The sequence below is a fragment of the Pedococcus sp. P2_E5 genome (assembly GCF_056403895.1).
On sequence record NZ_JBFUEP010000033.1, the window covers coordinates 1 to 57,671 of the forward strand.

Below are 57,671 nucleotides of genomic sequence, written 5' to 3' on the forward strand. Positions count from 1 at the left end.
GGGCCGACCCCCTCGGGTCGTTCACTGAGTCGAGCCGAGGGCTCAGTCCAGGCCGAGCTCGGCGTCGTCGAGGCGGATGGCCTCGCCGGAGCCGGGACCGAACACCGGGTAGTCGTACTCGTAGCTGGGCATCGAGTACATCGCTGCCTTGGCCTCTTCCGTGGCCTCGACCTTGACGTTCCGGTAGCGCGGGAGACCCGTGCCGGCCGGGATGAGCTTTCCGAGGATGACGTTCTCCTTCAGACCCAGCAGCGGGTCCGACTTGGCGTTCATCGCGGCCTCGGTCAGCACGCGGGTCGTCTCCTGGAAGGAGGCGGCCGAGAGCCAGGAGTCGGTGGCCAGCGACGCCTTGGTGATACCCATGAGCTCGGGGCGACCCGAGGCCGGGCGGCCACCTTCGGCGACGACGCGACGGTTCTCGGTCTCGAACCGACCACGCTCGGCCAGCTCACCGGGGAGCAGGTCGGCATCGGCGGACTCGATGATCGTGATCCGGCGCAGCATCTGGCGGACGATGACCTCGATGTGCTTGTCGTGGATCGACACACCCTGCTGGCGGTAGACGTGCTGCACCTCGTCGACGAGGTGCATCTGGACCGCCCGCGGGCCGAGGATGCGAAGGACCTGCTTGGGGTCGATCGAACCCTGCGTCATGCGGTGCCCGACCTCGACATGGTCGCCATCGGCGATCAGCAGACGCGCGCGCTTGCTCACCGGGTAGGCGTGCTCCTCGGAGCCGTCGTCCGGCGTGAGCATGATGCGACGGGTCTTGTCGGTGTCCTCGATGGAGACCCGACCGGACGCCTCGGCGATCGGGGCGACACCCTTGGGGGTGCGCGCCTCGAACAGCTCCACGACACGGGGCAGACCCTGCGTGATGTCGTCACCAGCCACACCACCGGTGTGGAAGGTACGCATCGTCAGCTGGGTGCCGGGCTCACCGATGGACTGGGCCGCGATGATGCCGACGGCCTCGCCGATGTCCACGAGCTTGCCGGTCGCGAGCGACCGGCCGTAGCAGGCGGCGCAGGTGCCGACGTGGGACTCACAGGTGAGCACCGAGCGGACCTTGACCTGCTCGACGCCAGCGGCGACGAGCGCGTCGATGACCACGTCACCGAGGTCGATACCGGCCTCGGCCAGGACGGAACCGTCCTTCTCGACGTCGGCAGCGAGCGTGCGAGCGTAGACCGAGGTCTCGACGTCGTCGTGCTCGACCAGCGCGCCGGAGGCGGTCTTCTGCGCGATCGGCATGGTCAGGCCACGCTCGGTCCCACAGTCGTCCTCGCGGATGATGACGTCCTGCGACACGTCCACCAGACGACGGGTCAGGTAACCCGAGTCGGCGGTACGCAGCGCGGTGTCGGCAAGACCCTTACGGGAACCGTGCGTGGAGATGAAGAACTCGAGCACGGACAGGCCCTCGCGGAAGTTCGCGCGGATCGGTCGCGGGATGATGTCGCCCTTCGGGTTGGACACCAGACCACGCATACCGGCGATCTGCCGCAGCTGCATCCAGTTACCACGCGCACCCGAGGACACCATCTTGTAGATGGTGTTGGTCTTCGGGAGGTTGGCCTCCATCTCCTTGGCGACCTCGTTGGTGGCCTGGGTCCAGATCTCGATGAGCTCCTGGCGGCGCTCGTCGTCGGTGATCAGACCACGCTCGTACTGCACCTGGACCTTGGTGGCCTTGACCTCGTAGCCCTCGAGGATCTCGAGCTTGCGCGGCGGGGTCACGACGTCGGAGATGGCCACCGTGGTGCCCGAGCGGGTCGCCCAGTGGAAGCCGTACTCCTTGAGCGCGTCGAGGCTGGCAGCAACCTGCACCTTGGTGTAGCGCTCGGCCAGGTCGTTGACGATGGTCGACAGACGCTTTTTGTCGACGACCGCGTCCACGAACGGGTAGTCCACCGGCAGCGTCTGGTTGAACAGCGCGCGACCGAGGCTGGTCTCGACCGTGAGCGAGGCCACCTGGCCCTGCTCGTTCACCTCGACACCCTCGGCGAGCTCCGTGCCGGGGATCGGCACGACGTCGAGCAGGCGGATCTTGACGATGCTGCCGAGCTCGAGCTCGCCGGCGTCGAACGCCATCCGGGCCTCGGAGACCGACGAGAACGCACGGCCGGAGCCCTTGCCGTTCTCCACCTCGGAGGTGAGGTGGTACAGCCCGATGATCATGTCCTGGGTGGGCATGGTCACCGGACGGCCGTCGGCCGGCTTGAGGATGTTGTTGCTCGAGAGCATGAGGATGCGGGCCTCGGCCTGCGCCTCCGTGCTCAGCGGCACGTGCACAGCCATCTGGTCACCGTCGAAGTCGGCGTTGAAGGCCGAGCAGACGAGCGGGTGGATCTGGATGGCCTTGCCCTCGACGAGCTGCGGCTCGAAGGCCTGGATGCCGAGGCGGTGCAGGGTGGGCGCGCGGTTGAGCAGCACGGGGTGCTCGGTGATGACCTCTTCGAGGACGTCCCACACGACCGGACGGGCGCGCTCGACCATGCGCTTGGCCGACTTGATGTTCTGCGCGTGGTCGAGGTCGACCAGGCGCTTCATCACGAACGGCTTGAACAGCTCGAGCGCCATCTGCTTGGGCAGGCCGCACTGGTGCAGCTTGAGCTGCGGGCCGACCACGATGACCGAACGGCCGGAGTAGTCGACGCGCTTGCCGAGCAGGTTCTGGCGGAACCGTCCCTGCTTGCCCTTGAGCATGTCGGACAGCGACTTGAGCGGGCGGTTGCCGGGGCCCGTGACAGGGCGACCACGACGGCCGTTGTCGAAGAGGCTGTCCACAGCCTCCTGGAGCATCCGCTTCTCGTTGTTGACGATGATCTCCGGCGCACCGAGGTCGAGCAGACGCTTGAGTCGGTTGTTGCGGTTGATCACGCGACGGTAGAGGTCGTTGAGGTCAGAGGTCGCGAAGCGGCCACCGTCGAGCTGCACCATCGGGCGCAGGTCCGGCGGGATGACCGGGACGGCGTCGAGGACCATGCCGGACGGCTTGTTCGTCGTCGCCTGGAAAGCGGTGACGACCTTGAGCCGCTTGAGGGCACGGGTCTTCTTCTGGCCCTTGCCGGTGGCGATGATCTCGCGCAGCAGCTCGGACTCGGCCTGGAGGTCGAAGTCCTGCAGGCGCTTCTGGATCGCCGCGGCGCCCATGCCACCCTCGAAGTACAGACCGAAGCGGTCACGCATCTCGCGGTAGAGGATCTCGTCGCCCTCGAGGTCCTGGACCTTGAGGTTCTTGAACCGGTCCCAGACCTGCTCGATGCGCTCGATCTGCATGTCGGCGCGCTTGCGGATCTGGTTCATCTCGCGCTCGGCGGACTCGCGCACCTTGCGGCGGGCGTCAGCCTTGGCACCTTCGGCCTCGAGCTCGGCGATGTCGGACTCGAGCCGCTTGGCGCGGGTGTCGACCTCGGAGTCCCGCTTGTTCTGGTACTCCTTCTTCTCCACCTCGATCTGCGCCTCGAGCGAGGGCAGGTCCTTGTGACGCTGCTCCTCGTCGACCGACGTGATCATGTAGGCCGCGAAGTAGATGACCTTCTCGAGGTCCTTCGGGGCGAGGTCGAGCAGGTAGCCAAGACGCGACGGGACGCCCTTGAAGTACCAGATGTGGGTGACGGGGGCGGCGAGCTCGATGTGGCCCATCCGCTCACGACGCACCTTGGCGCGAGTGACCTCGACGCCGCAGCGCTCACAGATGATGCCCTTGAAGCGGACCCGCTTGTACTTGCCGCAGTTGCACTCCCAGTCCCGGGTGGGGCCGAAGATGCGCTCGCAGAACAGGCCCTCCTTCTCGGGCTTGAGCGTGCGGTAGTTGATCGTCTCGGGCTTCTTCACCTCGCCGTGGCTCCACTGACGGATGTCGTCAGCAGTGGCCAGGCCGATGCGCAGTTCGTCAAAGAAGTTGACGTCGAGCACGTGGTTCCTTCTTCCGTCTAGCTAAATCTGGGGTGTGGTCGTGAGGAGGGGAGGTATGCCGCGTGGTCACCGTGGCGGTGAGCACGCGGCATACCGTCAGACCTCTTCGACCGAACTGGGCTCGCGCCGGGACAGGTCGATGCCGAGCTCCTCCGCCGCGCGGAAGACGTCCTCGTCGGACTCCTTCAGCTCGATGGAGGTGCCCTCGCTGTTGAGCACCTCGACGTTCAGGCACAGCGACTGCATCTCCTTGATGAGCACCTTGAAGGACTCGGGGATGCCGGGCTCCGGGATGTTGTCGCCCTTGACGATCGCCTCGTAGACCTTCACGCGGCCCTGGACGTCGTCGGACTTGATCGTGAGCAGCTCCTGCAGCGCGTAGGCGGCGCCGTAGGCCTCGAGTGCCCACACCTCCATCTCACCGAAGCGCTGGCCACCGAACTGAGCCTTACCACCCAGCGGCTGCTGCGTGATCATGCTGTAGGGGCCGGTGCTGCGGGCGTGGATCTTGTCGTCCACGAGGTGGTGCAGCTTGAGGATGTACATGTAGCCCACGGACACCGGCTCGGGGAACGGCTCGCCGGAGCGACCGTCGAAGAGCCGGGACTTGCCGGAGCCGTCGATGAGCCGCACGTCGTCGCGGGTCTTGGTCGTGGAGTCGAGCAGACCCACGATCTCGTCCTCACGCACACCGTCGAACACCGGCGAGGCGACACGCGTGCCGGCCGGGGCCGAACGGGCGTCCTCGGGGATGAGCTTGGCCCAGTCGGGGTTGCCCGCGATCTCCCAACCGCGGGAGGCGGCCCAGCCGAGGTGCAGCTCGAGGATCTGACCGACGTTCATACGACCGGGGACACCGAGCGGGTTGAGCACGACATCCACGGGGGTGCCGTCCTCGAGGAACGGCATGTCCTCGACGGGCAGGATCTTGGAGATGACGCCCTTGTTGCCGTGACGGCCGGCGAGCTTGTCACCATCGGTGATCTTGCGCTTGTTGGCGACGTAGACGCGGACGAGCTGGTTGACGCCCGGGGGCAGGTCGTCGCCTTCGTCCTTGTCGAACACCTTGACGCCGATGACCGTGCCGGTCTCGCCGTGGGGCACCTTGAGCGACGTGTCGCGGACCTCGCGAGCCTTCTCACCGAAGATGGCGCGCAGCAGGCGCTCCTCCGGCGTCAGCTCGGTCTCACCCTTGGGCGTGACCTTGCCGACGAGCAGGTCGCCGTCGCGGACCTCGGCGCCGATGCGGATGATGCCGCGCTCGTCGAGGTCGGCCAGGACCTCCTCGGAGACGTTCGGGATGTCCCGCGTGATCTCCTCCGGCCCGAGCTTGGTGTCACGGGCGTCGACCTCGTGCTCCTCGATGTGGATCGAGGAGAGGACGTCGTCCTGCACCAGGCGCTGGCTGAGGATGATCGCGTCCTCGTAGTTGTGGCCCTCCCACGGCATGAACGCCACGAGCAGGTTGCGGCCCAGCGCCATCTCGCCACCGTCGGTCGCGGGACCGTCGGCGATGACGCCACCGGTCTCGACCCGGTCGCCCTCGTTGACGACGACGACCTGGTTGTAGGACGTGCCCTGGTTGGAGCGCGCGAACTTGGCGATCCGGTAGGTGCGCGTCGAGCCGTCGTCACCGGCAACGGTGACGAGGTCGGCGGACACCTCGGTGACCACCCCAGCGGTCTCGGCCCGGACGACGTCGCCCGAGTCGAGGGCGGCGCGGTACTCCATGCCGGTGCCGACCAGCGGCGCCTCGGACTTGACCAAGGGCACCGCCTGACGCTGCATGTTGGAACCCATGAGCGCACGGTTGGCGTCGTCGTGCTCGAGGAACGGGATCAGCGCGGTCGCGGCCGACACCATCTGGCGCGGGGAGACGTCCATGTAGTCGACGTCGGCACCGGGGATGTAGTCGATCTCGCCACCCTTGGTGCGCACCAGGACGCGGTCCTCGGTGAACAGGCCCTCGGCGTTGATGACGGCGTTGGCCTGCGCGATGACGTGGCGGTCCTCCTCGTCGGCGGACAGGTAGTCCACCTTGTCGGTGACCTTGCCCTTGACGACCTTGCGGTAGGGCGTCTCGATGAAGCCGAACGGGTTGATCCGTCCGTAGGAGGCGAGCGAGCCGATCAGGCCGATGTTCGGGCCCTCAGGGGTCTCGATCGGGCACATGCGGCCGTAGTGCGACGGGTGGACGTCACGGACCTCCATGCCGGCGCGGTCACGAGACAGACCACCCGGGCCGAGGGCCGACAGACGCCGCTTGTGCGTCAGGCCCGCGAGCGGGTTGTTCTGGTCCATGAACTGCGACAGCTGGGAGGTGCCGAAGAACTCCTTGATCGACGCCACCACGGGGCGGATGTTGATCAGGGTCTGCGGGGTGATCGCCTCGACGTCCTGCGTGGTCATGCGCTCGCGGAYGACGCGCTCCATGCGGGACAGCCCGGTGCGGACCTGGTTCTGGATGAGCTCGCCCACGTTGCGCAGGCGACGGTTGCCGAAGTGGTCGATGTCGTCGACCTCGACCGGCACCTCGTCGCCGTTCTTGCCGGCGAGCGTCGACTCACCGGCGTGCAGCGAGACGATGTACTTGATGGTCGCGACGATGTCGTCGACCGACAGCACCGAGGCGCTGAGCTCGGCGGCGACGCCGAGCTTGCGGTCGATCTTGTAGCGGCCGACCTTGGCCAGGTCGTAGCGCTTGGGGTTGAAGTAGAGGTTGTCCAGCAGGGTCTGGGCAGCCTCGCGGGTCGGCGGTTCGCCCGGGCGCAGCTTGCGGTAGATGTCGAGCAGCGCGTCGTCCTGGCCGGCCGTGTGGTCCTTCTCCAGGGTGAGGCGCATCGACTCGAACTCGCCGAACTCCTCGAGGATGTCGGCCTCGGTCATGCCCAGGGCCTTGAGGAGGACGGTGACCGACTGCTTGCGCTTGCGGTCGACGCGGACGCCCACCATGTCGCGCTTGTCGATCTCGAACTCCAGCCAGGCACCGCGGCTCGGGATGACCTTGGCGGTGTAGATGTCCTTGTCGGACGTCTTGTCCGGCGTGCGCTCGAAGTAGACGCCCGGGCTGCGGACCAGCTGCGAGACGACGACACGCTCGGTGCCGTTGATCACGAAGGTGCCGCGCTCGGTCATGAGCGGGAAGTCACCCATGAAGACCGTCTGGCTCTTGATCTCGCCAGTCGTGGTGTTCATGAACTCCGCGGTGACGAACAGGGGCGCGGAGTAGGTCTGGTCGCGCTCCTTGCAGTCCTCGATGGAGTACTTGACCTCCTCGAAGCGGTGGTCGCGGAACGACAGCGACATGGAGCCGCTGAAGTCCTCGATCGGGGAGATCTCCTCGAAGATCTCCTCGAGGCCGGAGCGATCCGGCACATCCCCGCGGCCAGCGGCCTTGGCCTCTGCAACGCGGGCTTGCCAGCGCTCGTTACCGAGCAACCAGTCGAAGCTTTCCGTTTGCAGCGCCAGGAGGTCGGGGACCTCGAGGGGTTCGCGGATCTTTGCGAACGACAGACGGCCTGAAACCGTCCGTGCGGTGGACACAGTCTGAGTCGCGTTGCGCGAGGCAGCCAAGGAGGGGTCCTTCCACGGGCCTTGTCTTAAATCTGATGGTTCGAAACCGGTGCAGCGCCGACCGCCGGTACGACCACGCAGGAGACAGGGCCACGAATTCGTGCCGCAGGGCACGACGAAAGGCTGAGGTCTGAGGCGGGATCGAAGAAAGAGGGCAGCGCAAAGGAAGAGCATACACGAAAGAGGGCAGCCTCGTCCAACCGTGTCCAGCGGGCTCGCGCCACGACCGTTGACGGGGGTCAGGCCCGGGCCACAAGCCGCGGGCTGATCCGACGCAGACGAGAATGACGCGCGAAACCCCCCACGTCAAGACATTCGCCCCGTGTGGCGCCGAACGACCTGCGGCGACGCACCCGAACAGGGGATGCATCGCCGCAGGTCAGGCACGATCCGCGAGGCGTCGTCGCCATACATCGCGGAGCCGCTGGAAGGCCGCTGGAACGCCGCTGGAAGGGCCCTAGAAGGCCGCGACCTTGCTGATCAGCCAGCGGTCGCCGACCTTGGACATCGTCGCGATGACGCGGTTCTGGTCGACCACGGGGTCCTGCTGGTCGGTGCCGATGCGGGCCTGGTTGACGAACGCCAGCACGGTGACGGTCGTGGGCGAGGAGCTCATCACCCCGACGTCGGACACCTTGGCCTGCACGACGGTCTGGTTCTTGACCGCGAGCGGCTTGATGTCCTTGTCCATCGCGGCCGTGAACTCGCCCTTGAACGACCCGGTGAGCAGGCCCTCGATCTGCGCCGCCTGGGCGTCGATCGTCTTGTAGTTGTAGCTGAGCATCTGCTCGATGGACGTGCGGGCCTGGCTGGCGGCTGCCCGGTTCGTCGCCGCCTGGGCGCTCGAGTCGTGCAGGCTGACGCCCACGACCGTCCCGAGCACCGCCAGCACGGCGACGAGGGCCGCGAGCGGCGCGATCCAGCGTCGCCGGCCGCCAGTGGCAGCTGCGGACGTCGAGGTATGCCGCGTGGGCAGGCTGGGGAGCCGGAGGCGGCTTCGCAGCGAGCGCAGTCGCTCGGCCGGTTCGGTGGTGGGTGCGACCACCTGGTTGTCGCGGGGCAGCGGGGTGGTGCGCGCACGAGAGCGCTCACCAGCCACCCGGGGACGGGGCTTCACCTTTGTCTCAACCGACGAACTCAAGGTTCTCCACCTTCCACTCGTCGCCGACCAGGCGCAGGTCGAGCCGCATCCGGTAGGTCTTGGTCTCGCCGTTCGGAACGGCGGTGTTCCTGGTCGGGGCGACCACGCCCACGAGCGCGACGGCGGAGTCCTCGTCACCGGAGACCAGGGCGGCCTCGGTGCGCTGCACCGAGGAGACCGTCTTGTTGGCGACGAGGACCTTGCTGAGCTGGTCGGCCGAGGTCGAGTAGCTCTTGAGGAAGTCCCCGGTGGCCCCGGCCTTCACCCGGGCCATGTCCGCGTCGACCTTGGTGTAGTCGACCGTGACGAAGTTGATGGCCAGCTGCTTGGCAGCCGCCACGGCGGCCGCGTTGGCCGCCTCGGTCTGCCGCGCGGCATACCAGTCGCGTCCGCGGGTGGCCCCGAGGGCGAGGCTCGCGACGAGCGCGATGGCGACCACGACCCACACCATGGTGGGGGTGATGCGCAGTGACCTGGCCCGGTCACGGGTCGTCTGGTGATCTGTGTCGGCAGCGAGCGGGTCGGGGTGCGACACGCCTTCGTCTGCCTCCACCGCCCTCCCGGCGTGGGTGGTGATGGTGCTCATCGAGCAGCCTCCTTCATGATCCACAACCACGAGGCCTCGCCGCTCTCACCTCCGGACGGAGGAAGTGGCACCGATACCTGTGGTGTTGTCATGCCCAACGAGGCAGCCATGCCCGGGGATACGGGTTGGTCGCCGAAAGCGAACGGCACGGTGGAGTTCGTGCCCGAGTTCGGTCCCGGAGCGTTCTGGGCGCCGCGCACGCTGGTGGCCGACCCGCGGGGGGCCGTGCACCGGGCCGCCGTGTTCGCCCTGGCGTTGCTGGTCTGGGCCGGCGAGCGACGGGCGGTGCCCTGGTAGCCCTGCGTGCAGACCGGCGGGTCGTGCGCCATGGCCAGCCCGAAGTGGGCGGTGCCGTCGCCGGGGACGACCGTGAAGCCGCCGGCGACGACGTCGGGGTAGGTCACGAGGAGCTGCTGGATCCCGTCGACCCGGGCCGTGGTCACCTGGCCGACGGTGATCAGGTTGGCCAGCAGCGCCGCGAGGCTGCCCTGGTTGTCCCGGATCAGCGTCTCGAGCTCCTTGGACGCGATGACGCCGCGGTCGAGGATCAGCCGCAGGTCGCCGTCGGACGCCTTCAGGGTCTCGGACAGGTCGGCGAAGTTCTTGGCGAAGACCTTGATCTCCCCGGAGGTGTCGCGCTGGGTGTCGAGCACGATGCGACCGTCGTCGATCAGCTTGATCGTCTCGGGCAGCGCCTCGGTGGCCGACCTGGTCAGCTCGTCGCCGCTGTCGATCAGTCGCTGGAGGTCCTCTCCCCCGTCGGCGAACCCCTTGCCGAGCTCGTCGACGACGGTGCGCAGGTCCTGCTTGTCGACCGAGTTGACCGTCTGGTCGAGGTCGAGGAGGAGCGTGTCGACGCGCAGCGGGAAGGCCGTGTCCTTGCGCGCGATCGTGTCGCCGTTCTTCAGCGAGGCGCCCTTGTCGCTGCGCGGCTGGAAGTCGAGGTACTGCTCGCCGACCGCGGAGCGGTTCTCGACGACCACCTTCGTGTCCTTCGGAATCACTACTCCCCGTTGGATCTTCGCGTCGACGACCACGCCGTCCTTGGACAGCCTCAGGTTGTCGACCCGCCCCACGGTGACGCCGCGGTAGGTGACCTCGGAGCCGACGAAGATGCCGCCGGACTGCTCGAAGTCGGCCGAGACGTGGTACTGCCCGCCGGCGACGCGGTCGTAGAGCCCGACGTAGCGGGCCGAGAGCACCGAGACGGTGACGAGGGTGATGAGCAGGAACGCGAGGAGCTGGACCTTGACCGAGCGGCGGATCATGCCGCACCTCCGTAGAGCGAGCGCCACGAGTCGTCAGAGCCCGACGAGCCGGACTGCTGGTCGCGGGCACCGACGCAGATGACGCCGGGGACGCACGCGCCCGAGGTGGAGCTGCCGCCCGGGGTGATCGGCACGCCCGGGACACTGACCGAGGGCGTCGGCAGCGGCAGGCTGGGCAGGCCGGTGGGAGTGCCCGTCGGGCCGCCGGTGGGCGGAGTCGTCGGGAGCCCCAGGTTGCCGGCGAGGTTCGCGAAGTTGAGGTCCAGGTCGGCGGACATGTTGGTGTAGTCGCCCTTCATAGCCCCGGTCGTCGCGTCCGAGAAGGGGTAGGTCAGCAGCAGCTGCAGCGACTTCGGCAGGTTGTCCCCGGCCTTGGTGAGCTGCGCCAGGATGGGGGCGAGGGCCTTGAGGTTGGCGGCGGTGTCGGCCTTGCTCTGCTGGATGACCTGGGTGCCGACCGCGCCGAGCCGGCTGAGCGCCTGGAGCATCTGCACGAGCTGCTGCCGCTGGTCCGCGAGCACCTTGAGGCCGGCGGGCAGCGCCTCGAGGGCCTTGGCGATGTCGTCCTTCTGGGCCGCCAGCTTGCCGGCGAGCGCGTCGATGTTGTCGATGGCGCGGACGATCTCCGACTTCTGGCTGTCCAGCCCGCCGATGAAGGTGTCGAGCTGCTTGATGACGTCCTTGATCTGCGCCTGGTTGCCCCGCGCCGCGTTGTTGAGCTCGGTCTCGATGATCTTGAGCTGGGCGACACCACCACCGTTGAGCAGCAGCGACATCGCGCTGAGCACCTCCTCGACCTCGGGGTTGCGGCCGGTGCGGGCGAGGGGGATGTTGTCGCCGTCGCCGAGCCGACCCTCGGCGGCCGCGCCGCTCGGTGCGGACAGCTGGACGTACTTCTCGCCCAGCAGGGAGGTCTGCTTGAGCTCCGCCACGGCGTTGTCAGGCAGCTTGACGTTCTTCGGCAGGCGCAGCGTCACCCTGGCCGTCCAGCCGTTGAGCTCGATCTTCTCGACCGAACCCACCGTCACCTGGTCGACCTTGACCGACGACTGCGGGACGAGGTCCAGGACGTCGGCGAACTCGGCCGTCACGCGGAAGATGTCACCGCGGTTCGCCGCACCGCCGGGCAGCGGCAGGTCGAACGCGCCCTGGCAGCCGGAGACCCCGAGGACCACTGCGCCCACGACGAGGCCGGACAGGAGGCGCCGGCCACGCGGCATACCCGTGGTCTGTGGCTCGGTGGTGAGTGGCTTGGTGGTGAGTTTCTGGTGGCCGTTCATCGGGACCCTCCCAGGAGGCCGCCCAGGGTCGGGTCGGCACCGCGCATCTTCACGACGGTCCCGCCCTCGCCGGGCTTGGTGGTCGCGGTCGAGGAGCCCGTCGGCGACGTGGCGGCCTGCGACTGGGGCAGCGCGGACAGGAGGTCGACTGGCAGCTTCACGCCTTGTCCTTCGAGCTGGTCGAGCAGCGCCTGGATCGGCTTGAGCGCCCCGCTGACGGTCTTGCACAACGAGTCCGGCTGACCGCCCTGGACGATGAGGGAGCACAGCATGTTCTGCAGGGTGAGGTTCTCGTTGACGTTGGCCCGGGTGTCGAGCGTGCCCGTGTCGGGGTTGTAGGCGTTCTGGAGATTGCTGATCGCCACCGGCGCGTTGGTGAGGGTCTCGGCGAGGGCGTCCCGTTGCTGCGCCACCGTGCCGGTCACCGACGCGAGCTGCTTGAGGTTGGTGGTCAGGCCCGCCCGGTTGTCGTGGACGAACGAGCTGACCTCGCTCAACGCGACCGCGAGGTTCTTGAGGGCTGCGGCGAGGTCGTCTCGCTCCCCGTCGAGCTGCTGCGAGACGCTGGCGAGGTCGCTGTTGAGCCGGCGCACCTGGCTGTCGTTGGTGGCGAGCATGGTCGTGAAGGTCTGGAGGTTCTTCACGGTGCCGAACAGGTCGTTGCGACCACCGGACAGGGCCTCGAGCGCCAGGCTGAGGTCGCGGTTGGTGTCGTGCAGCTTCTGGCCCTGGCCACCGAGGTTCTTGGCACCGGTGTCGAGCACGTCGGCGAAGGCGCCGTCCTTGTTGGCACCGGTCGGGCCGAGGGCCACGAGCAGGTCGTCCAGGCTCGAGGAGATGCGGTCCAGCTCGACGGGGACCGCGGTGCGGTCCAGACCGATCTGGGCGTTGTCCTTCATGACCGGACCTGCGGTGTATGCCGGGAGCAGCTGCACGTAGCGGTCGCTCACCAGGGAGGGGGCCACGACCGCGGCCTTGGCGTCCGCCGGCACCTTGTACTTGTGGTCGAACTCGAACTTGACCTCGACCTTGTCGCCCTTGGGAGTCACCTCGGTGACCTTGCCGACCTGGACGCCGAGGATGCGCACGTCGGACCCGGGGAACAGGCCGACGGCGCGGCTGAACTCACCGGTCACGTGGATGCTGTCCTGCCGGGGCCAGAAGGCGTAGGCGCCGGCGACCAGGGCGACCACGACGAGCGCGGTGATGATCTTGGGGATCAGGCCGAGCCGGGGCGTGGCGGGCAGCGAGGGCAGCCGCAGGGCAGGCAGCCGCAGAGCGGGCAGGCGCTTCATCAGTTGCCTCCCGGGGAGACGGGGGTCGTGAGGTTCTGGATGTAGGTGTCGAACCACCGGCCGTTGCCGAGCACGTTGGCGAACAGGCGCGTGAACGGGCCCATCGCGGCGATCGTGTCCCCGAGGTCCTTCTCGTGCTTCTGCAGCACCGCGAGGACCTTGGTGAGCTGGTCGAGGGCGGGCTTGAGCTCCGCGCGGTTGTCACGGACCAGCCCGGTGATCTGCAGCGCCATCGCGGAGGTGTTGGTGAAGAGCGTGTGGATGGCGTCGCGACGAGCGTTGAGCTCGACCATCAGGAGGTCGGCGTTCCTGATGATCGACTCCACGGCCTTGTTGCGTTCGGCGACGGTGCCCGAGACGCTGTTGGCCGAGGCGAGCAACCGCTTCAGCTCGTCGTCGCGTGAGGCGATGGTGTTGGACAACCTGCTGAGGCCGTCCAGGGCCGCCTTGACGTCGGGCGGGCTGTCCTTGAACTCGGTCGCGAGGGTGGTCAGCGACTTCGCCAGCATGTCGGTGTCGATCTCCTCGGACGTCGTCGCGAGGTCCGTGAACGCGTTGACGATGTCGTAGGACGAGACGGTCCGCTCCAGCGGGATCTCGCTGTCCTCCTTCAGCTGACCGCCACCGGCCGGCTCGAGGGCGAGGAACTTCGAACCCAGCAACGTCCTCATCCGCACGCTGGCACCGGTGCGGGTGCCGAAGGCTGCTGGTTCGGTGACCTTGAAGTCGACGATCACGTGGTTGCCCGCGAGGTCGACCTTCTCCACCTTGCCCACCTTGACCCCGGCGATGCGTACGTCGTCGCCCTTGATCAGGCCACCCGCCTCGCTGAAGGCCGCGCGGTAGTGGTCGCCGCCCCCGATGAACGGGATGCTCTGGACGTTGAAAGCGAGGAACAGCACCAGGGCGATGGACGCCAGGCCGGCAGCGCCGATCGGGACGGGGTTGCGCTCGCGGAAGGGGATGCTCATGAGCACCTCGCTGCGGAGAGCCCGGCCGGCTTGTCGACCGGGATCTTGATGGCCGGGGCGCCCTTGGTCGGCGACGGCACGACGATCGTCCCGCTGAAGTCGCACATGTAGAAGTTGAACCAGGAGCCGTAGGTCGCGGTCCGCGTGATCGTGTTGATCTTGCCCGGCGAGGTCGACAGGAACTTCTCGAACACGGCGGTGTTGGACGGCTTGTTGAGGTTGGTGGCGAGCCCGCGCAGGTTGCTGATGTCCGCCTTGATCGCGGGGCGGGTGACCTTCAGCAGGTCCGCCGTCTCGGCCGTCAGCGAGTTGATGTTGGTCAAGGAGGCACCGATCGTCGTGCGGTCGGCGGCCAGGCCGGAGATGAAGCGCTGGAGCTGGTCGATCAGCTGCTTGAGCGCGGAGTCGTGGGCGTCCACGGTGCCGAGCACCGCGTTGAGGTTGGAGATGGTCCGTCCGATGACCTCGTCGCGGTCCGCGAGGGTCGAGGTCAACGAGGCCGTCTTGGACAGCAGCGAGTTGATGTTGCCGCCCTCGCCCTGCAGGACGCTGATGATGTTGCCCGACAGCTCGTTGACGTCCTTGGGCGACAGGGCGGCGAACAACGGCTTGAAGCCGTTGAACAGCACCGTGAGGTCCAGCGCGGACTGGGTGTGGTCCAGTCCGATCGTGGCCCCGTCCTTCAGCGGCGTGGCACTGCCGACGTCCTGGGTGAGCGCGATGTAGCGCTCACCGATGAGGTTGCGGTACTTGATGGTGGCCTTGGTCCCCTGCGTGAGGACGCTGGTCTTCAGCACGTTGAACTCGACGTCCGCGTGCACGCGGTCGCTGGCCACCTTGATCGACCTCACCTCACCCACGCGCACTCCGGCGATCCGCACTTCCTGACCCGGAGCGAGGCCGGTCACGTCGTTGAACATGCCGCGATAGGTCGCCTTGTCACCGAACTGGGTGTTGGAGATGGTGGCCGCGAGGGTGCCCGTCGCGAGGAGGGTCGCCACCACGAAGACGAGGAACTTCACCAGGCTGGATCGGGTGTTCATCGCTGGTTCACCACCGTTCCACGCAGCATCGGCCCYGCGAGGAGGGTCGTGATGGCCGAGGGGCGACCGTCGCGCGAGAGGAGGGCCGCCACGACGTTCTGCTCCTGCTCGGTGCCGGCCAGACCTGAGTCGGCCTCGGCGATGCCTTGCCCGGACAGACCCGAGAACATCGAGGGCAGCGCGCTGCCGGCCGCCCCGGAGCCGGAGCGGTTGGTGCCGTCGTTGAAGTGGTTGCCCCTCCACGGGTTCGCCTGGGTGCCAACACGATTGGGCAGCCCCTGGCAGTTCGGCGCACGGCGCTCGCCCCAGCGTGGTTCCTCGCCGGGGTGGTAGCCCGGGCGCTGCTGGGTGACCTCCACGGTGATGTGGAAGGTCTTGTCCCGCCAGGCCTCGTCGATCCGCGGCAGCCAGTTGACCATCGCGGTGGCGACACAGGGGTACTGCGGTGAGTACTTCGCGAGCACCTCGACCGTCGGTCGCTGCACCCGACCCACCTGGATGATGCGCTGGCCGTTGGCGTCCAGGAAGTCCGCCGTCGTGTTGGCAAAACCCGCCGTCCCGGCCAGGAAGCCGGCCAGCTCGTCCTTCTTGGCCACGATCGTCGTGCTCGTGGTGATCAACGCGGTGGCCGCGCGCACGAGATCCGGCGCCGCCACGGCATACGTGCTCGCCAGGTCGGCCAGCCCACTGATGTCCGCCTTGATCACGGGCAGCTTGGGGTTGATCTGCTTGAAGTAGGTGTCGACCAGGACGAGGTTCTGGCCGAGGCGGGTTCCCCGCCCGTCCAGCGCCGACGCCAGGGCGTTCAACGTCATGGCCAGCTTCTCCGGCTGCACGGTGCGCAGCAACGGCAGCAGGTCGTCGAAGACCTTCTCGAGCTCGATCGCCACCGATGTGCGGTCCTGGCCGATGGTGTCGCCCTTGGCGATGTGCCGCCCGACCACGCCGTCAGTCGGGGTCACCAGGTCGACGTACCGCTCACCGAACAAGGTCTTGGGCAGCAGCCGCGCCGACACGTTGGCCGGGATCAGGTCGACCATCTCCGGCTTCAGCGCCAGCTTGAGCGTGGCGCCGTTGCCGGTGGTCTCGATCGAGCGCACCTCACCGACGATCAACCCACGGATCTTGACGTCGGACGCCGTCTGCAGCTGCGACCCGATCCGGTCGGTCATCAGGTTGACCATCACCACGGGGGTGAACCGTTTCTGGAAGGAGGCGACCGACAGACCGATGAGCAGGCCCACGACCACGATGAAGCCGACCCCGTAGGCACGGTTGCCCAGGCGCGACATGAAGCCGTTCGATGTCTCAGCCATGCGTCAGCCCGCGATCCTTACGGTGGTCGTGGCGCCCCACACCGCCAGTGAGAAGAAGAAGTCCACGATGTTGATGGCGACGATGGAGGTCCGCACGGCCTTGCCGACGGCCACGCCCACGCCGGCCGGACCGCCGGACGCGTTGTAGCCGTAGTAGCAGTGGATGAGGATGATCACGACCGCGAACACCATCACCTTGAGGAACGAGAACAGGACGTCGATCGGCGGCAGGAACAGGTGGAAGTAGTGGTCGTAGGTGCCGGCCGACTGCCCGAAGTACTGCACGACGATGAACCGGGTCGCGCCGTAGGACGAGAGCAGGCCGAGCACGTAGAGCGGGACGACGGCCACGAAGCCCGCGATCATCCGGGTCGTGACGAGGAACGGCAGCGACGGGATCCCCATGACCTCGAGCGCGTCGACCTCCTCGGAGATGCGCATCGCGCCGAGCTGGGCGGTGAAGCCACACCCGACCGTGGCGGCGAGCGCCAGGCCTGCCACCAGCGGCGCGATCTCACGGGTGTTGAGGTAGGCCGAGACGAAGCCGGTGAGGGCGCCCGTGCCGAGCTGGTTGAGCGAGGAGTAGCCCTGGAGGCCGACCTGGCTGCCGGTGAAGAAGGCGAGGAAGGCGATGACCCCCACGGTGCCTGCGATGACGGCCAGGGCTCCCGAGCCGAGGGAGACCTCAGCGAGGAGGCGCAGGATCTCCTTCTTGTAGCGGCGCAGGGTGCGCGGGCTCCAGGCGAGCGAGCGGACGTAGAACCGCATCTGCTCACCGAGGCTGTCGAGCGCCTCGACGGGTCGACCCGCGAGGTCAAGGACTTTGCTCACTGGGGCTGCACCTCCTTCAGATCTTCTGGGGGACGACTTGGAAGTACACGGCGCTGGCGACGAAGTTCACGACGAACAGGAACATGAAGGTGATGACCACGCTCTGGTTGACGGCGTCGCCGACTCCCTTGGGACCGCCGCCGGCCGTGAGGCCCTTGTACGAGGCGACGACCGCGGCGATGAAGCCGAAGATGAGCGCCTTGATCTCGCTGGTCCACAGGTCAGCCAGCTGGGCCAGCGCGGTGAACGAGGCGATGTAGGCGCCAGGGGTCCCGCCCTGGATGATGACGTTGAAGAAGTAGCCACCCGCGACGCCGACGACCGAGACGAGGCCGTTGAGCAGGAGCGCCACGACCATGGCCGCGAGCACCCGAGGGACGACAAGGCGCGCGATGGGGCTGATCCCGAGGACCTCCATCGCGTCGATCTCCTCGCGGATCTTGCGCGAGCCGAGGTCTGCGCAGATCGCCGACCCGCCGGCACCGGCGATGAGGAGGGCGGTGACGATGGGCGACGCCTCACGGATGACGGCGAGCACCGAGGCGGCGCCGGTGAAGGACTGGGCGCCGAGCTGGCGGGTCAGCGTGCCGAGCTGGAGGGCGATGACCGCACCGAAGGGGATGGAGACCAGGGCCGTCGGGACGATCGTCACCGAGGCGATGAACCAGCACTGCTGGATGAACTCCTTGGTCTGGAACGGTCGCTTCGGCAGCGACCGCATGACGTCGAGGACGAGCGCGAAGAGCGACCCGCTCTGGCGCAGCGCACCGATGGCTGGATTGCTCATTCAGACCGCCGCCTCGGCAGCCCGCGGCGGCTCGGTGGGCTGGTTGGGCTGGTTGGGCTCGGTGGGCTGGATGGGCTCGGAGTGGCGGACACCGGGCACTCCGGCGTTCTGCGACTGGAACGACCCGGGCGGCGGCGTGATGCCGTTCGCGCGGCACCAGTCCCCAGCCTGACGCTCGCCGCGGCGGGGGGTGCCGTCGCTGGTGCCGAGCTGGAGCGGGATGGGCGGCAGCGGGGGCAGCTCCTGGCCGATCTCGGAGGCCAGCTCGTCGGCGTCCTTCTCCTCGGACATGCCGATCGGGCCGATGGTCTGGGCGTTGAGGAACTGGCGCACGACCGGCTCCTCCGAGCTCAGCAGCATCTCGCGGGGCCCGAACATCGCCAGGTGACGGTGGTAGAGCAGCCCGATGTTGTCGGGCACGGTCCGCGTGGAGTTGATGTCGTGGGTGACGATGAGGAAGGTCGCGTCGATCTGCGCGTTGAGGTCGATGAACAGCTGGTTGATGTAGGACGTGCGGACCGGGTCCAGACCGGAGTCCGGCTCGTCGATCAGCAGGATCTCGGGGTCCAGCACCAGCGCGCGGGCCAGACCGGCGCGCTTGCGCATCCCACCGGAGATCTCGCCGGGCAGCTTGGCCTCGGCGCCTGTCAGTCCGACCAGGTCCATCTTCTCGAGGACGATGCTGCGGATGTCCGACTCGGACTTCTTGGTGTGCTCGCGCAGGGGGAACGCCACGTTGTCGTAGAGGTTCATCGAGCCGAACAGCGCGCCGTCCTGGAACAGCACCCCGAACAGCTTGCGGACCTCGTACAGCTCGCGTTCGCGCATCTGGGTCAGGTCGCGGTCCTGGATCCAGATCGAGCCCGCGTCGGGCTTGAGCAGGCCGACCAGGGTCTTGAGGAAGACCGACTTGCCGGTACCCGACGGCCCCAGCATCACGGAGATCTCCCCCGCGGGAAGGGTCAGCGAGACGTCGTTCCAGATCACCTGCGACCCAAATCGCTTGGTCAGGCCTTCGACCCTGATCTCAACGCCCACAGCTCCACCTCGTCGTGAATGTCCACGCCCGCCATTGAGGCAGGCCCCGGTTCGCATGGCTCAACGAGGCGGGGACGGTGAAGTTACGGCCCGGTATGCCGTGCGGCCCCCTCCCGGGCGTGCCCCGAGATGCCGGCCGCGCGGCATACCCCGCTCCTGGCATCCCGCCGGGATGAGGCGCGGGGACGCGAAAGCGGGCCCGACCGTGTGGTCGGGCCCGCTCTGCGCAGTGCGTTGCTTCCGTGAGGAAGCTCAGGTCACTTGAGGGTGACGGTGGCGCCGGCGGCCTCGAGGGCCTCCTTGGCCTTGTCGGCCGCAGCCTTGTCAACCTTCTCGAGAACGGGCTTGGGGGCGCCGTCCACGAGGTCCTTGGCTTCCTTCAGGCCGAGGGAGGTCAGCGCGCGGACCTCCTTGATGACCTGGATCTTCTTGTCGCCAGCAGCCTCGAGGACGACGTCGAACTCGTCCTGCTCCTCGACCTCAGCGGCGCCGCCGCCGGCCGGGGCGCCGGCCGCAGCAACGGCCACGGGGGCGGCAGCGGTGACGTTGAAGGTGTCCTCGAACTGCTTCACGAACTCAGAGAGCTCGATGAGGGTCATTTCCTTGAAAGCCTCAAGGAGCTCGTCGGTGGAGAGCTTCGCCATGATGGGCGTCCTTTCTAATTCTTGGTATGCCGTGAGTGGCGTTTTGGTGTGTGAGCCGGGTCCCGGAGGACTCAGCTCTCGTCGCCACCCTCGGCGACGTCTGCGGTTGCCTCGGCCACGGGGGCGTCGGCGGGGGTCTCCTCAGCAACATCAACTGCGGGTGCCTCGGCGGTGGTGTCGTCAACCTCGGCCTCGGCAGCGGGAGCGGCGGCAGCTGCCACCGGACCCTCGGCCTCGACCTTGGCACGCAGTGCGTCGACGACCCGAGCGGTCTGCGACAGCGGTGCGGCGAAGAGGTAGACAGCCTGGCTGAGCGACGCCTGAAGGGCACCGGCCAGCTTGGCCAGGAGAACCTCGCGGGACTCGAGGTCCGCAAGCTTCGTGATCTCCGCGGGAGTCAGGGCCTTGCCGTCGAGGACGCCGCCCTTGATCACGAGGAGGGGGTTCGCCTTGGCGAAGTCACGCAGGCCCTTTGCGGCCTCGACCGGGTCACCATCGACGAACGCGATGGCGGACGGTCCCACGAGCTGGCCGTCGAACGCGGTGACGCCGGCGTCCTTGGCAGCAAGCTCGGTGAGCGTGTTCTTCACGACGGCGAAGGTGGCGTTTCCGCGCAGCGAGTTGCGAAGATCGGTGATCTGCTTCACCGTCAGTCCGCGGTACTCGGTCAGCACGGCCGCGCCGGAGTTGCGGAACTTGTCCGACAGCTCGGCGATGGCGGCAGCCTTGTCAGCCTTGGCCATGGGGCCTCCCTTCCGTGTGTTCGACCGTCCGGAGCTGGAGGCCACATGGGAAGAGCCCCATGCACAGGGCACGGGGCTCGCACGCGGACAGGCTCTGGGAGCATGTACTGCGGGTGAATCGTGGCCTGCGCTGGACGCCCACCGGAGTGGAACCTTCGGTCACGTGCTGCCTATTGCGGTGGCACGCGACAACCGAGCGGTCTTTGGTCAGGGTCCAGAGTACGGGTGGGTGGGCCCCCGGCCAAATCGCGCTCCATCGGCGCCCCCGGGCGCTGCGAGGACGACGCGTCGGCTCACGGGATCTGGAAGGTGCCCACCTGGCTGGCGGGTGGTGCGGTGATGGCGACCGGCTTGCCCCAGTCGCCGAACGTGCCGCCGACCTCCTGACCCTCGACCTCGACGGTCATCGAGACGGGCCGGTCCTGGGCATCGAGGACGTAGCGCGTCGTGACCGGGGCCATCGACGGCACCGCGCCCTGGCCGGCTTCGCCGAGGATCTTGGCCGGGTCGACGGCCACCTCGTAGGTCGTCTCGGTGGCCGACGAGCTCACGACCGTGGCCTTCGCGCCGACCATCGCGTCGGCGAACTGGCGGGGGTTGCCCATCTCGCCGAGCATCCCGGAGAACAGCTGGCTGGACGGGTCCTTGGCCTTGGGGTCGATCTTGACCCAGGGCTTGGTCGAGCCGGGGAGGCCCTTGATGTAGAGCACGCCGTCGATCGACACGATCTCCAGGTTGACACCCTCGATCGCCATGACCATTCGCTGGCGCATCGTGCCCTTCGTCATGGTGAAGGAGCCCGTGGCCGTGCCCCCGGCGCCGACCGTCATGGCCATCGTGCCGGACCCGGCCTTCACCATCGCCGCCAGCATGCGGGTACCGAGGTCACTCCCGTCGACCGTGGTGCCGACAGCCAGTCCGGCGGCGGAGGCGGAGCTCGACGACGTGGTCGAGCTGGTCGCGCTGGTCGACGCCGTCGGGCCCGCGTTCGACACCGTGGCAGGCGTGTCGCTGCCGCAGGCGCCGAGCGCCAGGGTCGCGGCAAGGGCGAGGGCGGTGCACGAGATGGTCTTCACAAGAATCCCCCAGGACGGGCACGCGGGGCACGTCCCCCGCGGCTGCCGCCCAAACTACCTCGTGGGCCTCGCCGGGCGCGGGGATTCGGGCAGACGAGAGCCCGCCTCCCGGGGTGGGTGGCGGGCTCTCGGCAAGGACTGCGGCCGGACGGGGACTCAGGCGGTGGCCTCGTCCTCGACCAGCAGGTTGCGGGTGCGGGTGTAGTCGAGCGGGATGCCGGGGCCCATCGAGGTCGACAGGGTCGCCTTCTCGATGTAGCGACCCTTGGAGGAGGACGGCTTCAGACGCAGGATCTCGTCGAGCGCGGTCGCGTAGTTCTCGACCAGCGACTTCTCGTCGAAGGAGGCCTTGCCGATGATGAAGTGGAGGTTCGCGTGCTTGTCGACGCGGAACTCGATCTTGCCGCCCTTGATGTCGGTCACGGCCTTGGCCGTGTCCATGGTGACCGTGCCGGTCTTCGGGTTGGGCATGAGACCACGCGGGCCCAGGACCTTGCCGAGACGACCGACCTTGCCCATCATGTCCGGCGTCGCGACGACCGAGTCGAAGTCGAGCCAGCCGCCGGCAACCTTCTCGAGCAGCTCGTCGGAGCCGACGAAGTCGGCGCCGGCCTCACGGGCGGCCTCGGCCTTGTCGCCGTTGGCGAACACGAGGACGCGGGCGGTCTTGCCCGTGCCGTGCGGCAGGTTGACGGTGCCACGGACCATCTGGTCGGCCTTGCGGGGGTCGACGCCGAGACGCATCGCGACCTCGACCGTCTCGTCGTACTTGGCCTTGGCGGACGCCTTGGCGAGGCGGACGGCCTCGAGGGGGGCGTAGCTCTTGGCGACGTCGATCTTGTCGGCCGCCTCGCGGTAAGCCTTGCTGCGCTTCATTTCTGCTCCTGTGTCAGGTGTTTCGGTGGAGTTGTGGTCAGTTCGGACCAGCGCGGTCCTGCCACGTTCCCCGGTATGCCGCGTGGGCGGCATACCGGGCAGCTCACGTGAGCTGGTGAATCAGAGGGTGGTGTCGATGCCCATGCTGCGGGCGGTGCCGGCGATGATCTTCATCGCCTGGTTGATGTCGTTGGCGTTGAGGTCTTCCATCTTCTGCTCGGCGATGGCGCGGACCTGGTCGGCCGACAGCTTGGCAACCTTGGTCTTGTGCGGCTCGCCGGAGCCCTTGGGCACCCCAGCGGCCTTCTTGATCAGCTCGGCGGCGGGCGGCGTCTTGGTGATGAAGGTGAAGGAACGGTCTTCGTAGACCGTGATCTCCACGGGGATGACGTTGCCGCGCTGGGACTCGGTCGCAGCGTTGTAGGCCTTGACGAACTCCATGATGTTGACGCCGTGCTGGCCGAGGGCCGGGCCGACGGGCGGGGCGGGGGTGGCCGCACCGGCCTGGATCTGCAGCTTGATGAAGCCGGAGATCTTCTTGCTCTTGGGAGGCATTGCTGTGTTCCTTCTGTTGAGGTGGGCCTACGCCGTGGGCGATGACCCGGTTGCATGCGCCCGGGATGCCGGGAACAGGTGCTGTCGTGCGGTCAGATCTTGGCGACCTGGTTGAACGACAGCTCGACCGGGGTTTCCCGGCCGAAGATGGAGACGAGCACCTTGAGCTTCTGGGTGTCGGGGTTGATCTCGGAGATCGTGGCGGGAAGGGTCTCGAAGGGCCCCTCCATGACGGTGACGGACTCGCCGACCTCGAAGTCGACGACCGCGACCTCCTTGGCCTTGCCCGAGCCACCCCCGGCGGCGCCGGCAGTCGCCGGGCTCTCCAGGTCGGCCGGAGCGAGCATGGTGAAGACCTCGTCGAGGCTGAGCGGCACCGGCTGGTGGGCGTTGCCGACGAAGCCGGTGACGCCGGGCGTGTGGCGCACGGCGCCCCACGACTCGTCGGTGAGGTCCATCCGGACCAGCACGTATCCGGGCATCCGGACGCGGCGCACGAGCTTCTTCTGGCCGTTCTTGATCTCGGTGACCTCTTCCATGGGCACCTCGGCCTCGAAGATGAAGTCCTCCATGTTGAGCGAGGTCGTGCGGTTCTCGAGGTTGGCCTTCACGCGGTTCTCGTAGCCGGCGTAGGAGTGCACGACGTACCAGTCGCCGAACTTGGCGGCGAGGGCGTCCTTGAACTCCTGCACGGGGTCGGCCGGCGGGGCGTCGACGTCGTCCTCGGTCGTCGCGTCGGAGTCGTCAGCCGAGTCGTCCTCGGTGGCGTCGGTGGCGTCTGTGGCGTCGTCGTCCGAGGCTGAGTCCTCGGAGAACGTGAGGGTCGACACCTGCGGCTGGTGGGCCTCGATCTCGGCCTCGTCGGTCTCGTCGCGCTCGACCTCCACCTCGGGCTGGGGGGCGGCGTCCTCTGCGGCAGCACCATCAGCCGCGACCTCATCGGTCTCGGGCTCGGCGTTGTCGGTGGTCCACTGGTCGGACACGCTGATGACCTACTTCCTTCTGGTATTCGCCGGGTGACCCCGGGGTGTCTGCGGTAGGGCGGCGGTCAGCCGCCGAAGACCCACAGCACGAGCTTGGTGAAGCCGAAGTCCACGGTCGCGACCAAGGCCATCACGAACGTCACGAACACGATCACGACGATCGTGTAGTTGACCAGTTCGGACCGCGTCGGTCGGACGACCTTGCGAAGCTCGTCGAGGATCTGGCTGACGAAGAGGGACATCGAGCGGAAGAACCTCGAAATCGGGTTGCCGCCCTTGTCACTCTTGCGGCCGGTGCGACCAGAGCCGCGGGTGTCCGCGCTCACGTCCGTCACGATGCCTCTGCTTTCACTCATGTATGCCGTGACCGGGTCCGGTCACAGGTTCTGCTACGCAGGGCAGGAGGGACTCGAACCCCCAACCGCCGGTTTTGGAGACCGGAGCTCTACCAATTGAGCCACTGCCCTACGGAACTCATCGCGGGGGCGATGGGTTCCGGGTGGCTGACCTGACCCGTTCGCGGGCATGCCGGAAGCATGGCCAATGTCAACCGAGGAGAAAGCATACGTGAGGCCCGCTGCCGAACGCGAACTCGCAGCCGCGGCGAGCGGTGTGGTGCGCGGAGGTGGGCTCAGACGAGGCCGAGGTCCGTCGCCTGCCTGACCACGTCGCGTCGCGTCTCCAGACCCAGCTTGGCGAGGACCGCCGACACGTGGTGGTCGGCCGTGCGGGTCGAGATGTAGAGCTGCTGGGCGAGTTCGGCGTTGGTGAGCCCCCGGGCCACCAACCGCGCCACATCGAGCTGGCGGGTCGTCAGACCGGCGGGATTGGTCACCGTGGTGGTGCGCCGCCTGGCCGGCACCCTCGACAGCCCCCGGCGCCGCAGCAGCTCGCGGCAGCGGTCGGCCGCCGCCCAGGCGCCCATGGTCTCCAGGTCGGCGAGCGCCCCCACGGCTGTCGCGTCGTCGGACGACTCGGCGCGCGCCAGCGCGCGCTCGTACGGAGCGCCGAGGTCCCGCCAGCGCTCGGCGGCGGCATCGGCCCGGCCTGCGAGCTGCAACGCGAACGGCTCGGCCACGGGGCCCGCCCGAGGTTGCCGTCCCAGGCGACGGAGCCACACCGCGAGGTGCCCCGTAGCCCACTGGGCGCCGGGCAGGGCACCGGCCTCGCGCAAGAGGGGATCAGCCCCGTCCAGCCTGTCGTCCTCGGTGTCGAGCAGCCAGGCGCGCTCGGCCAGGGCCGCCATGGCGGCCAGCCGCGCGAGAGGCTCCGCCATCTGCTCGGCCAGCTCCCAGGCGAGCTCGACGTGGTCTGCCCCGCTGAGGGGCTGGTCGCCGCGGCGCAGGGCGACCAGTCCTGTGACCAGGTGGGGCCACAGACTCGCGATGGGCGCGCCGCCGTCGAGGACGGTGCGGGCGTCCTCGAGGCCGGCCTCCCACCGTCCCCGCTCCAGCTGCAGCCGCGCGCGGACTCCTGTCTGCCACTGCTGGCAGATCGGGATGTCGCGGTCGACGGTGAACGGCAGCGACTGCTCCAGCAGGCTCTCGGCATCGCGAAACCGGCGGTGCTCCACGTCGATGGCGGCCAGCTGCGACCACCCCGTCGAGGCGGTCTCGTCGAACCAGCGCGCCGCCGCGTCGTCCACCAGGGTCAGCAACCGCTCACGGGCCGTCATGTCGGCGCCCCGGAGGACGTCTGCCATCGTGCCGACGATCTCCGAGCGCACGAGCAGCTCCTCGTCGGCACGCTCCACGGCCAGCGCCCCGGTGATCTGCCGGCCGGCCGCGGTCGCCTCGACGTCGTTGCGGCGGAAGGCCAGCAGCATCTCCAGGGCCCGGGCGGCCCCGTAGGTGGGAGCGGCAGGGTTCGCCAGGGCGAGTCCGACGTGGCGCTCAGCAACCGCCCGACGGGCGGAGTAGTACTCGATCAGGGCTCGCCGGTTGTGCGCGGCTGCCACACCGTCGGTGTCCTGCGCGTCGGCCCAGAGCCGAGCGGCCTCCGTGATGGCGTCGACGGCCTCGGGCAGGCGACTGACCATGTACTGCTGGTAGCTGAGTCGCTCGAGGAGCCCGGCGCGCTCGACCGCACCCTCGCCGGCGTGGGCGAGCGCGAGTTCCAGGAAGGCGACGGCCTCGCGGTGCGAACCGGTCCGCCCGGCTTCGGCAGCAGCCTCGTCGGCGTAGCGCCGGGTGCGGGGATGGTCGGCTGATGCGTGCGCATGGTGCGCCAGGACGGCAGGGTCGGCGCCCGGGACGTCCTCCAGCGCGGACAGCACGCGCGCGTGCAGCCGGCTCGCCACACCAGGAGCCATGGCGCCCTCGATCGCGCGGCGGGCGAGCTCGTGGCGGTAGCCGATCCCCCGGCGGGAACGCCTCAGCAGACCGGTGCCCTCGAGTCTGCGCAGCTGTGGAAGGTCGATACCCAGCGCCGGAAGGAGCCGGTCATCGAGGGTGTCCGGAGCCGCGGCGATGAGCTGCAGGACCTCGAGGTCCTGCTCGGCCACCCAGCTGGTGCTGGCCAGGACCGCGTCGCGGACCGACGCGGGAAGCTCCTCCCCAGGGTGCCGGGCGATCTCGGTGACGAAGAAGGCATTCCCACCTGTCAGGGCGAGGACCGAGACCGGGTCGATCCCGGTGTCGCGCAGGAGTGCTCGGATGGCGTTCACGGAAAGCCCCTGGAGGGCGATCGTCGTGGCGGCGTCGAGCCGGGCGAGGTCACCGAGGAGGGGCCTGAGCGCGTGGTGGGGCCCGATCTCGCCGTCGCGATAGGTCAGGACGAGCACGACCGGACGGGTCTCGACCCGACGGGCGACGAAGCGCAGCACCTCGATCGACGCCTCGTCGATCCACTGCGCGTCCTCGATCACCACGGTGGTGGGCTCGCTCCCCGCGGCTGCGAGCACCCGCTCCCCGAGCGGTGCCGGTGGACCGGGGTCAGGGCCGAGGGCCACTCCGAGGTCGGCCAGCACCTCCCGGATCGGCCCGAGGGGCCGTGGCGTCTCGAGCGGGTCGCACAGCCCACGGGCAACGCGCGTCCAGTGCTGCTCGGAGGTCGCCACCCGGACCAGGGCCGACTTGCCGGCGCCCGCTTCCCCGGCGACGGCGACGACGCGACCCTGACTGCGGCTCCGCTCCAAGGCCATCCGAAGGTGATCCAGCTGCGGCTCCCGCTCGACGAGCTCCACGCCCACAGCGTACGAGCGCTCGGGCGGGTCCCGGAAGGGCTCGTGCAGGGGTCCGGCCGACCGGGGACGGGCGGGCTGGGTGCCCGGTCCGTCCCCGGCGGCGCCGCGCCCGTCACGGGGACGGACCGCGGCCGGAGGTCTCACCGCCCGCCCTCCCGGCGACGCCGGCGGACGTCCAGGATGACCTGACGGGCGCTGCGCGGCCCGACGGGACGGGTCAGCCCCTGCCGCCCACCCGCGAGGACCTCGGTGAGGTACACGTGCATCTGGGAGTCGATCACGTCGTCGCCCCCATCCGCTCCCGCTCGAACTCCGCCGCGGTGTGGGAGCCGAACTCGGCAACGACCTCCGCGACGAAGTCACACGGAAACCCGCCCCGGCGGGCGTGCTCTCGGACGGTCTCGGGCTCCGCCGTCTCGTGGATGCAGTACAGCTTGTCGCCCGCGACGTAGGTGGTGACCCAGGTGTACGGCACACCGAGGGAGTCGACCGCGGCGTTGGACGTCCGGGAGATCTCGGCGAGCTGCTCCATCGTCAGCTCGCTGGCACCCTCGACCGTCCGCTCGATCAGAAATCGCTTCATGACTGTTCCTTTTCTGTGAGGTTGAGCCGGCGACCGCCGGCTGCCCTCCCAGAGTCGGATTCGCAGGGGGTGCCCGACATCGGTACCCATTGCCCATCTGTGTCGCCGACTCCTGCCCAAGCGCCGGCGCTGCCGCGTCCCCTCAGTGACCGGGGCTCGGACGGCAACTGCGCGGCATAGCGGGGCTCTGGGAGCATGGGTGACGTGACCGAGCAGACCGCCACCGCCACCACCCCCCTCGCCCAGCGCTCCGCGCAGGAGCTCGAGGCCTTCGCCGCCGAGCAGCAGGAGGCGTATGCCGCGCTGAAGGCGCGCGGCCTGTCGCTCGACCTCACCCGCGGCAAGCCCGCGGCGGCCCAGCTCGACCTGGCCGAGGACCTGCTCAGCCTGCCCAAGGGCGTCAAGGACGCGAGCGGCGTCGACACCCGCAACTACGGCGGGCTCGAGGGGATCAGGGAGCTGCGCGAGATGTTCGCCGAGCTGCTGTGGGTCGAGCCGGAGCAGGTCGTGGCCGGCGGCAACTCCAGCCTCGTGATGATGCGCGAGGTGCTGGTCGACCTGTGGTTGCACGGTGCCGTCGACAGCGAGCGCCCCTGGGGGCAGGAGGAGAAGGTCACCTTCATCTGCCCGGTGCCCGGCTACGACCGCCACTTCACCCTGCTCGAGTGGTTCGGCATCGACATGGTGACCGTGCCGATGCACGAGGACGGCCCCGACGTCGAGGCCGTGGCGCAGTTGGCCGCGAGCGACCCGAGCATCAAGGGCATGTGGCTGGTGCCGACCTACGCCAACCCGAGCGGGTCGGTCGTCACCCAGGAGATCGCCGCCCGCCTGGCCGCGATGGAGACCGCCGCCCCCGACTTCAAGATCTTCTGGGACAACGCCTACGCGTTCCACCACCTCACGGAGGACGAGGCCAAGAGCGCCGACATCCTGACCCTCGCCGCCGCCGCGGGGCACCCGCACCGTCCGATCATGTTCGCCTCGACCTCCAAGATCACCCTGGCCGGTGCCGGCGTCGCGTTCCTGGCCGGGTCGGTCGAGACCGTGAAGTGGTACACCGGCCACCTGGGCAAGGGCGCGATCGGTCCCGACAAGGTCAACCAGCTGCGGCACGCGCAGTTCTTCGGTACCCCGCAAGGCGTCCGCGACCACATGGCCAAGCACCGGGCGGTCATCGCCCCCAAGTTCGCCGAGGTCGAGCGCATCCTGTCGGAGCGCCTCGGCGGCCTGGATGTCGCGACCTGGACCAGGCCGACCGGTGGCTACTTCGTCAGCCTCGACGTGCTCGACGGCACCGCGTCCAGGGTGGTGCAGCTGGCCAAGGAGGCCGGGATCGCCCTCACGCCGGCCGGCGCCTCGTTCCCCCACGGGGTCGACCCCCGCGACCGCAACATCCGCCTCGCCCCCACCTTCCCCCCGCTGGACCAGGTCAGCGAGGCGATGGAGGCCGTGGCCACCTGTGTCCTGCTCGCCTCCGTGGAGAAGGTGCGCGGCGAGGCCTGACGGCCCTTCTGCACAGGGTTGTATGCCGCGTGGGTCCCCTTGCGGTGTGGCCCCGGGTCGCGCAGGGTGGGGACATGAGCGACCAGCCGGGCACAGAGAGCTTCGACGACGACCTGGGCAGTGTCAGCCTGGACGACGGGGTGGACGCAGGCAGCGGCCAGGACCAGCTGCTCGACTCCAGCGAGGGCGACAACGAACCGTCGTCGCCGCCAGACCTCCAGCCGCGCGCCACCGAGTGGGGCACGACGGCCTCCGAGCAGGGCCAGGAGGAGAGCATCGAGCAGCGCATCCGGCAGGAGGTCCCCGACCCGGACTCCGCCTACGGCGCCCCGGACGACGAGGGGGGCCTCGACGCCGAAGCCCGCGTGGGCGGCGCCGACCCGGACTCCATCGCCGCGGACGACGACTTCCTCGGTGACGACCTCGTGGGGGACGCGAGCGTCGGGCAGCTCACCGATCCTGACGAGGGCGACCGTCCGGACGTGGACAGCGAACTGGTCGGTGACGAGTCCGAGTCGAGCGGCGACCCGCAGAGCCCGGAAGAGGCAGCCATGCACATCGTGGAGGACTAGCCCTGCCAGACTGCTGCGCATGCGCCCGGTGACCGCCCTCCCGAAGGCGCACCTGCACCTGCACTTCACCGGTTCGATGCGCGTGGAGACGGTGCGCGACCTCGCGCAGAAGCACGCCCTCCACCTCCCCGAGGCCCTGACGACGGGCTACCCGCCGCAGCTGAGCGCGCGGGACGAGCGCGGCTGGTTCCGGTTCCAGCGGCTGTACGACGCAGCTCGCGCCTGTGTGCGCGACGAGTCCGACCTGCGCCGGATCGTGCGTGAGGCAGCGCAGGACGATGCGGCCGAGGGGTCGCGCTGGCTCGAGATCCAGGTCGACCCGACGTCGTACGCGCCGTTCGTCGGGGGCATCACGCCGGCGCTCGAGATCGTCCTCGACGAGGCTGCCGCAGCCTCGCGTCAGGAGTCGACACAGGTGGCGGTGGTGGTGGCAGCCAGTCGGATCCGCCACCCGCTCGACGCCAGGACGCTGGCGCGCCTCGCCGCGCACCACGCCGGCGAAGGTGCGGGCACCGTCGTCGGGTTCGGGCTCAGCAACGACGAGCGTCGCGGTCAGACGTCCGAGTTCGCGCCGGCCTTCGAGATCGCTCGGCGCGCCGGGCTGGCCCTGGTGCCGCACGCCGGGGAGCTCCTCGGCCCGGCGGCCGTCGAGGCGACGCTCGAGGCGATCCGCCCCGACCGGATCGGCCACGGTGTCCGCAGCGTGGAGGACCCGCGAGTGCTCGACCTCGTCGCCGAGTCAGGAGTCGCCCTGGAGGTCTGCCCCCGCAGCAACATCGCCCTGGGGGTCTACGGCAGCCCCGGGCAGGTGCCACTGCGCACGATCGTGGAGCACGGCATACCGGTGGCGTTGGGAGCCGACGACCCGTTGCTGTTCGACTCACGCCTGGCCGACCAGTACGAGCTGGCCCGCACCGCCCTCGGCTTCACCGACGAGGAGCTGGCGGAGCTGGCGCGGGGGTCCCTGCGCGCGAGCCGGGCGCCGACGGCGCTGCAGAAGGCGGCCCTGGACGACATCGACGCCTGGCTCGCGACCCCACCCACCTGACCCCGCCCGTCTGACCCCCGACTCTGAAGGATCCGCAGCGTCCTGACCCGGCAGATCCTTCAGACTCGCGGCCTAGAGCTCATGTCCCACACTGAGCCTCATAGTTCATGTCCCACGCTGAGCCTCATAGTTCATGTCCCACGAACACCGGCTCGTTGACGAGCGTGACCCCGAACGCGTCGTGGACGCCCTGCTGGAGGTGCCGCGCCAGCGCTGCGACGTCGTATGCCGTGGCGTCACCACGGTTGGTGATGGCCAGGGTGTGCTTGGTCGAGAGGGCTGCTCCGCTGCCGGGGAGCGCGAAGCCCTTGGCGAACCCGGCCTTGTCGATCAGCCAGGCCGCGGAGGTCTTGACGTTGCCGTCGCCGTCGATGAACCTCGGGGGCCCGGACGCACCCGGTCCGAGCCGGGTCGCAGCCCGGGACTCCAGGGCAGCGAACCGCTGAGCCGACAGGATCGGGTTGGTGAAGAAGGACCCACAGGACCAGGTGTCGTGGTCGTCGGCCTCGAGAACCATCCCTCGCAGCCGCCGCTGCGCAAGGACCGCCTCCCGAGCGTCTGCCAGCGGCACCCGCTCCCCCGGTGAGACGTCGAGCTGACGGGCCAGGTCGGCATACCCGATCGGCTGGCTGAGCTCGCTGGGGATGAGCTGGAAGAGAACGTCGAGCACGACGAAACGCGAGGTCGACTTGAAGGCGGAGTGGCGGTAGGTGAAGGCGCAGTCCGCGGACGCCAGGGTGCGCACCTGCTGCTGGGCCCGGTCGTAGACCCTGACCGAGGCGATGGTCTGGGCGACCTCCTGGCCATAGGCACCGACGTTCTGGACCGGGGTGGCGCCGCTCGACCCGGGGATCCCCGACAGCGCCTCCACGCCCGACCAGCCCTCGGTCACGGCTCGCGCGACGAAGTCGTCCCAGACCACGCCCGCGGCGACGCGCACCATCACCCCGCCGCACAGGTCGGCGGACTCGACGGTCACGCCGTCGGTGGCCAGCCGCACCACGCTGCCAGCGAACCCTGCGTCCGCCACGACGAGGTTGGAACCGCCACCGATGACGAGCAGCGGCTCGTCGGCGTCGTCGACCTCGCGGACGGCGTCGACGACCTCGTCGATGGTCTGGGCGGTGACGAGCCGGGCAGCGGGGCCACCGACCCGCATGGTCGTCAGGGACGCCAGGGGGACGTCGTGCTCGTCGTGCATCGCCAGTTGCTCTCTGTCGGGGGACCGTTGCTCGCACCGGGGTCCGAAGGTACGGACCCCGCGGCGAGGTTCAGTCGAGCTGGACGACGGCGATGCACCGACCGAGCACCTTGGCGCCCTCGCTCGTCGCGGTGAGCTCGACGGTGGCGCGGCGGGTGTCCTCGTCGACCGCCTTGACGACACCGCTGACCTCGACCCCGCCACCGCCCTGCGGGACGACGACCGGCTTGGTGAAGCGGGTGCCGAACTCGACGACCCGGCCACCGTCCCCGGCCCACTCCTCGACGACCGAGCCGACGGCGCCCATCGTCCACATGCCGTGGGCGATGACGTCGGGCAGACCCACGGACTTCGCGAAGGCCTCGTCCTGGTGGATGGGGTTCTGGTCGCCGGAGGCGGCGGCGTAGGCCACGAGGGTCTCGCGCGCGACGGTGAGCGTGAGAGGCCCGATCGTGTCGCCGACGGTGGCCTCGGCAAGGGTGCGTGCGCCCACGGTCACTCCCCTCCCCGGATGACGATGGTGGACGTGGAGGTGCACAGCGCCTCGCCGTCGCGCGTCGCCAGCTCGGTGCGGGTGGTGACCATCGCGTGGCCACCGGCCTCGCGCACCGAGTCGACGGTCAGGATGCCGAGCACGGAGTCGCCCGCCGTGATGGGTCGGTGGTGGACGAAGCGCTGCTCGCCGTGCACCACCCGGGTGTAGTCGATGCCTGCCTCGGGGTCCTGGACGAACACCGCGTCACACTGCTGCGCGAGGGTGACGGCGAAGGTGGGCGGCGCGATCACGTCGCGGTAGCCGGCGGCCTGCGCGGCCTCGCTCGAGGTGTGCACGGGATCCTGCGAACCCACCGCGGAGGCGAACGCCGCGATGGTCGCCGCGTCCACGGCATACGGGCCACTGGGCGGGTAGCTGCGCCCTGCGAAGTCTGCGTTGACGGCCATGGCGACCACTCTATTGGTGCCCGTCGACGACGCGACCGGGCCGTCCGCCGGGGACACGACAAAGCCGCCCGGGGACCGAAGTCCGGGGCGGCCGTCGAAACGCGTCAGGTCAGCGGGTCTCGCGGTGGAGCGTGTGCTTGCCGTCGCGGGGGCAGAACTTCTTCATCTCCAGGCGGTCGGGGTTGTTCCGACGGTTCTTCTTGGTGATGTAGTTGCGCTCCTTGCAATCCACGCACGCCAAGGTGATCTTGGGGCGGACGTCGGTGCTCTTGCTAGCCACGGGGCAACCTGCTCTCGAAACTGACTGGTGGTCTGCTGTCTTGATACAAAATGGTGGGCCACCCGTGCGGGACGGGCAACGACGCATCAGAATACGCGAGTTCAGGGTGATTCCTGAAATCGCGGTTGTAGCGGGAGCGGGGCTCGATCCCGCGACCTCACGATTATGAGTCGTGCGCTCTAACCAGCTGAGCTACCCCGCCATGGGGTGTGCGCCTCGCGGCGCCGTTCCCAGAGCCCCCTGTCGGAATCGAACCGACGACCTTTTCCTTACCATGGAAACGCTCTACCGACTGAGCTAAGGGGGCGCGCTCACCGGGGGCTCGCGAGAGCCGCGCGGAAGTGCGACGGTGAGACTACACGGTCTGATGCCTCCACCGAAAATCGAGGGTATGCCGCGCGGCGGGGCCCGCGCGACGGCTTTCCGGGCGGCCCCTGGGAACCGGGACGCGAGGCCCTAGCGGAAGGCCTGCTCGCCGGTCATCGCCTGTCCGATGACGAGCGTGTGCATCTCCACGGTGCCCTCGTAGGTCAGCACGGACTCGAGGTTGTTCATGTGCCGGATGATCGGGAACTCGAGGCTGATCCCGTTGGCGCCCAAGATGGTTCGCGAGGTGCGGCAGATGTCGAGCGCCTCACGGATGTTGTTGAGCTTGCCGAGGCTGACCTGCTCGGGGCGCAGCGTGCCGGCATCCTTGCGGCGGCCGAGGTGCAGGGCGAGCAGCTGGCCCTTGACCAGCTCAAGGGCCATGTCGGCGAGCTTCTGCTGGGTCAGCTGGAAGCCCGCCAGTGGGCGGCCGAACTGGTGCCGCTCCATCGAGTAGCGGCGGGCCGTGTCGAGGCTCGAGCGGGCCGCGCCGAGGGAGCCCCAGACGATGCCGTAGCGCGCCTCCGAGAGACAGGCCAGCGGACCCTTCAGGCCGGTCACGTCGGGGAACACCGCGTCGGCCGGCAGCCGCACCCCGTCGAGGACGAGCTCGCTGGTCACCGAGGCCCGCAGCGACAGCTTGTGCTTGATCTCGGGGGCCGAGAACCCGGGGCTGTCGGTGGGCACGACGAAACCCCTGATGACGCTTCGGCTGGCTCCTGCCCCGGCCCCGCCGGCCCCGGCCTCGGTCCCGCCCTCGGTCCCGCCCTCGTCGACCTGGGCCCACACCACGGCGACGTCGGCGATCGACCCGTTGGTGATCCACATCTTCGAGCCGTCCAGGACCCAGTCGTCGCCGTCCCGACGGGCGCGGGTGCGCATGGAGGCGGGGTCGGAGCCGTGGTCGGGCTCGGTCAGGCCGAAGCAGCCGATCGCCTCACCGGCGGCCATCCGTGGCAGCCACTCCTGCTTGTGCTCCTCGGTGCCCCAGCGGTGGATCGCGAACATGGCAAGGGACCCCTGCACCGACACCAGGCTGCGCACGCCGGAGTCGGTGGCCTCCAGCTCGAGGCAGGCCAGGCCGTAGTCGACAGCGCTCATCCCGGCGCAGCCGTACCCCTCCAGGTGCATCCCGAGCAGCCCCAGCGAGCCGAGCTCCCGGGTCAGCCCGCGGACGTCGTCGATCTCACCGCGCTCGAACCAGTCGGCGACGAACGGCTCGACCCGCTTGTCGAGGAAGGCGCGGACGCTGCCGCGGATCGCCTTCTCCTCGTCGGAGAGCAGGTCGTCGATGCCGGCGAGGTCCATCGGGTCGAGCGCAGACGGCGGGGTCATGCGCGCCAGTCTTGCAGCCCTGCTCCGCACCTGTTGGAAGGGAAACTTCCGGATATCCGGAAGTTTCGCTTCCAACAGCGCGGGCGTTGAGGGCTAGTGGCGGTCGTCGATGAGCTCGGAGATCCGGGCGATCGCGTAGGCGTAGCCGCTGGGGCCACAGCCGCTGATGACACCGTCGGAGACGGCGGACAGGTAGGAGTGGTGCCGGAACTCCTCCCGCTTGTGCACGTTGCTGAGGTGCACCTCGAAGACGGGGATGCTCACGGCGGCGAGCGCATCGCGCAGGGCGATCGAGGTGTGGGTGTAGGCGCCGGCGTTGATGACGATGCCGACCGCGGTCCTGCGGACCTCGTGGACGGCGTCGATCAGCGCGCCCTCGTGGTTGCTCTGGCGGAAGTCGACGTCCAGTCCGGCCAGGCCGGCGGCCTTGCGGCACAGCGCCTCGATCTCGGCCAGGGTGTCGGAGCCGTAGATCTCCGGCTCGCGCTCGCCGAGCAGGTTGAGGTTCGGTCCGTTCAGGACGACGACGGTCTGCTGGCTCATCGTGGCGCGCTCCTGTGCTTGCGGTATGCCGTGTGGCCGCGGCTCTGCGGTGCGGCCACCTTGCCATGCGGCCGGTGTCTTTCAGGGTAGGCCACGGCAGGTCCACATGACCGGATGATGTCGTCATCATCCGTTTGGCGGGGGAAGCGGTCGTTTACTCCCTCAGCCGCTGATCGCCCGCCAGATCACGATCACGGCCACGACCACCACGACGCCGATGACGATCTGCTTGCCGTAGGACCTGAGCAGGATGGGCAGCACCGCGCTGCCGAGGTCGAGCGCGTCGTCCTTGCTCTCGGCACCAGCGGCTCGCTCGGGAACGGGAGCCGGAGACGGCTCGGGGCCGGCGGCTGGGCCTGGCTGGAGCTCCGGCTCTGGACTGGCCCCGGGGGACGGCTCGGGGGACGGCTCGGGGGACGGCTCGGGGCTCCCGCCTGCAGCCGCGACCGGAGGTTCCTCCAGGGGCACCTCGCCGATCTTGCCCTCGATGCAGCCGATGAACTGGCCGAGCAGCTTGTCCGACACGTCCTGCATCACGCCACGACCGAACTGCGCGGGCTTGCCGGTCACCGCGAGGTCGGTCTGCACGTCGGCGCGGGTCGAGCCGTCGCCGACGTCGGTGAGCTGGATGGTCACGGTGGCCCCGGCCGTGCCGTTGCCCCGCTTGTCCTTGCCCTTGGCCTCGATGACGGCCCGGTGGGCGCCGTCGTCACGCTCGACGAAGGCGCCCGTGCCGGAGTAGACCAACGCGATCGGGCCGAGCTTGACCTTCACCGTGCCCGCGAAGCCCTCCTCGGTCACCTCCGTGACCGTGGCGCCGGGGAAGCAGCCACCGACCAGGGGCAGATCCATGAAGGTCGCCCAGGTCCGGTCGACCGTCGCAGGCACGGTGAAGGAGTGGCTCAGCTCCACGGGCTCAGCCTCCAGCCGCAGCCAGGACCGCCCGGCGGGCGAGCACCGTGGCGAGGTGCCTGCGGTAGTCGCTGTCGCCGTTCAGGTCCGACGGTGGGTTCGTGCCATCCGCCGCTGCGGCGCACGCGTCGCGCACCGCCTCGTCGGTGGCTGCCCTGCCCACCAGCGCCTGTTCCACCCCGGTGGCCCGCAGCGGAGTGGACCCCATGTTGGTCAGCCCGATCCGCGCCTCGGCGATGGTGCCCCCGTCGACGCGCACCGTCGCCGCGACGGCGACGATGGRCCACTGGTGCGACACCCGCACGAACTTCTCGTAGCGGTGGCCCCACCCCGTGTGCTTCGGGATCCGGATGGCCGTGAGCAGCTCGCCCTCCCCCACGGCCGTCTCGAACAGGTCCTGGAAGAAGTCACCGGCGGCCACGGTGCGTTCGCCGCCGCTGCCGTTGATGACGAACTCGGTCTCGAGCGCGAGCGCGGGAGCACCCACGTCACCAGCCGGGTCGGCGTGGACGAGCGCTCCGCCGACCGTGCCACGGTGGCGGATCTGCGGGTCGGCCACCTCGGCGATGGCGTCGGTGAGCAGCCCCGCGTGCTGACGGACGAGATCGCTCGCCAGCACATCGGCATACGTCGTCATGGCACCGATGACGAGGTGGTCGCCGTCCTCGGTGACCCCCTTCAGCTCCTCGATCCGGCCGAGGTCGATGACCTTCTCCGGGGCGTTGAGGCGCATCCGCAGGATGGGCAGCAGGCTCTGGCCACCGGCCAGCACCTTGGCGTCGTCGCCGGCCTCGGCGAGGGCCGCCAGGGCGTCGGCCACGGACGTGGGTGCGACGTAGTCGAACGATGCGGGGATCACTGGTCTGCTCCGTTCGTCGCAGCGCCGGTCGTGCCGGCGTCCTGGTTGGGGGCATCCGCGTCGAAGTGCGGCTGCGCCTGGCCCGTGGTGGCGTCGGCCTGCGTGGACCCGGCCGACTGGATGGCCTTCCAGACCCGCTCTGGCGTGCACGGCATCTGGATGTCGTTGATGCCGAGCGGTCGAAGTGCGTCGACGATGGCGTTGACGACCGCTGGTGTGGACGCGATGCAGCCGGCTTCACCGACACCCTTGGTGCCGAGCGTGTTCGTCGTCGACGGGGAGGTGGTGTTCTCCGTGACGAAGGTGATCGTGTCGGCGGCGGTCGGGAGGGTGTAGTCGACGAACGAGCCCGAGACCAGGGTGCCCTGGTCGTCGAAGACGGCCTCCTCCCACAGCGCCTGGGCGATGCCCTGGAGCACCCCTCCGTGGACCTGGCCCTCGACGATGAGCGGGTTGATGATCTGCCCGACGTCGTCGACGCTGACGTACTTGCGCATCGTGACCTGACCGGTCTCGGTGTCGACCTCCATGGCGCACAGGTGTGTGCCGTGGGGGAACGAGAAGTCGTCGGGGTCGAAGGTGGCGTCGGCGTCGATCCCGGACTCGAGACCCGGCGGCAGGTTGTGCGACGTGAACTGGGCGGTCGCTATCTCCGTGATGCCGATGCCGTTGTCGGTGCCGCGCACCGTGAACCGGCCCGACGAGAACTCCAGGTCGTCGACGCTCGCCTCCAACAGGTGGGCGGCGACGACCTTGGCCTTCTCGACGACCTTGTCGGCCGCACGCACGACCGCCTCGCCCCCCACGACGAGCGACCGCGAGCCGTAGGTGTCGAGGCCACGCGGTGCGATCTGGGTGTCGCCGTGCAGCACCTCGATGTCCTCGAAGGGCACACCCAGCCGGTCCGCCGCGATCTGGCTCCACGCCGTCTCGTGGCCCTGGCCGTGGGGTGAGGTACCCGTGATGACCTCGACCTTGCCGGTCGCCAGCATCCGGATCGAGGCGTGCTCCCACCCGCCGGCGCCGTAGTTGAGCGCTCCGAGGATGCGCGAGGGTGCGAGGCCGCACATCTCGGTGAAGGTGGAGACTCCGATCCCGAGCTGGACCGGGTCCTTGCGCTCCCGGCGTTCCCGCTGCTCGCGCCGGAGACCCTCGTAGTCGAAGAGCTCGACGGCCCGCGCCGTGGCGACCTCGTAGTTGCCCGAGTCGTAGGTCATGCCGGCCACCGAGGTGAACGGGAACTCGTCGCTCTTGATCCAGTTCTGCTCGCGGATCGCCAACGGGTCGACACCCACCTCGGCCGCCAGCTCGTCCATCAGCCGCTCGATGGCGTACGTCGCCTCGGGACGGCCGGCGCCACGGTAGGCGTCCACCCAGGTGGTGTTCGTGAGGACGGTCTGCACCGTGAACCGGTACGCCCGGAACTTGTAGATGGCGTTGTACATCCACGCGCCGAGCACGGGGACACCGCCTCCGACGAGACCGACGTACGCGCCGAGGTTGGCGATGAGGTCGACCTTCAGGGCGGTGACCGTGCCGTCCTTGGTCGCCGCGAGGGTGAGCTTCTGGTACTGGTCGCGGCCGTGGTGGCCGGAGACGAGGGACTCCGAGCGGGTCTCGGTGTACTTGACGGGCTTGCCGACGTGGCGGGCGGCGGCCAGCGTCGCGAACTCCTCGGCCGTGGTCTGCAGCTTGCCGCCGAAGCCGCCGCCCACGTCGGGTGCGATGACCCTCACCTTGGACTCAGGTATGCCGGTCGTGGCCGCGATGAGGAACCGCAGGATGTGCGGGACCTGGGTCGAGGTCCACACCGTGATCTGTTCACCCGTGGGGTCGACCACCGTCGAGCGGGGCTCCATGAAGGCGGGGATCAGCCGCTGCTGGCGGATCTCCCGCTCGATGACGATGCCGTCGGCGCGAGCCTTGGCGATCTCCTCGTCGACGTCGCCGCCGCTGCCCTGGTCGGCCGAGTCCAGCCGCCACAGCGCTGACTTGTTGGTGCCGAGGTCGGGGTGGGCGAGCACGGCGTCGTCGACCGCCTCCTTGGCGTCGAGGACGGCGGGCAGCTCGTCGTAGTCGACGTCCACGAGCTCCGCGGCGTCGCGGGCCTGTGCGGCGGTGCGTGCCACCACCACGGCGACGATCTCGCCGGCACACGCGACGTGGTCGACCACGATCGGCAGGTGGGCGGCCGCCTTCTGGTCGGTGGTGATCGGCCACGCGTTCGCCACGGCCCCCTGGCCGTCCTTCACGTCCGCTCCGGTGACGACCGCCACCACCCCGGGAGCCTTGCGGGCCGCCGCGGTGTCGATGCCGGTGACCATGGCGTGGGCGTGCGGGCTGCGGACCATGGCGGCGTGGAGCATGCCCGGCAGGATGATGTTGTCGGTCCAGCGGGTGCGACCTGTGATGAGGCGCTGGTCCTCCTTGCGCAGCCGGGCCCTGCCGATCTCGGGCTTGGCGGTGCGCTCCTCGGTGACGGTCATACCGGCTCACCACCCAGCGTGGACCCGGACGTCGTGCCGGCGGACGAACCACGTGTCGCGCCGACGCCGGCCGCCTGCTGCACCGCCTTGACGATGTTGACGTAGCCGGTGCAGCGACACAGGTTGCCCTCCAGCCCGACCCGGATCTCCTGCTCGGTGGGGTTCGGGTTGTCGTTGAGCACGTCGATGGCCTGCATGATCATCCCGGGCGTGCAGTAGCCGCACTGCAGGGCGTGGCACTCGTGGAACGCCTGCTGCATCGGGTGCAGCTCGCCGTTCGTGGCCAGTCCTTCGATCGTCGTCACGTCGTGGCCGTCGGCCTGGACCGCGAGCACGTTGCACGACTTCACGCTGCGCCCGTCGAGGTGCACGGTGCAGGCCCCGCAGTTGCTCGTGTCGCACCCGACGACCGTGCCGGTCTTGCCCAGCTGTTCCCTCAGGTAGTGGACGAGGAGCGTTCTCGGCTCCACCTCGTCCGAGTACTCGACTCCATCGACCGTGACGCTGATGCGGGTCATTCGCTCACCTCTCTGTGACGAAACACCTCTGAAGAAACACCTGTGACGAAAACATCGGCTCGGTAGGCCCGGCACTTCGGATACTCGTCGCCGACGCGGGTGGTGGCAACGGTCAATCCGGGTGGTTTCCCGCAGCCTCCTCCTGTCCCGTGGAGGCACCCACCAGCCCCGTCGCGTGGTGGTGGATCGGCCCCTCGCGGTGGCCCAGACGATCGCCCCGGCCACCCCACTGCAGCGCGATGATCTCGGCCGCGATGCTCACCGCGGTCTCCTCGGGGGTCCGCGCCCCGAGGTCGAGCCCGACCGGGCTCGAGAGCCGGCCCAGCTCCGCCTCGGTCAGACCCGCCTCCCGCAGCCTGGCCATCCGGTCTTCGTGGGTGCGGCGCGAGCCCATGGCGCCGACGTACCCCACCTCGGGCAGGCGCAGGGCCAGCTCGAGGACCGGAACGTCGAACTTCGGGTCGTGGGTCAGCACGCAGATCACCGTCCGGGCATCGATCCGGCCCGCGTCCCGCTCGGCCGCGAGATACCGGTGCGGCCAGTCCACGACGACCTCGTCGGCCGACGGGAACCGCGAGGCCGTGGCGAAGACGGGGCGGGCGTCACAGACCGTCACCTGGTAGCCGAGGAAGTGGCCCTGGTGAGCCACCGCAGCCGCGAAGTCGATGGCTCCGAAGACCAGCATCCGGGGTCGAGGGGCGAAGGAGGAGACGAAGACCCGCATGCCCTCGCCGCGGCGCTCCCCGTCCGGGCCGTAGGTGAGGGTCTCAGTGCGACCGGAGGCGAGCAGGCCGCGGGCGTCGTCCGTGACGGCGTCGTCGGCTCGCGACGACCCCAGCGACCCGATGGCCGCAGGGGCTTCGGCAGACCGCGGGGCAACCGAACCGGGGGCGTCGAACTCTGGGCGCACGACCAGCCGGCGCCCGAGCCAGGCCTGGTCGGGGTGCTCGATGACCGTCGCGACGGCCACCGGGCGACCGGCCTCGATGTCCTCGGCGACCTCCTCGAGCTCGGGGAAGGTCTCGCGACTCACCTGTTCGACGAAGACGTCGAGGATGCCCCCACAGGTCAGCCCCACGGCATACGCGTCGTCGTCACTGACGCCGTAGCGCTGCAGGACGGGGACACCGTCGGCAACCACACCCTGGGCGAGCTCGTAGACCGCGCCCTCGACGCAACCCCCGCTGACCGACCCGACGGCCTCGCCGCCGGGCCCCACCAGCATTGCGGCGCCGGCGGGTCGCGGTGCGGAGCGCCACGTGGCGACGACGGTGCCGACACCGACCGTGGCACCGGCTCGCCACCAGCGGAGCAGCTCCGGGAGCACCTCACGCACGCGCGACCACCTCCACGAGCTCCTCGAAGGCCGCCATCGAGTGGCCTGCCACGAAGTCGTCGACGTGCGGCAGCGCCGCGACGATGCCTTGCTGGACGGGCTCGTAGCCCGGCTTGCCGCGATGCGGGTTGACCCAGACGACCCGGTGGGCCAGGGCCCGCAGACGGCGCATCTGCTCTCCGAGCGCCGCGGGCTCGTCGCGTTCCCAGCCGTCGCTGAACAGCACGACGACGGCACCGCGGGCCATGCCCCGGCGACCCCACCTGTCGAGGAAGGCGCCGATCCCCTCGGCAAGCCTGGTGCCACCGGACCAGTCGGGTACGCAGGCGCCGCACGCGACGATCGCCCGCTCGGGGTCGCGCTGGCGCAGCGGGCGCGTGACGTGCGTCAGCCGGGTGCCCAGCGTGAACACCTCAACCGGCAGACCGCTGGCGGCGTAGGCGTGAGCCAGACGCAGCAGGGCGTCGGCGTAGGCGCTCATCGAACCGGAGACGTCGACGAGGAGGACCACCCGACGAGGGCGAGTTCCCTTGTGCCGCCACGCGATCGGGCCCGGCTCCCCCATCCGGCGCAGTTGTTCCCTGAGCGTCCGGCGGGCATCGACCCCGCCACGCCGCGACGGGGTGTGCCGGTGGGCCGGGCGGCGCGGCGCGCGTGGCCGCAGCGCCGTGAACATCGCTGCGAGCCGCGCGCGGTCGGCATTGCTGAGGGACGCCACGTCGCGGTGGCGGAGCACCTCGACGGCGCTCGCCGACGCCCGCACCACGTCCTGCGGCGACTCCGGGTCGTCACCGCGCCCCTGTCCCGTGTCCAGGGGGGCATGGGCGACCGTGTGGGTCGTGTCGCGCCGCGCACGCGCGGTGGCGCGCTCGAGGCCGAACCACGCGGCATACACCTGGTCGTAGCGTTCGAGGTCGGCCGGTGAGGCGCACAGGGTGGCGCGCCCCGCCCAGTAGGCGCCGGACTCGTCGTCCATCCCGACGGCCGCCACCGCATCGAGGTAGGTCCGCTCCCGGTCGGCCGTGACGTTGACGCCGGCCGCACGCACAGCGCGCGCGAAGCCCAGGAGGATCTCGTCCGCAGCATGCACCGGTGCGGCAGGCAGCGGCGGGGTGGTCACCGGCGAGGCCGTCATCGCGCGAGGATCCGGTCGAGCGCCGCGCGGACCTTCTCGGCGTCCTCGCGGTACTTCACGGCGACGCCCAGGCTCGCCGACGCGGTGTCGAAGTCGAGGTTCGAGGCGCCAAGCTCCTGCAGCGCGCGCGCCCAGTCGAGGGTCTCCGCGACGCCGGGCGGCTTGATGAGGTCCTGCTCGTCCCGCAACCGATGGACGGTCGAAACGACCTGTGCGGCAAGGGATTCGGAGACCTCCGGGGCGCGAGTTCTGACGATCTGGAGCTCACGCTCGAGGCTGGGGTGGTCGATCCAGTGGTAGAGGCATCGACGCTTGAGCGCGTCGTGGAGCTCGCGGGTGCGGTTGGAGGTGAGGACGACGATCGGCGGCGTCGCGGCCGTCACGGTCCCCAGCTCGGGGATGGTCACCTGCCAGGTCGAGAGCACCTCGAGCAGGAACGCCTCGAACTCGTCGTCGGCACGGTCGATCTCGTCCACCAGCAGCACCACCGGCGACTCGCGCAGTGCGCGCAGCACCGGTCGGGCGAGGAGGAACCGCTGGTCGAACAGCTGCTCCTCGACCTCGGCGAGGTCCTGCCCGCCCGCCGCCACGGCCTCGACGGCCCGCAGGTGGAGGATCTGGCGGGGGAAGTCCCAGTCGTAGAGCGCCTGGGTCGCGTCGATGCCCTCGTAGCACTGCAGCCGGATCAGCGGCAGGTCGAGCGCCGCCGCGATGCCCTCCGCGAGGGCGGTCTTGCCCGTGCCGGGTTCGCCCTCGAGCAGCAGCGGGCGCTGCAGCCGGAGCGCGAGCCAGGCAACCGTGGCGAGGGCGTCGTCGGCGAGGTACCCCGTGTCGGCAAGCCCCTGCGTCAGCTCCCCCGCGGACTCAAAGGCCTCGCGTGGCTCCATGTCCACAGCATCACCCATCGCGACCACTAATTGAAGAGGCAACCCGCGTCACAGGTCGCCGGGGGTGTCGACGTCGCGCCCCGTGGCGAGGTGACCGACCTCGACCACCGCGTGGGCGTGGGTGGCGAGGTAGTCACGCGCGCCACGGTCGCCGGTGGCGCTGTCGGCAACCGCAGTCCAGTGGTCGCGACCGATCACCACGGGGTGCCCGGGCACTCCTCGGTATGCCGCGCGCGCCAGGGCGCTGGGCCCGTCACCGGCGGCGGCCAGCACCGCCGCGACGACGTCACCGCCCACGTCGGGCAGGTCGACGAGCAGGACGCAGGCCACGTCCGCCCCCGTGGAGCGGAGCGAGTCGAGGCCGCGACCGAGGGAGGCGCTCTGTCCGCTCGCCCAGTCGCCCGCCTCAACGACGAGGTCCGCGCCGGCCCTGGCGGCCAGTGCTGCCGCGCGCTCGGCCTGGGCGCCGACCACGACGATGACCGGCGAACAGCCTCCGTCGCGCAGGACCCGCACTCCGCGCTCGACGAAGGAGCCGCCCGCGGGGTCGTCGACCAGCGCCTTGGGGGTGCCCATTCGGCGGCCTCCCCCAGCAGCGAGGAGCAGGCCCGCCGCTGACCTCGCGGGCGGCTCCGGCGTGGGCTCTCGCTGGTCCGGCGCGGGCCCTCGCGGCTGCGGCGGGCTCAGCGGCGCAGTCCCGCCTCGATGGCCGCGATGATGCGCGGGCGCAGCTCGTGCGGGTCGATCACCGCGTCGACCGATCCCACGCTCACGGCGCGGTGGATGCTGTGCACGCCGTCGAACTCCGAGGCGACCTCGCCGAGCTTCTCGCTGCGCACGGCGGTGCGCAGCTCGGCGAGGTCAGTGGACAGTCGAGCGCGCTCCGCACCCGATGCCTCGCCGAACTTCGCCTCGAGGTCCTTGACCCGCGCGTCCGCGGCGGTGCGGCCGTCCACGTCACGCGAGAAGACGACCGCCGCTGCGGGCGCGCCACCGATGACCGAGGCGAACGACCCCTCGACGGCCAGGACCGTCATGTTGGGGTTCAGCGCCTTGGAGAACACGACGAACGCGCCACCGTGGTAGCGGCTCACGACGCAGAACACGATCGGACCCTCGAAGTTGACGATGGCCCTGCCGATCTCCGCGCCGTACTCGAGCTGCAGGCTGCGCATGGACTCCGGCGACCCGTCGAAGCCGGACAGGTTCGCCAGCACGACGACGGGCCGGTTGCCACTCGCGGCGTTGATCGCCCGCGCGGTCTTCTTGGACGAGCGCGGGAAGAGGGTGCCCGCGGTGTAGGTGTCGGGTCCGTCGGTGGGAGGGAAGCCCCGTCGCGCAACGGTTTTGGACTCGATACCGATGAGGCAGACGGGGATGCCGCCGAGGTGGGCGTCCTGCACGACCGAGGTCTCCGCGTCGGCCATGCCGGCCCAGCGCTCGAGGGTCGCGTGGTCCTGGTCGGCCACCGCCGCCATCAGGATGCGGATGTCGAAGGCCTTCTTGCGGTCCGGGTTCGTGGCCGCGGAGAAGATGTCGCCCACCGTCGTGAAGCCCGAGTCCGGCATGACGTGCGGGTATGCCGTGACGTCCCGGGCGATGTCGTCGGTGGACTTCGCGCGTCGTGGGCCGGCCTCACCCGGGTGCACGTACGTGTGGTCGTAGTGGGCCATCAGGACGCCGTAGGCGCCGGCGAGGTCGCGCGCCCAGTACTGCGCCTGGCCGTTCGGACCCATCACCCGGTCGTAGCCGCCGATGCCGAAGTTGTCCTCGGCCGAGACCCCGCCGGAGAAGTCGAGCGACTGCTTGCCCGTCAGCACCATGGCGCTGTCCGGGGTCATCACGAGGATGCCCTTGGTGTGCATGAGCATCGTGGCCTCGGCGTTCCAGTAGGGCTGCGCGCCGACGTTGATCCCCGCGACGACGATGTTGATCTCGCCACCGCCCTGGGTGAACTCGATGATCCGCTTGAGGGCCTTGGCGACCCAGTCCATGTTCTCGGTGCCGGAGTCCATCGAGATCCGTGCACCGGCGGACAGGGCGAACCACTCGACCGGGACGCCCATGCGCTCGGCCAGGTCGAGGGCCGCGATGACGCGGGCGCACTCGGCCTCGGAGACGGCGCCGAGGGCCTTGAGCGGGTCGCCGCAGAGCAGCACCCGCGTCATGCCCTCGGGATAGCGCTCGGTGGGCGTCGTGATGACGCCCGCGATGATCCCCGCCTTGTTGAGGCCGTAGGGCCGGTCGACGGGGACGAGCACGCCGGCGTCGTCCAGGTCGTACTCGGTGGCGGTACCACCGGGTCCGGCGATCATGGCCTGGAGCTCGTAGGGGTAGACGACCCCCCGACGGCGCGCGCGGACGACCTTCTGCGCGTAGTCGTCCAGCGGCTTGAGGCGGGTGGTCGGTGGCTCCTCGACGGAGGTCACGACACCCGACCCGGGCTGGTAGTGGAACCGCGCCGCGAGAGGGGCACTGGCGCCGTCGGGCGTCGCGATCCGGCCCTGGACCAGGACCTCCTCGATGCCGGCACCCGCGGTCAACGGGGCGATCCGGGCCTGGAGGGCGGTGAGCTGGTTGAGATCCGCCTCCACGGGTGGCCAGATGTGGACCCACACGTGGTTCATGTCGAGCCGGGCACCGGCCGCTCCACGAGCCGACCGCGCCCGGCGGATGGCCTCGAGGCAGTTGGCGATGGCGCGCTCGGCGTGGGGCAGGGCCGTCACCCGGCCCTGCTCGTCGCGGACGACGACGAGCTGCCGGACCTGGGCCAGCGCGACGAGGCGCTGGTCGGCCTCGTTGCCGGGGGCGGTGCACAGGTAGAGCAGGACGTCCTCGGGGGCGTCCAGACGGGTCACGTCGAAGTCGCGCAGCCGCCAGAGGTTGAGGCGCCGTCCGACCATGGGGTGCACGCCGCGGACGAGCCGGTCCTCGACCATGGCGCCCTCGCCATCGGGCCGGAAGGTGAAGTACGCCACCGGTCGTCCGGCACCGGGGCAGACGGCGACGGCGACGCGGCGCACACGCTGCGCGAACGGCATACCGGCGAGGAGGTGACCCAGTCGGTCGGAGGCGTCCTCGGGGGACGCAGGCTCGTCGGGCCACGAGAGGTAGAGGTCGACCACGCCTTCGGAGCCCGCGGCGCCCTCGGCCAGCTGGGCGGACACGGCAACGCCGAGCTCGCCGTCGGGGGTCAGCTCGTCGACCCGGCCGACACTGGTGACCAGATGCGTGTGGCGTCCGTCGAGGGTGTAGTCGGCGATCGCGAAAGGCCTTGTCCCGACTGAGATTTCGCGCAGCGCCGTCAGGTCGTGTTCACGATAGTGACGCTTGATGAGGACGGCCAGCATCGGCTCGCGCTGCGGCACGCCCCTGTCCAGCCGCTCGGCGAGGAACTGCACGATCTGTTCGGGGATCGCGGCGAGCGCGTCGATCCGACGGGCGCGCTCCTCGCTCTCGGGCATTGCCTCCAGGGCGGTCAGCTCGTCACTGACGCCCCCGAGGATGCTGGCCCTGTCGGCGTCGACGAGGGGCTGGTCGAACCAGCGGAACCGCACGCTGCGGGCGAGGTCGCCGACCACGGGGAAGCGCAGCTGGGTGGCGACGACGAGCCGGTCGAGGACCTCGCGGGCGGCGCTGTCGAGGGGGGCTTCGGGGCAGGGCTCGACCATCCAGCGCTGCAGCAGCGAGGTCGCGAGCGCGACATCGGGGGCGGACCGCTGCTGCGAGAGGAAGACCCGGAAGACCGCCTGCTCCAGCTCGGCGGTGCGGTCCAGGCTGTCGATGCCGTAGTGCCGCACGACGTTCGAGAGCTTGGCGCGGAACTGCTCGGGGAGCGCCCCGCGGTCGGGGTCGAGGCTCTGCAGGTAGGTGTGGAAGTGCTCGCGCGGGCTGTGCACCCGGTGCTCGACGTGCGCCTCCTCGCCGGCGGGCCGGTTGCGGCTCAGCTCGGCGAAGTCGGCGAAGACCTCGAGCACGGCGACCTCGGCGCAGACCTGGGAAACGCCGTGCGCCGTGAGCTCGTCACGCGCGGAGAGGTAGGTCGCCAGCGTGCTGCCCTCGTCGCGCTGGTCGAGGTCGTAGCCGAGGAGCATGGCGGCGAGGGCGGATCGAGCGTGGTCCGCAGAGGCGGCAGCACCGTCGCCGGTGGTGGAGGCTGCGGGCAGGTCGAGGTCGACGGCCTCGTCGGCGGCGCCGGCGTCGGCCGCCTCGTCGGCGTCACCCACCGGTTCCAGCCGGACGAGCGGCGTGCCGGTCTCGACCTGGCTGCCCGCCGACACCAGGAGCTCCTTGACCCGGCCGGCGAACGGCGCGGGCAGGACCGTCTCCATCTTCATCGACTCGAGCACGAGCACCGGGGCGCCCGCTGCGACCTCGGCGCCGACGGCGACAGGAGTGGCGACGACGAGGGCCGGGGCCGGCGAACGCAGCACGCCGCCCTCGTCCCGGCTGACGCGGTGCGTGACCCCGTCGACCTCCACGAGCTGGACCGGGCCGTGGGTGGCAGTGATGAGGCGGTGGGTGCGCCCGGAGATCGTGAGGCGACTCGTGTACTCGTCGAGACGGTCGAGGTCGGCGTCCACGGTCTGCTCGACGGCGCCGGCGGCGAGCGCCACGCGGAACTTGTGCGGCCCGATCCGCCACACGGTGACCTTGTATGCCGTGCCGCGCAGCTTGAGGTCGATGGCGCGGCCGGTGCGGTGCTGCACCTGGGGTCGCCCACCCCGGGAGGTCTCGAGCAGCCGGGTGCGTTCGACCTCCTCCTCGTCCTCGTACCCCTCGATGCCGGCAGCGACGAGGGCCACGCCGGAGTGGCGGTGGGAGACCAGCCGACCCTCGGCGCGGACCCGGTCGATCCACCCCGTGTCGGCGCTGCCGTCGATGATCTCAGGCTGGTCGAGCAGGTCCAGGATGAAGCTCTTGTTGGTCGAGCCGCCCTCGATGACGACCGTGGTCTCGCCCATGGCGCGGCGCAACCGGGCCAGGGCCTCGTCGCGGTCACGTCCGACGGCGATGATCTTGGCGATCATCGAGTCGAAGTCGGCGGGGATCGAGTCCCCTTCTCCCACACCGGTATCCACGCGGATGCCGGGGCCGCTGGGGAGCTGGAGCAGCGCGATCCGACCCGGTGACGGGGCGAAGTCACGGTCGGGGTCCTCGGCGTTGAGGCGCGCCTCCACGGCGTGACCCTCTTCGAGCGGGCGCTCCCCCTCGAGGCGGCCGCCAGCAGCCACGTGGATCTGCAGCTTCACCAGGTCGGTGTCGGTCGTGACCTCGGTGATGGGGTGCTCGACCTGCAGGCGGGTGTTGACCTCGAGGAAGGCGAAGAACTTGTCGCCGGGGTGGTAGAGGAACTCGACGGTGCCGGCACCGGCATACCCCACCGCGACGGCGAGGCGCTCGGCACTGGCCTTGACCTCGGCCACCTGCTCAGGGGCGAGGACGGGCGAGGCCGACTCCTCGATGACCTTCTGGTTGCGCCGCTGCACCGAGCAGTCGCGGACGCCGATCGCCCAGGCCGTGCCCTGCCCGTCGGCGATGACCTGCACCTCGACGTGACGGGCACCGGTCACGAGCCGTTCGAGGAAGACGACGCCGGAGCCGAAGGCGCGCTGCGCCTCGTCGCGGGTGCGCTCGTAGGCGTCGGTGAGGTCGGCGTCGGAGGCGACCATCCGGATGCCACGCCCACCGCCGCCCGCGGTCGCCTTGAGCATGAGCGGGTAGCCGATCCGGGCAGCCGCGGCCTTCGCGTCCTCGAGGGTGTCGACCCCGCCGCCGCTCCACGGTGCCACCGGGACGCCGACCTCCTCGGCGATGATCTTGGAACCGATCTTGTCGCCGAGCTTGCGCATCGCCTCGGGGCTCGGGCCGATGAAGGTGACGCCGATGCGGGCGCAGACCTCGGCGAAGTTCGGGTCCTCGGCGACGAAGCCCCAGCCGACCCAGGCGGCGTCCGCACGGGTGTCCCGCAGCGCGGTCTCGAGGACGGCGTAGTCGAGGTAGGGGCGGTTGGCCGCGGGCCCCAGGTTGTAGGCGTGGTCGGCCTCGCGGACGAACATCGCCCGCTTCTCGCCCTCGGTGTGCAGCGCGATGGTCTCGATGCGGTGCCCGTCGGCCCCCGCCTGCGCGTTGAGGTCGCGCACGGCGTGGATGAGCCGCATGGCGGCCTCGCCGCGGTTGACGATGGCGATGCGCGAGAACATCGGGTGGGCCTCCCAGCGACGACGGACTGCGGAACGCTGCCGAGCCTGCCACCGATCACGGGTGACTCGCGAGTAATGCGACGCCTCGCTTCGCCGCACTTCTGGCCAGCCGTGGCGCAGCAGCGCCGCATTCCGTGGCCGTGGTGGGGCATGAGTGGCCAGAAGTGCAGGTCGGGGTGCCCGGGCGGGGGCCAGCCACGCGGCATACCGTGGTTGCCACCTGCTTGCTTGCCAACACTGGACGGCACCTGAGACACTATTACAGACCGTTCGGTCAGTTATTAGCCTCACCGCGGAGGGTTGCATGACGGACACCACCACTGCCCCGGCCACGCCGGGCGGCGAGGCCGACCTGCTGGCCGGTTTCGAGGCGACCATCAGCCACAACGACCGCATCGAACCGCGCGACTGGATGCCCGCGGGCTACCGCAAGACGCTCATCCGCCAGGTGGCCCAGCACGCGCACTCCGAGATCATCGGCATGCAGCCCGAGGGCAACTGGATCGGCCGCGCCCCCTCGCTGCGACGCAAGGCGATCCTGCTCGCCAAGGTCCAGGACGAGGCGGGGCACGGGCTCTACCTCTACTCGGCCTGCGAGACGCTCGGCGTCAGCCGCGGCCAGCTCACCGAGATGCTCATCGAGGGTCGCCAGAAGTACTCCTCGATCTTCAACTACCCGACGCTGTCCTACGCCGACGTGGGCACGATCGGCTGGCTCGTCGACGGAGCCGCGATCTGCAACCAGGTGCCGCTGTGCCGCACGTCGTTCGGCCCCTACGGCCGCGCGATGATCCGCATCTGCAAGGAGGAGTCCTTCCACCAGCGTCAGGGTTTCGAGCTGCTCATGACGATGATGCGCGGCACCGACGAGCAGCGGGCGATGGTGCAGGAGTCGGTCAACCGGTTCTGGTGGCCGGCGCTGATGATGTTCGGCCCGCCCGACGACGAGTCGCCCAACTCGGCCCAGTCGATGGCGTGGGGCATCAAGCGCAACACCAACGACGACCTGCGCCAGCGGTTCGTCGACATGTCCGTCCCCCAGGCGAAGGTGCTCGGCGTGACCTTCCCCGACCCCGAGCTGCGCTGGAACGAAGAGCGCCAGGCGCACGACTTCGGCCAGCCCGACTGGGACGAGTTCATGCAGGTCGTCAAGGGCAACGGCCCGTGCAACACCCAGCGCATCGCCCACCGCCGTGCAGCGCACGAGGACGGCGCCTGGGTCCGTGAGGCAGCGACCGCGTATGCCGCGCAACAGGACTCGTTGGAGGCGGCGGCGTCCGCTGTGGAGGGTGAGGCATGAGCGAGTCGACCAGCACCGGCCCGTCCCCCGACGAGCGGGTCCGCGCCGAGTGGCCGTTGTACGAGGTCTTCGTCCGCGGCAAGCGTGGGCTCAACCACGTCCACGTCGGGTCGCTGCACGCGGCCGACGACCAGATGGCGCTGCGGCACGCCCGCGACGTCTACACCCGTCGCAACGAGGGCGTGAGCATCTGGGTGGTGCAGTCCAAGGACATCGCCGCCTCGAGCCCGGACGAGAAGGACCCGATGTTCGCCCCCAGCGGCGACAAGGTCTACCGGCACCCGACGTTCTACGAGATCCCCGACAACGTTCCCCACATGTGAGCTGCTGACCCATGCCTGACCAGTCCGCGATGCCCGAGAGCGCGATGCCCGACGGGCTCGACGCGATCCAGTCGGTGGCCGACGACGTCGTCCACCAGCCGTCCCACCCGGCGCCCGACCCCAACGACGCCCACGGGTCGGTCTACGACGGACTCCTCGGTGGCGACCCGTCGCACTGGGCGTTCGGCACCGACTTCGAGGACCCGCTCGCCGGGGTCGACACCACGATGCCCGACGGCGTGGAGGCGAAGGACCTGGGCGCCTACTGCCTGATGCTCGCCGACGACGCGCTGATCGCGTCGCAGCGGCTCTCGGAGTGGTGCAGCCGGGCGCCCGACCTCGAGGACGACATCGCGCTGTCCAACATCGCGCTCGACCTGCTCGGCCAGGCCCGGCTGCTCCTCGCCCGCGCCGCCGCGGCGGACCCGTCGCTCGTGCCCCCGCTGCCCGAGGGGTCGCCCGTCCCGCCCGAGGACGCCCTGGCGTTCTTCCGCGATGCGGGGCAGTTCCGCAACGTGCGGCTCGTCGAGCTGGACAACGGCGACTTCGCGGTGACCATCGTCAAGCTGCTGCTCCACTCCAGCGCCCGCATCGCGATCTTCGAGCAGCTGGTCGACAGCCGCGACCACGTGCTGGCAGCGGTCGCGGCCAAGGGCGTCAAGGAGCTGACCTACCACCGCGACTACGCCGGGCGCTGGTTCCTCACCCTCGCCCGCGGGACGCAGGAGTCCCGGCGGCGCCTCGAGGCCGCCCTCGACACTGTGTGGCCGCTGCACGCGGAGCTGTTCAGGACGCATGACGTCGAGGCGCGAGTTGCCGCGGCGGGAGTCGGCGTCGACCCGGCGACGGTCGCCGACGACGTCGCCGTCGTCCTCGCTCAGGTGTTCGCCCTCAGCGGTGTCGAGCAGCCGACCAGGGCACCGCTTGCCGCGGTCCAGGGGCGGCAGGGTCGCGACGGCATGCACACCGAGGCACTGAGCCGGATCGTCGGCGAGATGCAGGTCGTCGCCCGGGCCCACCCGATGGGCCAGTGGTGAACAGCCGGTTCGATGTAAACGCGCCGGGATCCACCATGCCGTGGCCCGCACCGTCACCGACCCCGAGATGCCGATGCTGACCCTCGAGGACCTCGGGGTGCTGCGCTCCGTCGAGGTGTCCGACTCCGGGGCCGTGACGGTGGCGATCACACCGACCTACACCGGATGCCCCGCGATGGCCACCATGCGCGACGACCTGGTCCGCGTGCTCGGGGAGTCCGGCTTCGGGGACGCGACGATCCGGGTGTCCCTGTCCCCCGCCTGGTCGAGCGACTGGATCAGCGAACGAGGCCGGCAGGCCCTCGCCGACCACGGCCTGTCCGCCCCCGGCCCGGTGCCGGCTCGCTCTGGGCCGATCGCCCTGTCCCTCAAGCCGATCCAGCGCGCGATCCACTGCCCGCGGTGCGCATCCAGTGCGGTCGAGCTGACCTCCGAGTTCGGGCCGACGGCCTGCAAGGCGCTCTACCGGTGCTCGACCTGTCTCGAGCCGTTCGAGCACGTGAAGGAGATCTGAGTGACCACCGCCACGGGCTCGTTGCTGCTCCCGAAGACCAAGCGCACCGCGCCGACCTTTCACACCCTGACCGTGCACTCCGTCGAGCAGCTGACTGACGACGCCGTCGCGGTGAGCTTCGACGTCCCGGCCGAGCTCGCCGCGGCATACGAGTTCGTTGCGGGTCAGTCGCTGACGCTGCGGCGCACCATCGACGGGCAGGAGCACCGCCGCACCTACTCGATCTGCGCCGCCGTCGGCGAGCGCCCGCGCATCGGGGTGCGCGAGATCCCCGACGGGCTGTTCTCGCGCTGGCTGGTCCACGAGGTGCAGCCGGGGACCGAGGTCGAGGTGCAGACGCCGTCGGGGAGCTTCCGGGCCGACCCCGCCACCGGCGGACGTCACCTGTGCATCGCGGCAGGCTCGGGCATCACGCCGATGCTGTCGATCGCCAGCACCATGCTCAGCAACCCCGCGGCCGAGGTCACCCTCATCTACGGCAACCGCACCACGGGCTCGGTGATGTTCGCCGAAGAGCTCGCCGACCTCAAGAACCGTTACGGCGCAAGGCTTCAGCTCATCCACGTGCTGTCCCGGGAACCCCGCGACGTCGAGCTGTTCTCGGGCCGCATCGACGCCGACAGGTTGCGTCGCCTGCTCGCCGTGCTGGTGCCGGTCGACGATGTCGACGACGTGTGGCTGTGCGGGCCCTTCGCCATGATCGGCGCCGCCCGCGAGGTGCTGGGCGAGGTGGGGGTGGCCGAGGACCGCGTGCACTTCGAGCTCTTCTACGTCGACGAGCCGCCACCCGAGCTGCACCGCGCCGACGCCGTCGTCCAGGGTGAGACCAGCGATGTCACTGTCGTGCTCGATGGGCTGAGCTCGACGACGCCGATGCCGCGCGGCCAGTCGATCCTCGACGCGGCCCAGGCCTCCCGCACCGACCTGCCGTTCGCGTGCAAGGGTGGCGTCTGCGGCACGTGTCGGGCGCTGGTCCGCGAAGGCGAGGTCGACATGCGGCGCAACTACGCGCTGGAGAAGGCCGAGGTCGCCGAGGGCTTCGTCCTCACCTGCCAGTCCTACCCCGTCAGCGACACCGTGACCGTCGACTTCGACGCCTGAGGTGCACCAGTCCCAGAGGAGCAGAGCGTGACCGAAGCCTTCATCCTTGACGGCGTGCGCACCCCCATCGGCCGGTATGCCGGTGGGCTGGCTTCCGTGCGCCCCGACGACCTCGCGGCCCTCGTGGTCCGCGAAGCCGTCGCGCGCGCTGGTGTCGACCCTGAGCTCATCGACGAGGTGGTCTTCGGCGCGGCCAACCAGGCCGGTGAGGACAACCGCAATGTCGCCCGGATGGCGGTCCTGCTGGCCGGGCTCCCCCAGTCGGTGCCGGGCTTCACCGTCAACCGGCTCTGCGCCTCCGGCCTGACCGCCATCGCCACTGCCCGCCAGATGATCGCGGCCGGCGACGCCGACGTCGTGGTGGCCGGAGGTGTCGAGTCGATGACCAGGGCGCCGTGGGTCACCGAGAAGCCGTCCAAGGCCTTCGCCCGGCCCGGCGCGACGTTCGACACCTCGATCGGGTGGCGGTTCACCAACCCGGGCTTCGACGCCGACACGACCCTGACCATGCCGCAGACCGCGGAACGTGTTGCGCAGCAGTGGAACCTCACGCGTGACGAGCTCGACGCCTTTGCCCTGCGGTCCCACGAGCGGGCCCTCGACGCGATCAAGAACGGCCGGTTCGAGGCCGAGACGGTCGCGGTGCCGCTGCGCGACGGAGAGTTCACCACCGACGAGGGACCACGGGCCGACACGAGCCTCGAGCGACTCGCCGCACTGCGCCCCCTCCACGGCCCCGGCGGGCTGGTCACGGCCGGCAACTCCAGCGGCCTGAACGACGGGGCCGCCGCGGTGGTGGTGGCGAGCGAGCGGTTCATCGCCGAGCACGGCTTGACGCCGCGGGCCCGGATCGTCGCTGCCGCGAACGCCGGCGTGGCTCCGGAGATCATGGGCATCGGCCCCGTCCCCGCGACCCGCAAGGCGCTGGTCCGTGCTGGCTGGACCGTCGAGGACCTCGAGGCCATCGAGCTCAACGAGGCCTTCGCCTCCCAGTCCCTCGCCTGCATCCGCGACCTCGGACTCGACGAGGACCTGGTCAACGCCGACGGCGGCGCGATCGCCCTCGGCCACCCGCTCGGGGCCTCCGGCACCCGCATCGTCGTCACCCTGCTGGGCAGGCTGGAGCGAGCCGGTGCCAGGCGTGGTCTGGCCACCATGTGCGTCGGCGTCGGTCAGGGCAGCGCCCTGCTCCTCGAGCGCCCGTGACAACCCACGAGGGCGTCCTGCCGGACCGCGTCGGCGTCTACGGCGGCGGCAGGATGGGCGCCGGGATCGCGCACACCTTCCTGGCCGCGGGCTGCACGGTCGTGGTCGTCGAGCGCGACGAACCCACGGCGCAGGCCGCCCGCGAGCGAGTCGTCACCAGCCTCGGCAAGGCCGCCGAGCGGGGCCTGCTGACTGACGTCGACGCCGTCGCCGCCCGGCTCACCACGACCAGCGAGACTGCCGCCCTCGGCGACGTGGAGCTGGTCGTCGAGGCTGTCCCGGAGGACACCGCCCTCAAGCTGGCCGTCCTCCAACGGGTCGAGCAGGTCGCGCCCGACGCGGTCCTGGCCACCAACACCAGCTCGCTGTCGATCGACGCGATCGCCGCGGGGCTGAGGGCGCCCGAGCGGTTCATCGGGCTGCACTTCTTCAACCCCGTCCCCGCCAGCGACCTGGTCGAGGTCGTGGTCGGCGAGCACACGGCATACCCCCTCGTGGAGCGGACACGCGGCTGGGTCGCGGCGCTGGGCAAGACCGCGATCACCGTCAAGGACTCACCGGGTTTCGCGAGCAGTCGGCTCGGGGTCGCCATCGCGCTCGAGGCGATGCGGATGGTGCAGGAGGGCGTGGCGTCCGCCGAGGACATCGACACGGCGATGACGCTGGGTTACCGCCACCCCGTGGGACCGCTCAGGACCACCGACATCGTCGGCCTGGACGTGCGGCTGGCCATCGCCGAACACCTGGCGCGCGAGCTGGGCCCGCGGTTCGAACCGCCTCAGCTGCTGCGCGACAAGGTGGCCGCCGGCGAGCTGGGTCGCAAGAGCGGGCGCGGCTTCTACGACTGGTGAGGCGGCGGCGTGATCGCCAGGCCGTCGAACGCGATCGTCGTGATCGCTTCAGACAGCTGCGCGCCGTCGACCCCGCCACCGGCGCGGTGCCACTCCACGAGTGAGTTGACCATGCCGAAGAGCAGCCGGCTCACCAGCGCCGGAGCCACGTCCGTGCGCAGCGACCCCTCGTCGATGGCTTCCTTGACGAGGGCGGCCAGGCGGGCATCGATCTCACGGCGGCGGCGCAGCGCCGCGAGCTCCACCTCGCTGTTGCCGCGCACCCGCAGCAGCAACGTCACCGCCGGCTGGTGCTCGACCAGCACCTCCACGCTTTTGTGCACCGCCTGACGCAGCCGTTGGTATGCCGTGCGGCCGGCAGCGTCGTTGCTCGCCTCCTCGATCACCTGGGTCAGTCCGTCCAGGGCCTCGTCGAGGGCGAGGGACAGCAGGTGGGTCTTGCTCGGGACGTGGTGGTAGATGGCGGACTTCGTGAAACCGAGCTCGCGGGCGAGGTCGCCCATGCTGGTGCCGTCGTAGCCCTGTTCGTTGAAGAGCTCGATCGCGCGGCGCAGCACCGTCTCCTGGTCGTAGCCGGGACGACCCCTGCGGGGGGTTGCCGGTGCCGGTTCGCTCACGCTCGCCAGACTCTCACAGGGTCGTGGCTCAGCCGATCACCTTGTCGAGGAACGCGTTGCCGAACTTGCCCTGGGGGTCGGCGCTGACCCGCAGCTGCCGGAAGTCGTCCCACCGCGGGTACAGCGGGGCGAGGTCGTCATTCCGAGCCACGAAGCACTTGCCCCAGTGCGGGCGCGCGCCCAGCGGCAGCAGGGCGGCCTCGATGGCCGGCAGCACGGCATACACGCCTGGTTCGTCGAGCAGCCAGGTGAAGTGGAACCCCACCGTCGGCCGGTGGAAGGAGCTGCTGAGCCACAGGTCGTCGGCGGCCACCGTGCGGATCTCGACGTTCTGCAGCACGGGGGCGAGGCGTGGCTCGAGCCGCCGCAGGGCCGCCAGGGCGTCCAAGGCCGCGGACCTGTCGACGAGGTACTCGCTCTGCAGCTCCTCGCCGCGGCTCGGGGTGAACTCGCGGCGGAAGTGTGGCAGTCGGTCCAGCCACGCTCCGGCCGTGCCGCTCTGGTCGGTGACCGACTCGGTCGGGGCACCGTCGAGCATGTGCAGCGGCCCCGTGGCCCGTGGCGATCCGCACAGGTCGTCGGGCGCCTCGACGGACCGGCTCTTGCACCAGACCTGCAGCACCCCGCGGTGGTCGAGCCGCGTGAACAGGCTGACGCTGTCGGCGGCGCTCGTGATCGCGTCGAACTCGGATTCGACCACGTGCCAAGGCATCTCGGTGTAGACGTCCTGGCGCATCGTGTAGCTGGGTTCGACATCGAGGGTCAGCCGGGTGACGATGCCGAGGGCGCCCAGGGCTACGACACTGCCCTCGAACCCGGCGTCACCGCGCGCCACCGTGCGAAGCTCGCCGTCGGGACCCACCAGCTCGACCGCAGCGACCGCGGCGGCCAGGGACCCG

At 69.9% G+C, this 57,671-nt stretch carries 50 protein-coding genes and 3 tRNA genes (1 of these 53 running past the window's edge); 10 read left to right on the top strand and 43 right to left on the bottom strand.

Annotated elements, in window-relative coordinates; translation table 11 throughout:
* Nucleotides 1-42: 42 nt before the first annotated feature.
* The 24 genes from AC1DVZ_RS12520 to AC1DVZ_RS12635 form a co-directional block, all read right to left on the bottom strand.
* A complete protein-coding gene (locus tag AC1DVZ_RS12520; protein WP_477618527.1) occupies nt 43-3,921 on the bottom strand; it encodes a DNA-directed RNA polymerase subunit beta' in 3,879 nt (1,292 codons plus the stop codon).
* A 96-nt stretch (nt 3,922-4,017) separates the two neighbouring features.
* Nucleotides 4,018-7,494, bottom strand: coding sequence for a DNA-directed RNA polymerase subunit beta (rpoB, locus tag AC1DVZ_RS12525; protein ID WP_477618528.1), 3,477 nt, complete (start codon nt 7,492-7,494; stop codon nt 4,018-4,020).
* 457 nt (nt 7,495-7,951) lie between these two features.
* On the bottom strand, nt 7,952-8,611 hold the full coding sequence (locus tag AC1DVZ_RS12530; RefSeq protein ID WP_477618529.1) for a hypothetical protein: 660 nt from the start codon (nt 8,609-8,611) through the stop codon (nt 7,952-7,954).
* Nucleotides 8,612-8,618: 7 nt separating this feature from the next.
* Nucleotides 8,619-9,221 (bottom strand): hypothetical protein, encoded by a 603-nt coding sequence (locus AC1DVZ_RS12535; RefSeq protein WP_477618530.1) that lies wholly within the window; start codon nt 9,219-9,221, stop codon nt 8,619-8,621.
* Nucleotides 9,218-10,489 carry an MlaD family protein gene (locus tag AC1DVZ_RS12540; protein WP_477618531.1) on the bottom strand — a complete coding sequence of 424 codons (1,272 nt, stop codon included), beginning with the start codon at nt 10,487-10,489 and terminating at the stop codon, nt 9,218-9,220. The genes AC1DVZ_RS12535 and AC1DVZ_RS12540 overlap by 4 nt, the downstream gene beginning before the upstream one ends.
* On the bottom strand, nt 10,486-11,769 hold the full coding sequence (locus tag AC1DVZ_RS12545; protein WP_477618532.1) for an MCE family protein: 1,284 nt from the start codon (nt 11,767-11,769) through the stop codon (nt 10,486-10,488). The genes AC1DVZ_RS12540 and AC1DVZ_RS12545 overlap by 4 nt, the downstream gene beginning before the upstream one ends.
* On the bottom strand, nt 11,766-13,064 hold the full coding sequence (locus AC1DVZ_RS12550) for an MCE family protein (protein ID WP_477618533.1): 1,299 nt from the start codon (nt 13,062-13,064) through the stop codon (nt 11,766-11,768). Before AC1DVZ_RS12550 ends, AC1DVZ_RS12545 begins: the two co-directional genes overlap by 4 nt.
* Nucleotides 13,064-14,035: an MCE family protein gene (locus tag AC1DVZ_RS12555; protein ID WP_477618534.1), complete on the bottom strand. Its 972-nt coding sequence runs from the start codon at nt 14,033-14,035 to the stop codon at nt 13,064-13,066. Before AC1DVZ_RS12555 ends, AC1DVZ_RS12550 begins: the two co-directional genes overlap by 1 nt.
* Complete coding sequence (locus tag AC1DVZ_RS12560) at nt 14,032-15,078, bottom strand: MCE family protein (protein WP_477618535.1); 1,047 nt, start codon at nt 15,076-15,078, stop codon at nt 14,032-14,034. Before AC1DVZ_RS12560 ends, AC1DVZ_RS12555 begins: the two co-directional genes overlap by 4 nt.
* On the bottom strand, nt 15,075-16,394 hold the full coding sequence (locus tag AC1DVZ_RS12565; RefSeq protein WP_477618536.1) for an MCE family protein: 1,320 nt from the start codon (nt 16,392-16,394) through the stop codon (nt 15,075-15,077). The genes AC1DVZ_RS12560 and AC1DVZ_RS12565 overlap by 4 nt, the downstream gene beginning before the upstream one ends.
* A gap of 3 nt (nt 16,395-16,397) precedes the next feature.
* Nucleotides 16,398-17,225 carry an MlaE family ABC transporter permease gene (locus AC1DVZ_RS12570; protein ID WP_477618537.1) on the bottom strand — a complete coding sequence of 276 codons (828 nt, stop codon included), beginning with the start codon at nt 17,223-17,225 and terminating at the stop codon, nt 16,398-16,400.
* Between the two features lie 16 nt (nt 17,226-17,241).
* Complete coding sequence (locus AC1DVZ_RS12575) at nt 17,242-18,012, bottom strand: MlaE family ABC transporter permease (protein ID WP_477618538.1); 771 nt, start codon at nt 18,010-18,012, stop codon at nt 17,242-17,244.
* Nucleotides 18,013-19,050: an ABC transporter ATP-binding protein gene (locus AC1DVZ_RS12580; protein ID WP_477618539.1), complete on the bottom strand. Its 1,038-nt coding sequence runs from the start codon at nt 19,048-19,050 to the stop codon at nt 18,013-18,015.
* Between the two features lie 257 nt (nt 19,051-19,307).
* Complete coding sequence (rplL, locus tag AC1DVZ_RS12585; protein ID WP_477618540.1) at nt 19,308-19,694, bottom strand: 50S ribosomal protein L7/L12; 387 nt, start codon at nt 19,692-19,694, stop codon at nt 19,308-19,310.
* 71 nt (nt 19,695-19,765) lie between these two features.
* Complete coding sequence (rplJ, locus tag AC1DVZ_RS12590) at nt 19,766-20,437, bottom strand: 50S ribosomal protein L10 (RefSeq protein WP_477618541.1); 672 nt, start codon at nt 20,435-20,437, stop codon at nt 19,766-19,768.
* A 293-nt stretch (nt 20,438-20,730) separates the two neighbouring features.
* Nucleotides 20,731-21,513 carry a hypothetical protein gene (locus tag AC1DVZ_RS12595; protein WP_477618542.1) on the bottom strand — a complete coding sequence of 261 codons (783 nt, stop codon included), beginning with the start codon at nt 21,511-21,513 and terminating at the stop codon, nt 20,731-20,733.
* A 156-nt stretch (nt 21,514-21,669) separates the two neighbouring features.
* Nucleotides 21,670-22,389, bottom strand: a complete 720-nt coding sequence (gene rplA / locus AC1DVZ_RS12600; protein WP_477618543.1) for a 50S ribosomal protein L1 — start codon at nt 22,387-22,389, stop codon at nt 21,670-21,672.
* A gap of 120 nt (nt 22,390-22,509) precedes the next feature.
* Nucleotides 22,510-22,944 carry a 50S ribosomal protein L11 gene (rplK, locus tag AC1DVZ_RS12605; protein WP_140743486.1) on the bottom strand — a complete coding sequence of 145 codons (435 nt, stop codon included), beginning with the start codon at nt 22,942-22,944 and terminating at the stop codon, nt 22,510-22,512.
* Between the two features lie 92 nt (nt 22,945-23,036).
* Nucleotides 23,037-23,927, bottom strand: coding sequence for a transcription termination/antitermination protein NusG (nusG, locus tag AC1DVZ_RS12610; RefSeq protein WP_477618544.1), 891 nt, complete (start codon nt 23,925-23,927; stop codon nt 23,037-23,039).
* Nucleotides 23,928-23,992: 65 nt separating this feature from the next.
* A complete protein-coding gene (gene secE / locus AC1DVZ_RS12615) occupies nt 23,993-24,262 on the bottom strand; it encodes a preprotein translocase subunit SecE (RefSeq protein WP_477618545.1) in 270 nt (89 codons plus the stop codon).
* A 59-nt stretch (nt 24,263-24,321) separates the two neighbouring features.
* A tRNA-Trp gene (locus tag AC1DVZ_RS12620) sits at nt 24,322-24,394 on the bottom strand.
* 164 nt (nt 24,395-24,558) lie between these two features.
* A complete protein-coding gene (locus AC1DVZ_RS12625; RefSeq protein ID WP_477618546.1) occupies nt 24,559-27,111 on the bottom strand; it encodes an ATP-binding protein in 2,553 nt (850 codons plus the stop codon).
* Between the two features lie 140 nt (nt 27,112-27,251).
* Nucleotides 27,252-27,392, bottom strand: coding sequence for a hypothetical protein (locus AC1DVZ_RS12630; protein WP_477618547.1), 141 nt, complete (start codon nt 27,390-27,392; stop codon nt 27,252-27,254).
* The gene (locus AC1DVZ_RS12635; RefSeq protein ID WP_477618548.1) at nt 27,389-27,694 is read right to left on the bottom strand and encodes a DUF4242 domain-containing protein; all 306 of its coding nucleotides are present in this window, start codon (nt 27,692-27,694) and stop codon (nt 27,389-27,391) included. Before AC1DVZ_RS12635 ends, AC1DVZ_RS12630 begins: the two co-directional genes overlap by 4 nt.
* Before the next feature lie 204 nt (nt 27,695-27,898).
* Between AC1DVZ_RS12635 and AC1DVZ_RS12640 the strand changes: the two genes are divergently transcribed.
* From AC1DVZ_RS12640 to AC1DVZ_RS12650, 3 genes are all read left to right on the top strand, one after another.
* Nucleotides 27,899-29,200: an aspartate aminotransferase type Ic gene (locus AC1DVZ_RS12640; protein ID WP_477618549.1), complete on the top strand. Its 1,302-nt coding sequence runs from the start codon at nt 27,899-27,901 to the stop codon at nt 29,198-29,200.
* Nucleotides 29,201-29,274: 74 nt separating this feature from the next.
* Nucleotides 29,275-29,772: a DUF5709 domain-containing protein gene (locus AC1DVZ_RS12645; RefSeq protein ID WP_477618550.1), complete on the top strand. Its 498-nt coding sequence runs from the start codon at nt 29,275-29,277 to the stop codon at nt 29,770-29,772.
* Between the two features lie 19 nt (nt 29,773-29,791).
* Nucleotides 29,792-30,820, top strand: a complete 1,029-nt coding sequence (locus AC1DVZ_RS12650; RefSeq protein WP_477618551.1) for an adenosine deaminase — start codon at nt 29,792-29,794, stop codon at nt 30,818-30,820.
* Between the two features lie 124 nt (nt 30,821-30,944).
* On the opposite strand, the gene AC1DVZ_RS12655 is transcribed toward AC1DVZ_RS12650, so the two are convergent.
* From AC1DVZ_RS12655 to AC1DVZ_RS12735, 17 genes are all read right to left on the bottom strand, one after another.
* Nucleotides 30,945-32,021, bottom strand: a complete 1,077-nt coding sequence (locus tag AC1DVZ_RS12655; protein ID WP_477618552.1) for a UDP-N-acetylmuramate dehydrogenase — start codon at nt 32,019-32,021, stop codon at nt 30,945-30,947.
* A 70-nt stretch (nt 32,022-32,091) separates the two neighbouring features.
* Complete coding sequence (locus tag AC1DVZ_RS12660; RefSeq protein WP_477618553.1) at nt 32,092-32,520, bottom strand: MaoC/PaaZ C-terminal domain-containing protein; 429 nt, start codon at nt 32,518-32,520, stop codon at nt 32,092-32,094.
* Nucleotides 32,517-32,963 carry an FAS1-like dehydratase domain-containing protein gene (locus tag AC1DVZ_RS12665; protein WP_477618554.1) on the bottom strand — a complete coding sequence of 149 codons (447 nt, stop codon included), beginning with the start codon at nt 32,961-32,963 and terminating at the stop codon, nt 32,517-32,519. The genes AC1DVZ_RS12660 and AC1DVZ_RS12665 overlap by 4 nt, the downstream gene beginning before the upstream one ends.
* A gap of 109 nt (nt 32,964-33,072) precedes the next feature.
* Nucleotides 33,073-33,243, bottom strand: coding sequence for a 50S ribosomal protein L33 (gene rpmG, locus AC1DVZ_RS12670; protein WP_179420867.1), 171 nt, complete (start codon nt 33,241-33,243; stop codon nt 33,073-33,075).
* A 128-nt stretch (nt 33,244-33,371) separates the two neighbouring features.
* Nucleotides 33,372-33,445, bottom strand: a tRNA-Met gene (locus AC1DVZ_RS12675).
* A gap of 32 nt (nt 33,446-33,477) precedes the next feature.
* Nucleotides 33,478-33,550 (bottom strand) — tRNA-Thr (locus tag AC1DVZ_RS12680).
* Nucleotides 33,551-33,699: 149 nt separating this feature from the next.
* Nucleotides 33,700-34,944 carry an acyl-CoA dehydrogenase family protein gene (locus AC1DVZ_RS12685; RefSeq protein ID WP_477618555.1) on the bottom strand — a complete coding sequence of 415 codons (1,245 nt, stop codon included), beginning with the start codon at nt 34,942-34,944 and terminating at the stop codon, nt 33,700-33,702.
* 93 nt (nt 34,945-35,037) lie between these two features.
* Nucleotides 35,038-35,487: a type II 3-dehydroquinate dehydratase gene (gene aroQ, locus AC1DVZ_RS12690; protein ID WP_477618556.1), complete on the bottom strand. Its 450-nt coding sequence runs from the start codon at nt 35,485-35,487 to the stop codon at nt 35,038-35,040.
* A gap of 162 nt (nt 35,488-35,649) precedes the next feature.
* Complete coding sequence (locus tag AC1DVZ_RS12695; protein WP_477618557.1) at nt 35,650-36,399, bottom strand: SRPBCC family protein; 750 nt, start codon at nt 36,397-36,399, stop codon at nt 35,650-35,652.
* A gap of 4 nt (nt 36,400-36,403) precedes the next feature.
* Entirely contained in the window at nt 36,404-37,258 is an 855-nt protein-coding gene (locus AC1DVZ_RS12700) for an FAD binding domain-containing protein (protein WP_477618558.1), read from the bottom strand.
* Nucleotides 37,255-39,744, bottom strand: a complete 2,490-nt coding sequence (locus AC1DVZ_RS12705) for a xanthine dehydrogenase family protein molybdopterin-binding subunit (RefSeq protein WP_477618559.1) — start codon at nt 39,742-39,744, stop codon at nt 37,255-37,257. Before AC1DVZ_RS12705 ends, AC1DVZ_RS12700 begins: the two co-directional genes overlap by 4 nt.
* Entirely contained in the window at nt 39,741-40,262 is a 522-nt protein-coding gene (locus tag AC1DVZ_RS12710; protein WP_477618560.1) for a (2Fe-2S)-binding protein, read from the bottom strand. Before AC1DVZ_RS12710 ends, AC1DVZ_RS12705 begins: the two co-directional genes overlap by 4 nt.
* A 112-nt stretch (nt 40,263-40,374) precedes the next feature.
* Nucleotides 40,375-41,598, bottom strand: coding sequence for an XdhC family protein (locus tag AC1DVZ_RS12715; RefSeq protein ID WP_477618561.1), 1,224 nt, complete (start codon nt 41,596-41,598; stop codon nt 40,375-40,377).
* Nucleotides 41,591-42,733, bottom strand: a complete 1,143-nt coding sequence (locus AC1DVZ_RS12720; RefSeq protein ID WP_477618562.1) for a vWA domain-containing protein — start codon at nt 42,731-42,733, stop codon at nt 41,591-41,593. The genes AC1DVZ_RS12715 and AC1DVZ_RS12720 overlap by 8 nt, the downstream gene beginning before the upstream one ends.
* A complete protein-coding gene (locus tag AC1DVZ_RS12725; protein ID WP_477618563.1) occupies nt 42,730-43,620 on the bottom strand; it encodes an AAA family ATPase in 891 nt (296 codons plus the stop codon). Before AC1DVZ_RS12725 ends, AC1DVZ_RS12720 begins: the two co-directional genes overlap by 4 nt.
* Nucleotides 43,621-43,668: 48 nt before the next feature.
* Nucleotides 43,669-44,226: a nucleotidyltransferase family protein gene (locus AC1DVZ_RS12730; protein ID WP_477618579.1), complete on the bottom strand. Its 558-nt coding sequence runs from the start codon at nt 44,224-44,226 to the stop codon at nt 43,669-43,671.
* Nucleotides 44,227-44,303: 77 nt separating this feature from the next.
* Nucleotides 44,304-49,823: an ATP-binding protein gene (locus tag AC1DVZ_RS12735; RefSeq protein WP_477618564.1), complete on the bottom strand. Its 5,520-nt coding sequence runs from the start codon at nt 49,821-49,823 to the stop codon at nt 44,304-44,306.
* Between the two features lie 304 nt (nt 49,824-50,127).
* Between AC1DVZ_RS12735 and paaA the strand changes: the two genes are divergently transcribed.
* The 7 genes from paaA to AC1DVZ_RS12770 are packed head-to-tail and all read left to right on the top strand — an operon-like array spanning nt 50,128 to nt 56,155.
* Nucleotides 50,128-51,123, top strand: a complete 996-nt coding sequence (paaA, locus tag AC1DVZ_RS12740) for a 1,2-phenylacetyl-CoA epoxidase subunit PaaA (protein ID WP_477618565.1) — start codon at nt 50,128-50,130, stop codon at nt 51,121-51,123.
* Nucleotides 51,120-51,446 carry a 1,2-phenylacetyl-CoA epoxidase subunit PaaB gene (gene paaB, locus AC1DVZ_RS12745; protein WP_477618566.1) on the top strand — a complete coding sequence of 109 codons (327 nt, stop codon included), beginning with the start codon at nt 51,120-51,122 and terminating at the stop codon, nt 51,444-51,446. Before paaA ends, paaB begins: the two co-directional genes overlap by 4 nt.
* A gap of 11 nt (nt 51,447-51,457) precedes the next feature.
* Nucleotides 51,458-52,483 (top strand): 1,2-phenylacetyl-CoA epoxidase subunit PaaC, encoded by a 1,026-nt coding sequence (gene paaC, locus AC1DVZ_RS12750; RefSeq protein WP_477618567.1) that lies wholly within the window; start codon nt 51,458-51,460, stop codon nt 52,481-52,483.
* A 40-nt stretch (nt 52,484-52,523) separates the two neighbouring features.
* Nucleotides 52,524-52,997, top strand: coding sequence for a 1,2-phenylacetyl-CoA epoxidase subunit PaaD (paaD, locus tag AC1DVZ_RS12755; RefSeq protein WP_477618568.1), 474 nt, complete (start codon nt 52,524-52,526; stop codon nt 52,995-52,997).
* A complete protein-coding gene (gene paaE / locus AC1DVZ_RS12760) occupies nt 52,998-54,098 on the top strand; it encodes a 1,2-phenylacetyl-CoA epoxidase subunit PaaE (RefSeq protein ID WP_477618569.1) in 1,101 nt (366 codons plus the stop codon).
* Nucleotides 54,099-54,125: 27 nt separating this feature from the next.
* Nucleotides 54,126-55,304, top strand: coding sequence for a thiolase family protein (locus AC1DVZ_RS12765; protein WP_477618570.1), 1,179 nt, complete (start codon nt 54,126-54,128; stop codon nt 55,302-55,304).
* Nucleotides 55,305-55,357: 53 nt separating this feature from the next.
* Nucleotides 55,358-56,155, top strand: a complete 798-nt coding sequence (locus AC1DVZ_RS12770) for a 3-hydroxyacyl-CoA dehydrogenase family protein (RefSeq protein ID WP_477618580.1) — start codon at nt 55,358-55,360, stop codon at nt 56,153-56,155.
* On the opposite strand, the gene AC1DVZ_RS12775 is transcribed toward AC1DVZ_RS12770, so the two are convergent.
* A complete protein-coding gene (locus AC1DVZ_RS12775) occupies nt 56,143-56,772 on the bottom strand; it encodes a TetR/AcrR family transcriptional regulator (RefSeq protein WP_477618571.1) in 630 nt (209 codons plus the stop codon). The two genes, AC1DVZ_RS12770 and AC1DVZ_RS12775, sit on opposite strands and share 13 nt — an antisense overlap.
* A 28-nt stretch (nt 56,773-56,800) precedes the next feature.
* On the bottom strand, nt 56,801-57,671 hold the 3' portion of the coding sequence (locus AC1DVZ_RS12780; protein WP_477618572.1) for a D-arabinono-1,4-lactone oxidase. Its footprint extends 389 nt past the window's final position; only the last 871 of its 1,260 coding nucleotides appear in the window; its start codon lies beyond the right edge, outside the window; the stop codon is at nt 56,801-56,803.

What these genes read in the sequence shown, in the direction of transcription:
- AC1DVZ_RS12535 (WP_477618530.1), bottom strand. Translation starts at nt 9,221, where the DNA reads ATGAGCACCATCACCACCCACGCCGGGAGGGCGGTGGAGGCAGACGAA.
- AC1DVZ_RS12540 (WP_477618531.1), bottom strand. Translation starts at nt 10,489, where the DNA reads ATGATCCGCCGCTCGGTCAAGGTCCAGCTCCTCGCGTTCCTGCTCATC.
- AC1DVZ_RS12545 (WP_477618532.1), bottom strand. Translation starts at nt 11,769, where the DNA reads ATGAACGGCCACCAGAAACTCACCACCAAGCCACTCACCACCGAGCCA.
- AC1DVZ_RS12550 (WP_477618533.1), bottom strand. Translation starts at nt 13,064, where the DNA reads ATGAAGCGCCTGCCCGCTCTGCGGCTGCCTGCCCTGCGGCTGCCCTCG.
- AC1DVZ_RS12555 (WP_477618534.1), bottom strand. Translation starts at nt 14,035, where the DNA reads ATGAGCATCCCCTTCCGCGAGCGCAACCCCGTCCCGATCGGCGCTGCC.
- AC1DVZ_RS12560 (WP_477618535.1), bottom strand. Translation starts at nt 15,078, where the DNA reads ATGAACACCCGATCCAGCCTGGTGAAGTTCCTCGTCTTCGTGGTGGCG.
- AC1DVZ_RS12575 (WP_477618538.1), bottom strand. Translation starts at nt 18,012, where the DNA reads ATGAGCAATCCAGCCATCGGTGCGCTGCGCCAGAGCGGGTCGCTCTTC.
- rplL (WP_477618540.1), bottom strand. Translation starts at nt 19,694, where the DNA reads ATGGCGAAGCTCTCCACCGACGAGCTCCTTGAGGCTTTCAAGGAAATG.
- rplJ (WP_477618541.1), bottom strand. Translation starts at nt 20,437, where the DNA reads ATGGCCAAGGCTGACAAGGCTGCCGCCATCGCCGAGCTGTCGGACAAG.
- rplA (WP_477618543.1), bottom strand. Translation starts at nt 22,389, where the DNA reads ATGAAGCGCAGCAAGGCTTACCGCGAGGCGGCCGACAAGATCGACGTC.
- rplK (WP_140743486.1), bottom strand. Translation starts at nt 22,944, where the DNA reads ATGCCTCCCAAGAGCAAGAAGATCTCCGGCTTCATCAAGCTGCAGATC.
- AC1DVZ_RS12635 (WP_477618548.1), bottom strand. Translation starts at nt 27,694, where the DNA reads ATGAAGCGATTTCTGATCGAGCGGACGGTCGAGGGTGCCAGCGAGCTG.
- AC1DVZ_RS12645 (WP_477618550.1), top strand. Translation starts at nt 29,275, where the DNA reads ATGAGCGACCAGCCGGGCACAGAGAGCTTCGACGACGACCTGGGCAGT.
- AC1DVZ_RS12650 (WP_477618551.1), top strand. Translation starts at nt 29,792, where the DNA reads ATGCGCCCGGTGACCGCCCTCCCGAAGGCGCACCTGCACCTGCACTTC.
- AC1DVZ_RS12655 (WP_477618552.1), bottom strand. Translation starts at nt 32,021, where the DNA reads ATGCACGACGAGCACGACGTCCCCCTGGCGTCCCTGACGACCATGCGG.
- AC1DVZ_RS12665 (WP_477618554.1), bottom strand. Translation starts at nt 32,963, where the DNA reads ATGGCCGTCAACGCAGACTTCGCAGGGCGCAGCTACCCGCCCAGTGGC.
- AC1DVZ_RS12685 (WP_477618555.1), bottom strand. Translation starts at nt 34,944, where the DNA reads ATGACCCCGCCGTCTGCGCTCGACCCGATGGACCTCGCCGGCATCGAC.
- aroQ (WP_477618556.1), bottom strand. Translation starts at nt 35,487, where the DNA reads ATGAGCCAGCAGACCGTCGTCGTCCTGAACGGACCGAACCTCAACCTG.
- AC1DVZ_RS12705 (WP_477618559.1), bottom strand. Translation starts at nt 39,744, where the DNA reads ATGACCGTCACCGAGGAGCGCACCGCCAAGCCCGAGATCGGCAGGGCC.
- AC1DVZ_RS12710 (WP_477618560.1), bottom strand. Translation starts at nt 40,262, where the DNA reads ATGACCCGCATCAGCGTCACGGTCGATGGAGTCGAGTACTCGGACGAG.
- AC1DVZ_RS12720 (WP_477618562.1), bottom strand. Translation starts at nt 42,733, where the DNA reads ATGACGGCCTCGCCGGTGACCACCCCGCCGCTGCCTGCCGCACCGGTG.
- AC1DVZ_RS12725 (WP_477618563.1), bottom strand. Translation starts at nt 43,620, where the DNA reads ATGGAGCCACGCGAGGCCTTTGAGTCCGCGGGGGAGCTGACGCAGGGG.
- AC1DVZ_RS12735 (WP_477618564.1), bottom strand. Translation starts at nt 49,823, where the DNA reads ATGTTCTCGCGCATCGCCATCGTCAACCGCGGCGAGGCCGCCATGCGG.
- paaA (WP_477618565.1), top strand. Translation starts at nt 50,128, where the DNA reads ATGACGGACACCACCACTGCCCCGGCCACGCCGGGCGGCGAGGCCGAC.
- paaB (WP_477618566.1), top strand. Translation starts at nt 51,120, where the DNA reads ATGAGCGAGTCGACCAGCACCGGCCCGTCCCCCGACGAGCGGGTCCGC.
- paaC (WP_477618567.1), top strand. Translation starts at nt 51,458, where the DNA reads ATGCCTGACCAGTCCGCGATGCCCGAGAGCGCGATGCCCGACGGGCTC.
- AC1DVZ_RS12770 (WP_477618580.1), top strand. Translation starts at nt 55,358, where the DNA reads ATGGGCGCCGGGATCGCGCACACCTTCCTGGCCGCGGGCTGCACGGTC.